This is a genomic window from Xanthomonas sp. LMG 8993 (assembly GCF_009835065.2).
Classification (GTDB): Bacteria; Pseudomonadota; Gammaproteobacteria; order Xanthomonadales; family Xanthomonadaceae; genus Xanthomonas; species Xanthomonas arboricola.
The window spans coordinates 170,605-223,692 of record NZ_QVIF02000009.1 but is presented as its reverse complement, the minus strand read 5'-3'; the positions used below and the strand labels follow the sequence as shown (position 1 = coordinate 223,692).

The window sequence follows — 53,088 nt, the reverse complement described above, 5'->3', positions numbered from 1 at the left end:
GTGTTAGGCCTGCCGCCAGCGTTCACTCTGAGCCAGGATCAAACTCTTCACTTAAAATTACATGCCCGAAGGCAAATACTTTAGCTGCAGAAGTTCAACCACTGGCAACTTATCGCTTGCAAAGCAATTAATATGTTGCATTTTGATTAAACGTCTGCAAGATGGACAATCATCCTTCCTGCAGGCGTCCGCACAAATTACCTGCGCACACTGTCAAAGAACATTGGGAAGTGGCCTCAGCGCCGTTCCCGTCAGCTTCGTCGTTTCCGTCGAAGCGAGCCGCCCATTATAGCGGACTTTTTCTTGCCGTCAACACCTCATTTCGAGGTGGTTGACGCTGCTTCGTTTGGACCCGAAGGTTTTCTGCGAAGCGAGCCGGCCATATTAGCAGGCTTTTCATCTTCGTCAACCCCTCGTGAAGAGGAAGTTGCCGCCGCTGCATTTCAATCCGCCGCAGCGTCTTTCCGTGTAGCGAGCCGCCCATCATAGCCGGCTTTTCCGTTTCGTCAACACCTTGTGATGTTTCCGATTCGCCCCCGTTCGTTGTTGCGATGCTTCGAGAAGCGCCGCCGTCCTGAGGGAGGCCGCGCAGTTTATCGAGACTGTGCAGAAGTGCAAGCACTTTTTGACACTGGCATGACACGGACGTCATTGCGCCCATGCGCCACGCCTGATTCCACGCACTTTGCGGTGTATCCGGCCTGCTCTCTCTATCAGGGTCATGGGGCCGTGTGTCCGCATTGCAGCGACATCGTGCTTTCCAGGCAGGACAACAAGAGCGTCGATAGAGAGCCGACCACGCAAGGTGCTGCGCTATCGATCATCGGCGTGCTCGGTAAGAATGCATGCACTAGATAGAGAGCACCCGATGTCTCCCTTACGCAGCCTGCTTCGCGATCTGTCCCTGCCTGCGATTGCCGCGGGCTTTGTCACGGTGCTGGTGGGCTTTGCCAGTTCTGCGGTGATCGTGTTCGAGGCGGCGCGTCACCTGGGCGCGGATCAGGCGCAGATCGCCTCGTGGATGTGGGCGCTCGGCATCGGCATGGGCGTGACCTGCATCGGGCTGTCGCTGCGCTACCGGGTGCCGGTGGTGACGGCCTGGTCTACGCCCGGCGCGGCCATGCTGATCGGCAGTGCGGCCGGGGTGCCGTTGCGCGAGGCAGTCGGCGCGTTTGTGCTGGCGGCGGTGCTTGGCATGCTGGCCGGCTTCTCGGGGTTATTTGAGAAGGCGATCCGACGCATACCCATCTCGCTGGCCTCGGGCATGCTGGCCGGGGTGCTGTTGCGCTTCGGGCTGGACCTGTTCGTGGCGATGCAGAGTCAGGTGTGGCTGGCGCTGGCGATGCTGGCGGCCTATCTGGCCGGGCGGCGCTGGTTTGCGCGCTATGCGGTGATCGCGACCTTGCTGGTCGGCGTGGCGATTGCGGCCGGCAGCGGGTTGATGCAGTGGAAGAGCGTGCAGCTTGAACTGGCCCGGCCGGTGCTGGTGGTGCCGTCGTTGTCGTGGGCGGCGTTGTTCGGGCTGGCGATTCCGTTGTTCGTGGTCACCATGGCCTCGCAGAACGTGCCGGGCGTGGCGGTGATCCGCGCCTCCGGCTACGCGGTACCGATCTCGCCGACGATCGGCTGGATCGGAGTGGTCAATACGCTGCTGGCACCGTTCGGTGGCTATGCCTTGAACCTGGCGGCCATCACTGCGGCGATCTGCATGGGCCGCGAAGCGCACGAGGATCCGGCGCGGCGTTACACCGCTGCGGTGAGCGCGGGCGTGTTCTATGTGCTGATCGGCGTGTTCGGCGCGACTGTGGCGGCGGTGTTTGCCGCCTTTCCGCGCGAGCTGGTGATGGCCATCGCCGGGATCGCCTTGCTGGGCACGATCGGCAACAGCCTGGCGGCCGCCTTGCAGCAGGACAGCGAGCGCGAAGCGGCCTTGATCACCTTCCTGGTGACCGCATCGGGGCTGACGTTGGGCGGGATCGGCGCCTCGTTCTGGGGCCTGGTGGCCGGGACGATCACCTTGCTGGTGTTGCGACCGCGGGCCTAGGGCAGCGATCAAAACGACGGCGCGCACCGCCAGGCGGGCGCGGCCGGTGCGCGGAGTCCTCAACACTGCGGTGCTTCTGCGCCGTCCGCACCCCGCTGGCGACTGCAGGCTACGTTTTGTCAGCCACTGCTGGCCGCGGCAGGCGATTCGGTTGCGGGTTGCGCTTATTCGGGGTCGCGTAGCTGCAGCAGCCAGTGGGCGGTGACGCCATTGGGGCTGGGCAGCGGTTCGAGATGGAACTGACGGTAGACCGGCGCGCCGCCCTGCGAGCGCAGCGGCAGGGTGACATAGGCGGCGCGCCCTTGCCGCAGCGCGTCTTCGAGCAGCTCCACCTTGGACGGGGCGGCATCGCTGGCCAGCAGGGACAGGATGTCGCAACCGATCAGGTCGGCCACTTCGGTCTGGCTGAGTTCTGCGAAGGCCGGGTTGGCGAACATCAGCCGGTGCGCGTCCGCGGTGCCGCGTTCGATGATGGCCACGCCATCGCGCAGCCGCGAGAGCGAGGCTTCGAGCAAGGTGAAATCCTGCTGGAAGCGCTTGCGCTCCATCAGTTCGATCAGCACGCGCAGGCTGCGCGCTGATTCCAGGTGCAGCGGCGACCAGCGTCGCGCGCGACCGCGCACGGTTTCCTGCCAGAGGTCGAAGCTCTTGCGTGGCGACAAGCGCGAATTGGGAATGTCCTGCAGCTTGGCCAGCTGCGGATTGCCGGCCCATTTGACCTGCTGCACCTGCTCGCGGCGGGTCCACAGCAAGGCGCTGCGCGACTGCGGCATCAGCGGCACGAAAATGAAACCGGCCGCCAGCGGGGCGAGGTCGGCCAGCTCGGGGAACACCTCGCCGATCGCATCCACATGCAGGGCGCCGACCGCATCTTCGCGCAGGGCATCGTGGTGTTCGGATTCGATGTGGTCGCGGATGCGGCGCAGCGCGGCCGCGTCCGGGGTGCTGCCATGCCGGCTGATCTCGCCGCCATGGAAGATCGCCACGCCGTCGGCGTCGACCACGTCCATCAGGTCGGGCGCCATGTCGGCGAGCATTTCCACGGTCATCTGGTCGGCGTCATTGAAGTCGGTGATCAGCTTCTCGCGCACGGTGAGCAGCACCGATTCCATGTGCGCACGCGCCACCGCCTGCAATCCGCCGATGCGCCCGGCCAGCGCGCGGGTCACCGCATCGGTGGCATCGCGCATGGCGTGACTGGTGAAGTGCGGGCTGTAGTGGTGGCAGGCGATCAACCCCCACAGCGCGTCGTTGACAACGATCGAGGACACCAGCGTGGCGGTCACGCCCATGTTGGCCAGGTATTCCAGATGCACCGGCGAGACGCTGCGCAGGCTGACATCGCTCAGGTCCACCGGGGTGCCCAGGCGCGGATGCAGGGTGGGTTCGATCGCCGAGGCCCGATAGCCGACGTCGGCGATCTGGCGGACGCGGTTGCGCAGGTACAGCGCGCGCGCCTGGGCCGGGATGTCGGTGGCCGGGTAATGCAGGCCGAGATAGGCATCCAGCTCGGGCTGGCGCGCTTCGGCGATGATGTCGCCATTCCACTCTTCGTCGAAGCGGTACACCATCACCCGATCGAAGCCGATCATGCTGCGCAGCCCCTTGGCGGCGCGCACGGCGGCTTCGGCAATGCCGGGATCGCGCTCGATGCTGCGCAGCAGCGGCAGCGCTTCGCGCAGGGTGACGTCCATCAGGCGTGCGTCGCGCGGCTCGATTTCCACCAGCCACTGCTCCGGATACAGATGCCAGGCGGCCACCCAGGGGTGCTCGGTGGGTGCTGCACGCAGGGGAAAGCGCACGTCGGCATGCAGCAGGTGCTGCGCCTGGTCCTCGACCGCGAATGGCTGCTCGCCGGGCAGTTCCAGCGCTTGCGTGTAGACCATGCCCAGCAGCTCGGCCAGCGGCACACCAAGCAGGTCGGCGGCGGTGGTGCTGGCCTGCACGATGCGGCCGTCAGCCGGCTCGATCACCAGCAGCACGCCGTACGGCTGGATCAGGCCGGGGATATGGATCGGCTCACGCGCACAGACATCCATATCCAGGGGTTCGGTGGGCTGATTCACGGGCGCGGCTCCGCTGCAAGACAGGTATGGAAGTGGGCAAACATGCGCTGCGCACCGTCGATGGCGGACGCGCGCGCGGAAGAGGTGTCCAGGCGTTGGTCGAGCACGGCCTGGAAACGGCGCCAGCCGGCCGGATCGTCGTTGGCCAGTTCGAAATAGCGCAAGGCATCAGCCAGCGCAGGCTGCTGCTTGCGCAAGGTGCGCGCGATCATCCGCCCGCCGAGTTGCGAGCCTTCGATGACGTAGAGCATGCCCCAGCGCGCGGCATCGTTGCCGGCGGCAGGCGCCGCGATGGGCGCCTGCGGCGGCTGCCCGAGCGTGTGCAGGTCCTCGCGCAGGGCCGGGACGCGGCGGCGGTACTGCCAGCCGGCACCGATCAGGGTGCTGAGCCAGTCGCTCAATTGCGCTTCGAAACCGGCCAGCAGCGCATGGTGCCGGCGCAGGATCAGCGTGTAGGCAGCGCGATCGACCTGCCCCTGCCCCAGCGCCTGCATCAGCGGAACCGTCTCGACCAGGCGGTGGGCGTCCTGCGTGGCGTGGCGCAGCGCGAGCGCGGCCGAGGGCGGAACAGCCAGGGTGTCAGGACACATAATGAGTGGAGGCGGTGCCGCAGCACGGAATGCATCAGCCTAGCAGTGACTGCGCAAATCAGATAAAGCGGGCGCGAGCACAAGCTGAATAGGTTGGCATCATCCCTGTGCCGCGGGGGCTATGCCGGCCCCCCGCCCTGCCCGCCGCCAGGCCATGACCCAGCCTGCGGCAAGCAGAACACCCGCCAGCAACCAGGGGGCGCCGGGCAGATGCAGCGGTGCGCCCGTGCCGATAAACCAGGCGAACACGTTGGCAAACAACAGCGGACCGGCGATGCCGGCCAGACTGACCAGGCTGGTCAGCGCGCCCTGTACGCGGCCCTGCGCATCGGCGCCGACCTCGCGGGTGATCAAGGCCTGCGCGGCCGGTGCGGCGATCGCCCAGAACGCACTGATCGGCACGCCGATCAGGAACGCGGTACCGCTGTCGGCCAGCCCGTAGATGACGAAACCGACCACCCCGCAGCCCAGACCCAGCAGCAGCGCACGGCGTTCGCCCAGCCAGCGCACCAGCCGGCCGACCAGCAGCGCATTGACGATGATGCTGCACACGCCGACGCCAGCCAGCACCCAGCTCACCTCGCGCGGGCCCCAGTGGTATTGATAACCGGCGAACAGCACGAAGATGCTGGGATAGACGTAGTGCGCCAGGTTGGCCAGAAACACCACCGAGGCCAGGCCGAACACCTTCGGATAACGGCGCAGCAGCTTGAGTGCGCCGAGCGGGTTGGCATGCGACCAGTCCAGGCGTGGCGTGCGGCGTTCGGCAGGCAAGGATTCGGGCAGCACGAACCAGCCATACAGCACGTTCAGCAGCGCCAGCCCGGCGGCAAACCAGAACGGCCAGCGCAGGCCGATGCTGCCCAGCCAGCCGCCGATCAACGGCCCGGCGACAAAGCCAATACCGAACGCGGCGCCAAGCATGCCGAACGCGCCGGCGCGTTTGTCGGCCGGGGTGACGTCGGCGATGTAGGCATTGGCGGTGGAAAAGCTGGCCGAGCACACCCCGGAGATCACCCGCGCCAGCAGCAGCATCGGCAGGGAATGGGCGACCGCCATCAGGATGAAGTCCAGGCCCAGCCCCAGGCAGGAAAGCAGGATCACCGGGCGGCGGCCGTAGCGGTCGGACAGGGTGCCCTGCAGCGGCGAGCAGACGAACTGGATGGCGGCAAACAAGAAGCCGAACCAGCCGATCCAGCCGGCGGCGACGGCGTAGTCGCCCCCGGTGAACTGGCGCACCAGATCCGGCAGCACCGGAATGATCACGCCGAACGACAGCACGTCGATCAGCACGGTGATGAAGATGAAGATCAGCGCGGCGCGGCGCCGGCCCGTGGCGGGAGCGGAATCTGCTGGGAGGGACATCGCGCTGCGCAGTGGGGCGAAGCGGCGAGTGTAGCGGTGGACCGGGTGGCGCAGTTGTGGGGATGAGCTGTCGCCTGATACGCCCAAGGTCCCCCTCACTGAAAGCCCCTCTCCTGCGGGGCGAGAAGGCATGGCTTGCGCGCCACTGGCGCGCGTGCCCTGGAGCGCCCGCGCCTCATGCGCGGGCGGGGCGCCGAGCGCGGGTTGGGATGAGGGTACGTGCGAAGCCACAGGCATTGTGAGGTGGCACGAGGCTTCGCCCGCACCCTCGTCCGCCCCTTCGGGGCACCTTCTCCCGGCGGGAGAAGGGAGCCGTGCTGCTTCTTTCCTGTTGGAAGGCAGCGCAGGATCTGGGCGATCCTGGTGCCAACTTGCACTTACTCGACGCTGATGGTCTGGGTCAGCGTGTGGCTGGCGCCGGGGGCGAGTTCGATGACGTCCGGGCCGGCGTTGGCCGCTTCCAGGCAGACGTAATGGCGCCAGCCCTCGCCCACGTCGGCCATCTTGGCGGCTGCCTCGTCGCCCGGGTTCCAGGCCACCAGCGAGCGGCTGCCCTGGGTGGCGATGACGATGCGGCGGCCGAGCACCGGGTCGGTCAGGGTGTAGCGGCCGCCGGCGTTGGTGTAGATGCGATCGCTGCGGCCGGGGTCGCGTGGGTCGCGCAAGCTCCAGTCGCCCTGCTGGCGGTGGGCGGTGGCGTAGTTCTCGTACTTGTCGAGGTAGTCCAGCCCGTCCAGGCCCTGCACGCTGACGGTGAGCGCGTCGCCGACGCGGAAGTAGTTGTGCAGCGCCTGGGTGAAGCGCACCGGGGCCGGGCTGGTGTTTTCGGTGATCAGGCTTTGTTCGAGGGTGCGGCCAATGCGCAGGGTCATGCGCAGGCGCAGCGCCAGGTCGTCGAAGCTGGGCGGGGTCAGCGTGAGCACCAGGGTGCCGTCGTCCTCGCGCCGGCTCTCGGTGAGCTGCCAGGGCACGGTGCGCACGAAGCCGTGTGCAGGGACCTCGCCGGTCTGGTCCTGGCGGCCGAAGTACGGCCAGCACACCGGCGCGCCGCCGCGGATCGGGGTGGGCGGCTGCTTGGCGGTGGGCGACAGCCACATCACGTCCTGCCCGCCCTTGGGCACGAACGACAGCAGCTGGCCGCCGAACAGGCTGATGGCCGCAGTGGAGAACGGGGTGTCGATCAACAGCGAGGGAAAGCCGTGGAAGTCGCCTGTGCGCAGGCCGGTGAGGTCGGACATGGGGGGTGCCTTCTGGACGATGGGGGATTGGACGAATGCGGGATAGGCGGCCGGCAGCTTGAACGCCGTGGCGCGGATGGCCGCCGCGCCGGCGACCGGTGGGGCGGCGCGCAGGGCGGTGAGGATGCGTTGTCCGGGGCGGCCGTCGGCCGGCTGCAGGCCCAGGCGGGTCTGCTCGACCTGGATGGCGCGCCGGCTGGCGGTGCCGATCATGCCGTCGGCCTCGCCGATCAGATGGCCGCGCGCCAGCAGCAATTGCTGCAGTTCGCGCCGTTCGGGCCGGCCCAGGCCGGGGTCGTCGGTGGGCCAGGCGGCGACCAGGCCGGCGCCACCGCGCAGCCGGTCGGCGAGCAGGGCGATCGACAGCGCGTAGCTTTCGGCGGCGTTGTAGGCGTAGATCGCGTCGTAGTTGCGGAACACCAGAAATGCCGGGCCTGTCGCGCCTGCCGGCAGCAACAGGGCGGCCGGGGTTTCGGCGGGCAGACCGGCCGGCGCCAGCGCCTTGCCATCGGTGCCGAGCAGGCCGGCGTCTTGCCAGGCCTGCAGCGGTTGGCGCCGGGTGCGGCCGGCCTTGCTGGCGTCGAAGCCGGCAGGCAGGCGGACTTCCATGCCCCAGGGACGGGCGCGCTCCCAGCCGGCCTTGACCAGATAGTTGGCGGTGGAGGCCAGCGCGTCGGGAATGCTGGCGACCAGGTCGCGGCGGCCATCGCCGTCGCCGTCCACCGCGATGCGGGCATAGGTGGAAGGCATGAACTGGGTCTGCCCGAAGGCGCCGGCCCAGGAGCCGGTCAAGCCATTCGGCGACAGATCGCCTTGCTGCAGCAGGCCGAGCAAGGCGAGAAATTCGCCACGGAAGAATGGCTGGCGACGGCCCGCGCACGACAGCGTCGCCAGCGAGACCAGCAGCGGGCGCTTGCCGATGACACGGCCGTAGTCGCTCTCCACGCCCCAGACCGCCACGATGGTGGCCGGATCAACCCCGGTCTGTTCGGACAGGCGGGTAAGCAAATCGCGGTGGGTGGCCAGCATGGCCTGGCCGTCGGCGACACGCTGGCTGTCGACCAGGCTGGCGAGGTAGTCCCAGATCGGGGTGGTGAACTCGGGCTGGGCATCGAGCAGCGGCAACACGCTGGGATCGGGCGCCAGGCCGGCGGTGAAGCGCTGGAAGTCGGCGGCCCCCACGCCCTTGGCGGCGGCCTGGGTCTGCAGGCCGGCCAGGCAGCGGTCGAAGGCCGGATCGGCGCAGGCGATCAGCGGCGCCAGCGCCAACAGCGCAGGCAGGACGCGCCGGGTCGGCATCACGGCGCGATGGCCGGCGTGTGGACGGAGGTCATGCGGTGGAACGCTCCTGCGGCAGGTCGAGCCGCCGAGGATAGCCAACCTGGCTGGTTGCAGGCGTGCAGGCCGTGATGTTGCGACGGCATCGTGCGCTGCGCTGGTCGGCAGCGATACGCAGGGGTGACTGTGCGGTGCGTACGCTTTTCAGCGCGATGGGCACGACGCAGAGATCGTGTGGCGCGAGTCGGAGAATGATGTTGCGTGCCGATGGAGTGGCATCGGTCCGGCCCGCCTGGCGAGGACGCCGCGGCAACCCAGCCGCGTCGATCGCCGCGCCTAGCTACCGTCGCCGGTGATGCCGGTCAGCAGCGACAACGCCGGGCTGGAGGGGCTGGTGTCGGGCATACGTCGGGCGCGCGCGCTGCGCGGGGCGTCGTGGCGGGGGCCGAACCAGATCAGTGCCGTGGCCAGGCACGCCGGCAGCACGATCGCAAATACCACGATGGCCACAAGCACCCACTGCCAGAGATTGAAGGTTGCCATCATCGTGTCCGCCCCGCGGCGAGCTCCGCCGAGGCGGCAAGCTTCCGGGATCGGCTGCGAACGTGGCGTCGAGAAACCGCGCCGGCCCGTGCCGTCCGTCGGGCTGAACAGCTTCATGGTGAGCGTGACCGCTGACCTCGCTCACGCCTGAGCCCGGCTCAGCGCGCGTCGAGGTAATACCAGCGGCCGTCTTCGCGCACGAAGCGGCTGTGTTCGGTCATGCGCACCGCGCTGCCGCCGCCGATGCGGTAGCGGGCCAGGAACGCCACTTCGGCAGTGTCGGTACCGGTCTCGATGGCGCGTTGCACGGTCAGGCCGAGCCAGGTGGTGCGGCCGCCCTCGTCCAGCGACAGCTCGGATGGGCGCGTGGAGGGATGCCAGCTGGCGAGCAGGTACCCCACATCGCGGCGGACGTAGGCGCTGTAGCGCGCACGCATGAGGGTTTCGGCATCGGGCGCGGCGGCGCCGGCGTGGTAGTGCCCGCAGCACTGTGCGTAGGTGGCGGCGCGGCCGCAGGGACAGGGATCGGTGGGTATGGAAGTCGGCATCTGGTGATTGTGCGGGAATTGGGAAGCGGCGAAGTGGGAGGCGGGGTTTCTGCGCGTTTATGCTGTCGCCCCGTCGTGCGGAGCACCGCCTTGCTGGAACTGATTCCCACCGAGTTGCCGTGGCTGCTGTGCATCGCTTTTGTCGCCGGGCTGGTGGATGCGGCGGTCGGCGGCGGTGGCCTGATCCAGTTGCCGGGATTGTTTGCGACCCTGCCGCAGCAGGCGCCGTCGCTGATCCTGGGCACCAACAAGTTCAGCGCGATGTTCGGCACCGGTGCCTCGGCATGGCGCTATGCGCGCACCGTGCGCTTTCCGTGGCGGCCGGTGCTGTACGCCACGGTGGCGGCGTTTACGTTTTCGTTTCTGGGCGCGACCGCGGTCAGCCTGATGCCCAAGCAGGCGGTGCGGCCGCTGATCCTGGTGCTGCTGATCGCGATGCTGGTCTACACGCTGATCAAGAAGGACTTCGGTGCGCTGCATCGGCCACGCCAGATCGGCCGGCGCGAATTGATCACTGCCTTGGCGATGGGCGCGGCGATCGGTTTCTACGACGGGTTCTTCGGGCCCGGTACCGGCAGCTTCCTGATCTTCCTGTTCATCCGCTTTTTCGGGCTGGACTTTCTGCGCGCCTCGGCCGCAGCCAAGGTAGTGAACCTGGCCACCAACCTGGCGGCGCTGTCGTTCTTCCTGCCCAGCGGCCAGGTGATGCTGGCGATCGGCATCCCGATGGCGGTGGCCAACGTGGCCGGTGCGGTCGCCGGCACGCGGATGGCGCTACGCGGCGGCACGCCGCTGATCCGCACGTTGTTCCTGGTGCTGGTCATCGTGCTGATCGGCAAGATGGGCTGGGATCTGCTGCACGGCGCTTAGAACTCCATACTCAGCGTCGCCGACACGGTGCGCGGTGCGCCGGGAGAGTGGTGGTCTGCTGTCCCCGACCTGCGACGCCTGCGACCGCAGCGCGGTGACGCAGGCATCCAGGCGGCGCGCTCAGCGTTTTCCGCGCGGCTTGCCTGCAGATCCGCGCGTGGATGCGGGACGCGCCTTGGCCGCGGTTTTGGTTGGCACGGGCTTGGCCGCGCTACGCGCCGCAGTTGCCTTGGTTGCGCCACCCAGCGAAGTGGTGGCGCGCCTGGTCGCTACCGTCGACTTGGCAGCAGGCTTTTTCGGCGCTGCCGCTGTTGTCGCGGCTTTGTTCGGCCTGGCAGTCGGTTTGGCGGACGCGGTCGCGCGCCTGGATGCCGTCCCGGTGTTCGCTGGCGTCCTGGCCGGTTTGGTCGGCGTTGCCGGCTTGCGCGCTGTGCCCGCTGCAGGCGATGCACGCCCGGCTGATGCAGGTTTGGCGGATGCGGCCTTGCCCGCTGCGGCCTTCGCCGCTGCCGACTTGCCTGATCCCGCACGTGCGCTGGCAGCGGCTGTTTTCGCGGGCTTCGGCGCGGCTTGAACAGCCGGCGTCGATGCCGGCGCGACCTTGCTAGCGCGCCTGCCCGCCTTGGCCGCCACGTCGTCCTGTGCAGGGACGTCCTGACGTGCCGCGCCCTCAGCGCCAGAGACGGCAGCGGTGCTGTCCATCCGCGTTTCACCCTGCGTCGAACGCGGTGCATCCTCGCGCTGCGCAGCACTCACCGCCTTTTCCGTCACCGCTGCAGCGGCCTCGTCCCCGCGCGAGCGCTCGGGCAACTGGAGTCGCTGCGCCTGCTCGTCGTATTCGATCAGCAGCACGCCGGAGTTATGCCGGCCGCTGATTTCCACAAAACAGGCACCGCCGATGAACGGCTCCAGCGTCATCACCGATTTCAGCGGTGTGGCCACCACCATCTGGAAACCGAAGTTCTCGAAGATGTTCATCGCCAGCGCGGTGAATTCGTTGTCGGCCTTGTCGAAGGCTTCGTCCAGCACCACCGCGCAGTAGCGCGGCAGTTCGCCGTCTTCGCCACCGAGCTGGTAGCGCAGTGCGGCGGCCAGGCAGGTGGTTGCCAGCTTCTGGCGCTGACCGCCGGATTTGCCGGCGCCGCTGCGGTAGATCTCCACCTGCGCGCGGGTCTGCGCATCCAGCTCCACGCCGATGAATTCCACATGCTGGCGCACGTCCAGCACCTGCTCGCGCCAGCGGCGTGCGTCCGGTTCCTGCGCGCCCAGGCGTGCCACCAACGCGCGCAGGGTGGAAAACTGCGCTTCGGCCAGTGCGCGGTCTTCGGTCTGTTGATGCGACAGCACCGCGCGCAGCTGTTGCTGGAATTCCTGCACCTCGCCCAGGCGACGGTCGCTGACCTCGATGGTCAGCAGCGTGCCACGATTGAACGGCACCTGCTCCAGACTGGCGTTGACCTCGTCCATGCGCTGCTTGATGCCCTTGTGGGCCTCGGCGGTGTGGCGCTGCAGGGCCAGCAGATTGTTCTTGCTCTGGGTCTGCAGCAGATCGAAGAAGCGGTGCTCGTGGCGCGGCAGGCCATCGCTCTCCAGGCGATCCAGGCGCGCGAGAAAATCGTCGGCACTGGCCAGGCTCACGGTGAAATCGCCGCTGTCTTCCGGCCATTGCTGGCAGTACTTGCGGAAGCAATCGAGCAGCTGCGCGCTGAGCCGGCTGTCGCGGCCCTGGCTCTCGGCCAGTTGCTCGGCCAGGCCACGCTCGACCACGCGGAAATGCGCCTCCAGATTGTCCAGCGACAGCGGTGCCAACGCCGCCAGGCGCTCGCGCAGGCCCTGCAGCTGGGTGGGCGTGAGCGCGGCGGTGCCGGCACGGCTGGCACAAGCAGCGTGCTGCTGTTCCAGCCGGACCCGCTCGCGTGCCAGCTGCGCGCGCTCCAGCCGCACGTCCTCGTAGGTGCGCTTGGCCTGGTCGCGCAAGGTGCGTGCGGTCTCGATCGCCTGGCCGAGCGCGCGCAGGCCGCTGTTGCCTTCGCGCAGCTGCTGCAGCTGTTCGTCGATGTCGCTCAGGCGCTGCAGCTTGGGGCCGACATCGATCTCGTCCCAGTCGCGCTCCACCAGCGTGTGCGCGGCCAGCTGCCGTTCCTGGTCCTGCTCGCGTTGCTTGCGCAGCGCGGCCACGTCGGCATCGCAGCTGGCGATGCGCTGGGCAAGCGTCTGCGCTTCGCGCTCGAACACCTTGAGCTTGTCGCGGTTGTCGTGGCCCAGCAACCAGCGCTTGCGGTCGTTGACCGCATGGCGGTCGTCCTTTTCGTAACGGTCGCCGGGATGCTTGACCTGCCCTTCGCGGGTGATGGCGCGGTCGGCATTGCGCAGCGCGGCGGCGTTGTCGACGCATTCGTAGTCGAAGCGACGCATCAACTCGTTGCGCAGCCACTCGGTGAAGGCATGCTCGCGCAGCTGCAGCTTGCCCGGCAATGCACGCGCATCCGGCGTGCGCGCATGCAGCGCATCGTTGCGGCGTACCCGGAAATACACCAGTCGCGTGCCGAGCTGGGTGCGGTTGACCCATTCGCTGACCTGCGTGTAATGGCGGTCGTCCACCAGCAGCGACTGCGCAAAACCGCTCAGCACGCGCTCGATCGCGCCGCGCCAGGCAGATTGATCCTCGCGCACCTGCACCAGTTCGCCGACGAACGGCAGCGCCGCTTCGGCAATGCCGGTGTCCTCGCACAGGCGCGCGCGCAAGGCCTGCATCGGTGCCGGCATGCTGGACGGGGCGCGCTTCAACGCATCCAGTTCGGCACGGATCTCGGCAAAGCGCCGCTCATCGTCGCGGCGCGCACCCATGCGCTCGGCGATCGCCTCATCCAGCGCGCTGGCGTCGTGCTTGCCGTTCTCGAGCACGGTCTGCGCGTACGCGATCTGCTCGGCAAAGCCGCTGGCGCCTGCGGCCAGGGCGGTGCCGAGCTGGCGGCAGGCCTGTTCGATCTGCACGCGGCGCCGCAAGCGCTCGTCGCGCTCGCGCTCGACCCGGGCGCGCTCGCGTTCGAGTTCCTCGATCTGCTCGCCACCGGCGGCGCGTTGTTCGCGTTCCAGCCCGGCGAGTTTCTGTTCGTGATTGTCCAGCGACTCACGCCGCTGGCCTTCTTCGCCGGCCAGCCCGCGGTCCTGGCTGTCGAGTTCGTGCAGGCGCGTCCCCAGCAAGGCCAGACGCTGCTGTTCGCGATAGCTGTCCACGCCCAGCTGCAGCTCGCGCACCTCGCCGACGCTGTGGCGCAGGGCCATCAGCGCCGCATGGTGCTCGCGTGCCGGGCTGAGCGTTTCCACCTGGCGGCGTGCGGTGACCACTGCATGGTGTGCGCCGTCGAGTTCGGCGAAGTCTTCCACCAGCCGGTCGGCCGCCTCGAACGTGCGCGGCTCGTCCAGCATGAAGCCGCGCAGGAACACATTGAGATCGCCCAGGTTCTTGGCCGACTGGGTCTTGTGCAGCAACCGCAACGCCATCTCGTTGCCGATGCCTAGCGCATGCCGAAAGCGCTCTGCGTAGCCGGCAAAGCCGTCGAAATGCGCGACCTCCTCGCCAAGACGCGCCTTGAGCCTGCGCAGATCCAGATCGAAGCCATCCAGCTCGCTGGCCACATCGAAGCTGCGCGGCGCGACCATGTAATGGCGGCGCACATCGGCCGCGGCATTGCCGCTGCCGGCGATCCAGAACAGGCGAATCAGGCTGACCGTCTCGCCGTGCGCGTTGCGGTATTCCAGCACCAGCGCCGACCAGGTGGCGCCCCTGCGCAGGTATTGGGTGGCGATCTCGCCCGAGGCGCTGTCCTGCTGATCGGCCCAGGCACCGCGCACGTACGACACCAGGCTGCGATCGCGCCCGCTGCGCTCGGCCTCGCGTGCGGCGGCGTTGAAGTCGACGATGCTGGGCGGGGTCAGCAATGCCGACATCGCATCCAGCAGGGTCGACTTGCCCGACCCGGAGCGCCCGACGAACAGGAAGCCCTTCTCGGCGATCGGCACCTCGGTCAAGCCGTTGAACGTGCCCCAGTTGTGCACCTGCAACCGCCGCATGCGGAACTGCTGCGCGCGCTGCTCGGCAAGCGAATCAGTGAACAGGGACGCACCCGGCTGTGCCGGCGACAGGTTGGACTGGGAATTCATGGCTTACTCACCAATACGGAATGACGGGTAACGCTGAAGACGACTCACATCAGGACTGTTTGTAGCGGGGTGTTGCGTGTTGCTGGGCTGGTGGTGCTGTGGTCTGGGAGTGATTCGGTACGGCCCCTTCGCGGCCTGGGCCGCTCCTACGGGTGCGGTGGTCTGCGTTGACGTGGGCCGGCGGCGGCCGATAAGGAAGCTGGATGCCTTGCTGCAGCCCGTGGAAAAAGTGATCGCGTTCGACCGGGCGTGAGAGCCGATATCCGTCGCACAACACACGACTACACAAACTCCGCGCATCCCGGGCGTCATGCATCGGGCATCGCGATCTGCCGTCCGCTCATCCGCGCTTCGGGCACCTTCTCCCGATGGGAGAAGGTACTTAGTCGAGCGCAACGTCCCCCTCGCGCAAGCCGCGATACGCCACCACCAGGGCCTGCACGTCTTCGGCCGAGAACAGCAACTTCAGCACCGGCGAGACCTCGTAGCGCTCCTCGCTGCCGCGCAACCGCGACAGCAACTGGTTCTCGCGCATCTTGCCGATCGCCGTCAGCACCCGTCGCGCGAATCCGGCGCGGTCGGTGGACACGTTCTTCTCGTAGACCGACAAGGCCTCCACCAACTGCGCTTCGTCCACCACCGCCCGCTCGCCGCGCGTATCGGCTTCGGCCAGTTGCTGGCGCAGGAACAGCAGCAGCACCGACTCGATAAAGGTCAGCGGCGCGCTGCGCAGCAGGGTCGGCGATTCCAGCTCGGCGGTGTCGGCCTGACGGGTGAAGGCCACCCCGCCCTCGCGGTCCAGCACCAGCTCCAGGAACAGCTCGCACAACACCTGGCGGATCGCCGCCTCGTTGCGCAGCAGCGCAGGCCACAACGCACCGTGGCGTTGCGCATCGATGCTGGGGCCGGCCAGCAGCTGGCACAGCGCGCGCCGCGCGTCGAACGGCAGCGTGCCGGTGTCGCCCAGGAACAGTTCGCCGCGCGGCTGTGCAGGCGATGTCTCCGTCAGCGGCGTGCGGCCGGCATCGACCGACGCGCCACTGTCCTCGTCCGCGTCCAGGCGGGTGTCCTCAGTCCAGTTCATTGCGTTTCTCCCGGGTGAACCACACCAGCGGAATGCGTGCGCGCCGCAGGGCGCCGTCGCCGCCTTCCCATTGCACCGTTTCCATCTGTCCGTCGATCACCACGCCGTGGCGCGTGCCCAGCGACAGGTAACCGATCACGCTGCCCAGGCCCTGCGCGGCCGGACGCTGCTGCAGCGCATCGCCGATGGTCAGGCGCGGGCGCTGGCCGAGCAGCTCGTGCAGGTCGCGGCGCAGGCTGCGCACGTCGATTTCCGATTGCGCGACCAGATCGCCCACGCTGTCGAGCGAGATGTCTGCCGCATCGGCGGCCTGCACGCGGCCATCGACCTGGGTCAGGCGCGGGTCGTGCAGGCGCCATTGCGACAGCGAGCGCAGGCGGGCAGCGCTCAATGCCTGCGTGTAGCCGGTGGCGGTGGTGGCATGCAGGCTGTCGCGCAGCTGCAAGGCTTCGCCCTGCGCCTGCTTGAGCAATTGATTGAGCCGGCGCTGCTCCAGATAGCCGCGGCTCTGCACGAAACCGCGCAGGCTGCGGGCGAAGTGCTGCATCACCGTGTGCACCTCGCCGCCACGCTCCAGCAGCGTGCCGGTCAACCCGCGCAGGAAGGCGCGTTCGCGCCGGTCCAGCTTGCGCGCGAAGCCGCGTGCCAGCAGCGCATCCAGCGCCTGATCGAGCTGGCTGCTTTGCTGGGTGTCGTTGAGCAGGCTCCAGAACGCCTCGAAGGTGCGCCCGGCCTCGCTGTCGGCGATCACGTCCACGCCGTTGAACAGCTGCTCCAGCACGTCGCCGCGTGCGCCCTCGTCGTCGATGATGCGTTCGCGGAACTGGCGGTTGAGCTGTTCGAAATCGTCGCGCACGCGATGGAAATCTTCGGCCAGCTCGTCGGAGAGATGGATCAGGTCGCGGGCACGCTCCAGCGCGCGCTTGCCATCCAGCGCGGCCACGCGGCCGGAGGCCACGCGTTCGATCTCGGCATCGATGCGCGCGCGTTCTTCGCGCAGGGCGGCCAGGCGCAGCTCCGGGTCGGCTTCGGTCTGGCCCGCCAGCTGCACCAGCTGCTGGATCACCAGCGACAGGCGGCTTTCGGTGGCGCTGCTGCTGCTCTCGCGCAGGCCGACGATGAAGCGGATGGCCTGGGTGGCCGCGCGCGACAACTCGTATTCTTCTTCGGCCGCACCTTCGGGCAGGCGGCGTTCCAGCCAGCCCTGTGCCAGCCAATGCGCCAGATAGGCCTGCGCAGTGCGTGGCAACTCGCGCGAGAGCTCGTCGGCGCGCAGCGCGTCGAGCTGGCGCTGCAGGCGCTCGTGCAGCACGGCCGAGGGCAGGCGGCGTTCGCCGTCCAGCAACACCGTCTGCAGCAGGCCGATCAGCTCCGGCGCGTGGTCGGCGGCCAGCAGTTTCCACACCGGCTGCTCGCGCAATTGGCGATAGCCGGCGATACGTGCCTGGTGCTTCATGGCGACGGCAACGGCTGCCTCAACGCTTGCCGCCCACTTCGATGAACTGCAGGAACTCGGCGCGGGTGCGCGCGTCCTCGCGGAAGCTGCCCAGCATCTTGGAAGTCACCATGCTGACGCCGCGCTTGTGGATGCCGCGGGTGGTCATGCATTCGTGCGAGCCTTCCACCACCACGCCGACGCCGCGCGGCTGCAGCACGTCCTGGATGCACTGGGCGATCTGCGCGGTCATCTTTTCCTGCACCTGGAAGCGCCGCGCATAGCTTTCCACCACGCGCGCCAGCTTGCTGATGCCGACCACCTTGCCGCGCGGCAGGTAGCCCACGTGCACCTTGCCGATGATCGGCGCCATGTGGTGCTCGCAGTGGCTTTCGTAGGAGATGTCGCGCAGCACGATCAGCTCGTCGTAGCCGGCCACTTCCTCGAAGGTGCGTTCCAGGTACTCGCGCGGTTCCTCGCGGTACCCGCTGAACCAGTCGCCATAGGCTTCGGCGACCCGGCGCGGGGTGTCCAGCAGGCCTTCGCGGGCCGGGTCTTCGCCGGCCCAGCGCAGCAGGGTGCGCACGGCATCTTCGGCCTGGGCCTGGGTGACGGGGGAATCGGGCTGGTCGGACTGGCTCATGCGCAGGGTGCACCCAAAGGGGGCGAGCATGGTACCCGAGGACGGGCCGGCGGCCCCAGTGGCGGTTGCGCCGGCTTGCCCGGGTTCAGTGACTATTGATTCATTGTTGAATTGATAGCATCCTATCTATTATGACGAACAGCGTTCTCTCCTCCCGCGCCCAGCTCAGCTCCGGCCTGCTGGTCGCCGCCCGCCAGTGGCAGCGGCTGGCCGACCAGGCATTTGCCGAATTCGGGCTGTCCAGCGCCTGCACCGGGCCGTTGTTGATGATCGGCCGCTCCGGCGGCGGCATCCGCCAGGTCGCGCTGGCCCAGCAACTGGGCATGGAAGGGCCCTCCCTGGTGCGGCTGCTGGACAAGCTGTGCGCGCAGGCGCTGGTGCGCCGCGAGGCCGACAGCAGCGACCGCCGCGCCAACCAGCTGTGGCTCACCGACGCGGGCCAGGCGCTGGTCGGGCGCATCGAGATCCGCCTGGATGCGCTGCGCGCGGAAGTGTTCGGCGCGCTCAGCGAGGCGCAGGTGCAGGTGGTGCTGACCTTGTGGGAGCAGATCGCGCAGGCGCACGCGCGGCTGAGTCAGCCCGACTGAGCCCGCTGTCGGGCGTCGCGCTGCGACGCCGGTTGTGACGTTCCGGATGGCCCGGTGCGCATTGCGCACGGCGCCGGACGTGGTTGTTTCCCCTTCCCAGGATGTGCCCGATGTACGGCGAATTCAGTCTCTACGGTGTGTTCGTTCCCACCTTGCTGGCGTTGATGACGCTGGCCTACCTGCTCAACAGCGCCATCGGCGCGCTGCTGACCCGGGCCGGTGCGTACCGGCATATCTGGCACCCGGCGCTGTTCAACCTGGCGCTGTACATCGCGCTGCTGGGCGGCCTGTTTTCCCTTACCCGTTGGATGCAATCGTGAAAAAGCTGATCAAGAACGCGGGGCCGGCGCTGTTGACCCTGGCAATGGTGGTGGTGGCGGCCGTGGTGCTGCAGCACCTGTGGCGTTATTACATGGAAGCGCCGTGGACGCGCGATGCGCACGTGGGCGCCGATGTAGTGCAGGTGGCGCCGGATGTGTCCGGGCTGGTGGAGGAAGTGGCGGTGGCCGACAACCAGGCGGTGCGGCGCGGGCAGTTGCTGTTCGTGGTGGACCGTGCGCGCTATGCGATCGCGCTGGAGCAGGCGCGCGCCGCGCTGGCCGAGCGCCAGGCCACCTTGAGCCAGTTGCGCCGCGAGATCGCGCGCGACCGCAGCCTGCAGGACCTGGTGGCTGCCGAAGATGCCGAGGTGCGCCGCTCCAATGTGCAGAAAGCGCAGGCGGCGGTGGCCACCGCGCAATCGGCGGTGGACCTGGCCCAGCTCAACCTGGACCGCACGCAGGTGCGCAGCCCGGCCGACGGCCATGTCAGCGACCGCACCGTGCGCGTGGGCGATTACGTCAGCGCCGGGCGCCCCGTGGTGGCGGTGCTGGACACCGGCTCGTTCCGCGTCGATGGCTATTTCGAAGAGACCCGCCTGCAGGGCGTGCATGCCGGCCAGCGCGTGGACGTGCACCTGATGGGCGAGCCGGCCACCTTGCACGGGCATGTGCAGAGCATCGCCGCCGGTATCGAGGACCGTTACCGCAGCGGCAGCGCCGGCGCCTTGCCCAACGTCACGCCGGCGTTCGACTGGGTGCGGCTGGCGCAGCGCATCCCGGTGCGCATCGTGCTGGATCGGGTGCCGGCGCATGTGCAGCTGATCGCCGGGCGCACCGCCACCGTGACCATCCTGCCGGACGCCGTGCGCGACGCCGCCAACGCGCCTGCCCGCGTGCCGGCCAAGGCCGCGCCATGAACCGCACCGTGTTACGTCCCCTGGGACTGGCCACGCTGCTGGCCGCATTGAGCGCCTGCACCACGGTCGGGCCGAACTACGCGGTGCCGGCGGAGTCGGCCTACCAGCGCCCGGCCGCCAATGCCGCGTTTGGCGACACCGGCAACGACCAGGTGCAGGCCGGCGCACCGCTGCCGGCACGTTGGTGGGCGCTGTACCAGGACCCGATGCTGGATGGCCTGATCGAACAGGCCTTGCGCGACAACGTCGAGTTGAAGGTAGCCGGTGCCAACCTGCGCCGCGCCGCCGCGGTGTACGAACAGGCGCTGGACGCGGGCGGTTTCGATTACGAGGTGGAGGCTGGCGTCAGCCGCGCGCAGGTCTCGGCCGAGGCCTTCCTGCAGCAGGAAAAGCTGCCGGTGTTCAACCTGGCCGATGGCAAGTTCGGGGTGTCGTATCAGTTCGATCTGTTCGGCAAGCTGCAACGCGGTGCCGAGGCCGCGCAGGCCGACACGCAGGTCGCCCAGGCCGCGATCGACCTGGCGCGGGTCAACGTGGCCGCGCAGGTGGCCGGCAGTTACGTGGAGATCTGCCACGCCAACCACGAGCTGCACGTGGCCGAGCATTCGCTGCAGTTGCAGCAACGCAGCCGCGACATCACCCAGCGCCTGATCGCTGCCGGCCGCGGCACCCCGCCCGATCTGGCCCGCGCCACCGCGCAGGTGGCGATGCTGGAAGCGGCGCTGCCGCCGCTGCGCGCGCGCCGCCAGGCCGCCGGTTACCAACTGGCCGCGCTGCTCGGCAAGACGCCAGGCGAGGTGCCGGCCGGCGTGGACAGCTGTGCGCACGCGCCGGCCCTGCAGCGCCCGATCCCGATCGGCGACGGCCGCGCGCTGCTGGCGCGTCGCCCGGATGTGCGCCAGGCCGAACGCCGGCTGGCGGCAGCCACCGCGCGCATCGGCGTGGCCACCGCCGAGCTGTATCCGGATATCCGTCTGGGCGGCTCGATCGGTGCCACCGGCCTGCTGGCCGACTTCGGCGAGCCGGCCACGCATGCCTGGTCGTTCGGCCCGCTGATCTCGTGGACGCTGCCATCCGGCGGTGCGCGTGCGCGCGTGCGCGCCACCGAGGCCGGCGCGGACGCGGCGCTGGCGCAGTTCGACAACACCGTGCTGCAGGCGCTGCGCGAGGTGCAAACCGCCTTGTCGCGTTACGCGCAGGATCTGGACCGCCTGCACCTGCTGGAACAGGCGCAGCAACAGGCCGACCTGGCGTCGGCGCAGAACCGGCGTTTGTACCAGGGCGGGCGTACGCCGTATCTGTCCAGCCTGGATGCCGAGCGCACGCTGGCCAGCGCCGACATGACGCTGGCCAATGCGCAGGCGCAGGTCTCGCAGGATCAACTGCAGCTGTTCCTGGCGCTGGGCGGCGGCTGGGAAGCAGCCGCCGGCCGCACCGACCCGACTACCGCGCGATGAGTGCGCTGCTGCGCGATCGCCAGGCCTGGCTGTTTTCGGCCAAGACCTTCGCCGCCTCGATCGCGGCGTTGTACGTGGGGCTGGCCGGCAACCTGTCGCGGCCGTACTGGGCGATGGCCACGGTCTATATCGTCTCCCAGCCGCTGCTCGGCCCTACCCGCGCCAAGGGCGTGTACCGCGTGCTCGGCACCTTGCTGGCCGGCGCGGCCACCCTGGTGATGCTGCCGAACTTGGTGGAAACGCCGCTGCTGCTCAGTGCGGCGATGGCGTTGTGGCTGTCGGCCTGCCTGTTCCTGGCGCTGCTCAATCGCGGCCCGCGCGGTTATGCGTTTTTGCTGGCCGGCTACACCACCGCCTTCATCGGCTTCCCGGCAGTGACCGCGCCGGAGGGCATCTTCGACACCGTGGTGGCACGCAGCGAGGAGATCATCCTGGGCACGGTGATGGCGGTGCTGTTCGCCGCGCTGGTCTTCCCCGCCTCGGTCAAGCCGATGCTCACCGCGCGCATCGGCAACTGGATGCAGGACGCCGCGCAATGGTGCCGGCAGGTGCTGCAGCGCGGCCCGTCGCAAGCACCGCGCAATCGGCTGGCCGCCGATCTGGTGCAGTTCGAGGCCTTGATCGCCTTCGTGCGCCACGACGACCCACGCCATGCCGGTGCCGTCCCCACGCTGGAGCAGCTGCGCGCACGCATGCTGATGCTGCTGCCGGTGCTGTCGTCGATGGCCGATCGGCTGGATGCGTTGCAGCGCGATGGGTCTGCGTTGCCGCTCGCCACCGCCGCGCTGCTGGAGGACGTCGCAGCCTGGGTGGACCAGGGCGAGGACGCACGCAGCGATGCGGACGTCGGCGCCTTGCGCGCACGCATCGCCGCACTGCGCCCGGTGGTGGATCAGGACATCGAGCATCTGCTGCTGGCCAGCCTGCTGCTGCGGCTGGAAGAGCTGCTCGACCTGTGGCAGGACTGCCGCGCGCTGCAGCAGGCGGTGGTGCACGGCACGGCGATACCGGTGCTGCGCGCGATGCCGGCTGCGGCGAGACAAGCTGCAACGGCGGAATCATCCGAACGGGCTGACGCGGCACACAGCGAACCTGCTATGCGTTCGCGCATGCACCCCTCGGTGCTGCAGCGCATGACCCGGTCACCGCGCGACACAACCGATGCGCCGGCAGCGGCCAGCACCCCCCGCCATATCGATTTCGGCATGGCCGCGTTTTCCGCCCTGAGCGCGGGCTTTGCGTTGATGGCGTACTGCGTGCTGTGGATCGGCATCGGCTGGGAAGGCGGCGGCAACGGCGCGATGATGGCGGCGGTGACTGCCGCATTTTTCGCCGCGCAGGACGACCCGGCGCCGAGCATGCTGTCGTTCCTGACCTGGGCGGTGGTGGCCAGCGTGGTCGCCGGCATCTATCTGTTCGGCATCTTCCCGGCCATCCACGATTTCCCGATGCTGGTGTTGGTGCTGGCGGCGGTGTTCCTGCCGATCGGCGCGTTACTGCATCGCCCCAAGACCATGCTGATCGCGCTGCCGCTGGTGGTGAACCTCACCGCGCTGCTGAGCCTGCAGAACACCTACAACGCCAATATCCAGAGCTTCGTCAACGCGGCGGTGGCGATGGTGCTGGGGATTGGATTTGCCGTGGTGCTGACGCGCTTGTTCCGCTCGGTGGGCGCCGAATGGAGCGCGCGCCGGCTGGTGCGCCAGGGCTGGCGCACGCTGGCCGATGCCGCCGAGGGCCGCGGCGCGCAGGACCGGCAGCACTTTGCCGCCCGCATGCTGGACCTGCTCGGCCTGCTCGCGCCCCGGCTGGCATTGACGCCGGAAGGCAGCGAGCTGGCCTCGGTGGATATGCTCAACGAAGTGCGCGTGGGCTTGAACATCCTGCAACTGCGCAGCGCGCGGCATGGTTTGCCGCAGCCGAGCGTTGAGGCGGTGAACGCGATCCTGGCCGATATTGCCGCGCACTACCGGCAACAGATCGCGCACAAGCGCCCGCTGCCTGCGCCGGATGCGCTGCGTGCGCGGCTGGATGCCTCGCTGGCGCGCGTCGGCAAGGTGCCGGCGGGTGCGCATCGCGATGAAGCGCTGCTGGGGTTGATCGGCTTGCGTTACAGCGTGTTTGCGCAGACGGCGCTGCATACCCAGGCAAACGCCGATACTGAGTCGTCCTTAGCCCATCTCCCTGCGGGGCGATAAGGCACTGCCTGCGCGCCACTGGCGCGCGTGCCCTGCAGCGCCCGCGCTGCTGGCGCGGGCCGGGGCGCGGTGCGGGTCGGGGTGAGGGGTCGTGCACCAATCCACGACCGCAGGATCGATGCTTCACCTTGCGGCGCGTGGCGACGCGCTCACCACAGTCGGCGTGCCAGTCACCGGAGGCGCCCCGCATCCGCCCCTTCGGGGCCCTTCTCCCGACGGGAGAAGGGCAAAGCAGATCAGCGCTTGCGCTGATGCATCGCCGCTTCGTCGTCCAGCCAGTTGCTGCCCTTGTTGGTCAGGAAGAACATGTAGACCACCAACGACACCGCGATCACCGCCGTGGCGTAGATCACGAACTCGCTGACGTGGCCGGTCTTCAACGAGGCCTGGTACAGCAGCGGCGCGGTGCCGCCAAAGGCAGAGTTCGCCAGCGCATAGCCCAGGCCCACGCCCAGCGCGCGCACATGGGTGGGGAACAGTTCCGCCTTCACCACCGCATTGATCGAGGTGTAACCGGTCAGGATCACAAAGCCCACGGTGAGGATCGCGAACGCGGTCAGCCAGTCGGTCTGCTTGGGCAGCTCCATCACCAGGAACCAGGTGTAGAGCACCCCGCCGATGCCGAAGAACACCAGCAGGCTCTTGCGCCCCACGATATCTGACAACCAGCCGCCAACCGGCTGCATCAGCATCAGCACCGTCAGCGCGACCAGGTTGATGATGGTGCCGGCCATCACGTCGCCACCGGCGAACGCGGTCTGGATCATCTTCGGCCCGGTGACCGAATAGGTGTAGAACGCGATCGTGCCGCCGGCGGTGATCAGGAAGCACAGCAGCAGCGGGCGCCACTGGTTGACGAACAGCTCGCGCATCGAGCCCGACGCCTTGGCCTTGCCGGTGCGCGAATCGGCGATGGATTCGGAGCTCAGCGACTCGTCCATGGTCTGGCGCAGCCAGAACACCACCAACGCACCGATGCCGCCCAGGCCGAACGCCACGCGCCAGCCCCACTCGGACACCTGCGGCGCATCGAAGAAATGCAGCATCACCAGCAAGGTGGTCTGCGCCAGCACGTGCCCGCCGACCAGCGTGACGTAATGGAACGATGACAGGAACCCGCGCCGGCCGGGAATCGCCGCCTCGGACATGTAGGTCGCGCTGGTGCCGTACTCGCCGCCGGTGGCAAAGCCCTGCAGCAGGCGCGCCAGCAACAGGATGATCGGCGCGGCGATGCCGATCGTGGCCACCGTCGGCGTCACCGCGATGACGAACGAGCACAGCGCCATCATCGACACCGAGATGGTCAACGCCAGCCGGCGGCCGTAGCGGTCGGCGAAGCGGCCGAAGTACCACGCACCGATCGGGCGCATCAAAAAGGTCATCGCAAAGATCGCCCACACGAACATCGTGGCGTTCTTGTCTTCCTTGGAGAAGAACTGCGATTCGAAGTAGGTGGCAAACACCGAGTAGACGTAGACGTCGTACCACTCGACCAGATTGCCGGCCGATCCCTTGAGCGTGTTGGACACCGAACGGCGAAGGCTACCGGGGGCTGCGCCAGAACCGGCGGCGATCGGAGACGTTGGGGGTGCGCTCATGCAGTCAGAACCTTGTGGGTGGGACACCCCGGAAGTATAGGTGCGTGCTTGTGTGACGCATGTAAGCATTTCGGCGCATATACAGGCCCGGCAACGGCCGGCAGCGGCGCGCGCTTCAGTCCGCTTCCGACGGTCGTCGGTGTGGTGCTTGCAGCCGCGGGCAACAGCGCAACTGCTGGTTTCTGCCAATGACGCCCGGCACTCGCTACGGCAGCACCTGCCTGAGCGTCTCGATGAATGCATGCAGCCCGGGGGAATCTGTCGATGCCCCTGGTCATACAGCACCAGTCCCGGCACCGCCGGGCACCACGGCTCGCGCACGCGCGTTGGCCACCTGGATGCGTCAACATTGCCGGCATCACTGGCCGCAAGGACGCTTCGGGCGCCGCCGCATGAGCAAGCACCACACCGACATCAGCAAGTTCCTCAGTTTCGTGCTGCGCCACGAACCGCAGGCGATCGGACTCACGCTCGACTCGGAGGGCTGGGCCGAGCTGGACCCGTTGATTGCCGGCGCCCGGGCCAACGGCACCGCGCTCGATCTGGAGCTGATCCAGGCGGTGGTCGCCGGCAGCGACAAGAAACGCTTTGCGCTATCTGCCGATGGGCAGCGGATCCGCGCAGTGCAGGGGCATTCCACGCCAACCGTGGCCTTGCAGCTCGAAGCCAGGGTGCCGCCCGAGGTGCTGTATCACGGCACCGCCACGCGCTTTCTCGAAGCGATCATGGCCGAGGGCTTGCGCCCCGGCCAGCGCCACCATGTGCATCTGTCCGACAACCCGCAGACCGCCGCATCGGTCGGGCAGCGCTACGGCGAGCCGGTGGTGTTGCAGGTCGACGCCGGGCGCATGCATCGCGACGGCCTGCGGTTCTTCCAGGCCGACAACGGCGTCTGGCTCACCGCGCAGGTTCCGGCAGCGTTCCTGACCCGCCCGCGCTGAGCTGACGCAAAGCAGGCCTGCCACCGCCTTCGGTGCGCGGTGCCGGCCAGCACCTGGGCCGGCACGGATACGCGCAGACGCCGGACGCATCCCCCTTCACGGCCCCCATGCCGCCCGCCTTGCCAGAATGCCGGCCGTTTGGGGCTGTCGATGGCAGGGGAACCGGAGTTGGATGCATGACATGGATCATCGTGGCCACGGTCGTCACCACGCTGGTGGTGGGGCTGCTGCTGCTCAACTTCGCCACGCCCGAGAAAAAGCTCGAGCACATCCCCAGCCATTGCTACGACGTCGCCGACCCGCAGTTCAAACGCGAGATGTCGGTGTTGCTGGGTCCGGCGATCCTGCCCGGCAACAAGATCCAGGTGCTGCACAACGGCAGCGAGATCTTCCCGGCGATGCTGGCCGCCATCCGCAGCGCGCAGCGCACCATCACCTTCGAAACCTATATCTACTGGTCGGGCGAGATCGGCCGCGAGTTCAGCCAGGCGCTGTCCGAGCGCGCGCGCGCCGGGGTCAAGGTGCGCGTCACCATCGACTGGGGCGGCAGCCTGAAGATGGATGCCTCGCTGGTGCAGGACATGACCGACGCCGGGGTGGAGGTGCATCGCTACCGCCCGCTGACCTGGTACAACCTGCACCGCGTCAATAACCGCACCCATCGCAAGCTGCTGGTGATCGATGGCCGCATCGGCTTCACCGGCGGCGTTGGCGTGGCCGACCAGTGGATGGGCGATGCGCAGGACCCAGAGCACTGGCGCGACTCGCATTACCGCATCGAAGGCCCGGTGGTGGCGCAGGTGCAGGCCGCCTTCAACGACAACTGGATCAAGAGCACCGGCCGCGTGCTCAACGGCGCCGAGTACTACCCCGAGCTGGCACCGGCCGGCGACAGCGACGCGCAGCTGTTCGTGGCCTCGCCCGCCGGCGGCAGCGAGAGCATGCACCTGATGTATCTCATCGCCATCGCCGCGGCGCGCAGCTCCATCGACCTGGCCGCCGCCTACTTCGTGCCGGATGCGCTGATCACCCGCTCGCTGCTGGAAGCGCGTGCGCGCGGCGTGCGCATCCGCGTGCTGCTGCCGGGCAAGCATATCGATGCGGTCTCGGTGCGGCTGGCTTCCAAGGCCAGCTGGGAGCCGCTGCTGCAGGCCGGCATCGCCATCCACGAATTCCTGCCCACCATGCTGCACACCAAGCTGCTGATCATCGACGGCCTGTTGGTCTCGGTGGGCTCGACCAACTTCGACATCCGCTCGTTCCGCCTCAACGACGAGGCCAGCCTGAATGTCTACGACCGTGACCTGGCCGCGCAGATGACCGAGGTGTTCGAGCGCGACCTGCAACGGGCCGAGCTGTACACGCTGGAACGCTGGCGCAAGCGGCCGCTGCGGCAGAAGCTGGGCGAGAAGCTGGTGGTCCCGTTCCGCTCGCAGGTGTAGGCAACGGCCTTCCCCATCTGGCAGTGAGCGCACCCGCGCTCAGCGCTGCACAGCCTGCAGCCGCAGCTGACGCAGCCGCCACCACAGCCCGCCAACGTGCACCAGCGAGTACAGCACCAGCGCTGCGGCAATGCCCAGCGTCAACGGGCTGGCCTGCGAACCGGCCGCCGCCGCGCCCGCGCTGAAGGCGCCATCGGCCCAGCGCCAGGCCAGGCGCCCGAGCAGCACCAGCATCAGGCCGCCGCCGATCCACGGATTGGGCGTATACCAACCGCGCCCCTCCACCCATTCGGCATGCGTGTAGCGCAGCGACAGCGCGCCCAGCCCGATGCCGACCAGCGTTCCGGCGGCGATCCCCAGCCGAACCTGCGGCAAGCCATACACCGCAAACGCCAACGCTGCCGCCGCAATGACCAGCACCACGGTACGCACCGCCGTGCTCACCGGCTTCCACGGCTGGCGGCCGAAGCTGCGCCGGATGCGCCGGTAGTAGAGCAAGGCGATGGCCGCCATCGACAGATACGGCGTCAGCGGTGCGATGGCAGCAGCGGGCATGGCGATTCCTTTGCGGGGTGAGGTGACCGACGCAGAATGAAACCGGCCCCCGCAGCGAACAAGGTGCCAAGTGTCACTTTCTGCGTGCACAGGCGGCTTGCCCGGGCGGCCACCGCCGCGCGCGGCAATCGCGACAGGCGAGCGACCTTCGCGCAGGACCGGCCTGCCGGCTACTGCCGGTGAACGCCCCAGCCGCGCGCCAGCCATTGCCACACGCGAAGCGCAGCCGCACGGGTAGACTTGCCGGCAGAGTTCCCCCACCGCAGTGCCATGTCCGCCATCAAGCAAGAAGCCCGCACGCTGATCGACACGCTGCCCGAGACGGCAGGATGGGACGACGTGGTTCGCGTCGTGGACACCGCCAGCTTCGAGGCCGCCGTGCTGGACGGCATGGCCGCAGCGGATCAGGGCGCCTTTGCCGCGCCGGCAGAGGTGAGCGCACTGTTCGCCAGATGGGGCGTTGATGTTGCGGCGTGACTGGACCGTCCCGGCCGCCAGGCAACTCGCACACGCCCAGGATCACTACCACGCGCTCAACCCGACCGCCGCCGCCGCGATGGCGCGGCAGGTGCTGGAAGCCACCCGCACCCTGGCCGAGCAACCCGGCCGCGGCCGCGCCGGCCGGGTCGCCGGCACCCGCGAATGGGTGGTCAAGCAAACGCCCTACGTGCTGGTCTACCGCGTGCGCGACGACGCGCTGCAGCTGCTGCACGTCCGCCTGGAGACGCAGGACTGGCTGCCGCGCACCGAGCCACTGATCGAACGCATCGAACCCTGGATCGCCGCGCTGATCAGCGCCCTGCTGCACGTGCTGATGCTGCTGATCCTGCTGTCGGCCTCCACGCCCACCATGACCCCACCGCAGGGCTCGGCCAGCGGCGGCCGCACCAAGGTGGATTTTGTCGGCGACACCGCCACGCCCGAACAACCCACGCCCTCGCCGACCCCGACTCCGCCGTCGCAAACGCCAGCACCCGTGCAACCGCCGCCGGCCGCCTCGCCGGTGCAGTCCACCCTGGTCAAGACCGCCAAGAACCCGATCCCGCCGGCAGGCAACACCCGCCGCGGCGGCCTGGTCGAGCAGCGCCAGACGCAACCGGTGCAGCGCCCCACCCCGCCGCAACCGCCGGCAGAGCCCTCGTCGCCGCCGCAGCGCCGCCCCGAAACCTGGACCGGCCGCCCACCCGGCATGCTCGAAGAACAAGCCGATGCCGCCGAAGACGGCATGTCCAACACACCCACCATCAGCGAAGGCCGCCGCCGCGACCGTAACAACGCCCAACCCAGCATGGATGTGGGCGGCTACCAGGTCTATTACGAAGTGCGCAGCGAAACCCAGCTGCGCAACTGGCGCGACCAGGGCATGAAGGAAGTGGCCATCATCCTGCCCGGCACCCAGTACCGCATGGTCTGCCCGCTGGAAGTCGCGCTCAAGCGCGGCTCCAGCAAATGCCGCCTGCTGCCGCCGGACTCGCCGGAGCTCAAAGACATCGGCGATGCCCGCGAGGTCATCAACATGATGGAGGTCTACAAGCAAGGCGAGCCGGTATGGCGCGGGCCCGGGCCGTATCGGTGAGTGGTGGGGCCAGGTTGGCCCCGGGTTTCACTTATTGCTGGTGCGGGGATGACTGCAACGGCAGCCGCGCAAGGCCTGACCGTTGCAACTCGCGACACGGCACCGTTCGCAGCGATGGCGTTGGAGGTCATCAACCCGTGGAGTTGATCTGGAGCGTACGGTGGTAAACCGCCATTTCACCCGCCCCCTCTAAGGTGCTGCTTTGAAAACAGCAGCCGAACGAGCCGAAGCTGTCTTCGGCGCGTTCACCGATTACCCGGCGGTTGCAGACATCAGCGCCCCTGGTCTTTGCCCAGCTTGGTACCCAGGGCTCCCTTGAACGGCGCCGGATTGCTGGTCACCAGGCAGTTGTAGGTCTTGTCGCTGTTGAGAACCAGCACGGACGACTGCGGCCCCTTAAAATCCAGCCCGACCGAGAACAGCACATAGGTGTTAGGCAGCGCGCTCGGCCGAAATGCACCGAAGGCATACTCCCCGGACAAGCCCAACGGTGACAGCGGTATCGTCACCGTCATCGGCTGCGTGCCCCCAGGCGATGGCAGCGACGAGGACGCAGACATCATCTTGGACTGCACGTCGATGGAGTACTTGGTGGTGACCGCCAAGCCCAGGTACTTGGAACCCGGTGCGGAAACCTGCTTGCGACAGGCCGCGATGTCTTCGGGTTTCTGATCCTGCTGGCCCGTCTGCAGCGTGGCAAAGACATAGCTCAACGTGACCGTATCCGCCCCGGTCACCGGTGCGGCAACGGCAGCGTCCATGCACAACGCGGCCACGACGAGTGAGAGGCCGCAGGCCGAAAGCGCACCGCGATAGCTGGTTTTACGTTTCATTTCGATCGTTCCCTGGTGTGTGATGCAAGGTTTTGGCAGCGACTGCCGCTTGCGCCTTGAATGGACATTCGCAACGGCACCTGTGCATAACGCCAAGCGGCCGATGATCGATTGCGTACGATGACGACATGCGTGTGTGTGGCAGCACCACACCTACGCCACCCAGCTGGCCACGCCGCTGGTGGGTTCATCGTTGAAGACCAAGGCCTCGCAAACCCGGCAAATCGTCTCAACGACGTTGTTGCGTGATGCAGTTTGGAATTCGGTGCAAATACCGTGTCTGTTTCTCGAATCAGACATCCGTCCAGACCGCACGCAACGCATCGACCACAGGACCAAACATAATCTGCCGCTGCAAGTGCGCCTCACCGGGAAAAGCGAAATCTAAAGCCGACATCAGATTGGATGTCTGTCAGACATTTACCGGGTTGAAACTGACGCTGGCTTTCGTTTTGTTACTTGGGGCCGCCCCAGCTTCATGCCGTGGCTCGCGATGCCGGCCGGAGTCTGTGTCGCGTCCGGTTGATGATGGGAGCGCTGGAGCGGGCAGATCGGATACGGTGACCAGACCTCGCGTTGGTGGCGCACGGCCGGCCGGGAACTGGCTACAGTCTGCACAGGGCCGTGTGCGCCCACTCCATCCACCTGCGTTCCCAAGGATCTGCATGTCTCTGCATCATCTTGCCCCCCGCCTGGGTCTGGCCGTTGGCCTGTTGTGCGCCTGCTGCGCGCACGCCGCCGCACCGGCAGCGGCCCATCGCCTGCTGCGCGTCACGCTGGACGGGGCGGGCGACCAGCCCGTGTCCGGGCGCCTGCTGGTCTTCGCCACGCTGGCCAAGGACGCCCAGGCCGCGGCCAAGGATGGCAAGGACGGCAAAGCCGGCAAGGTGGAGGAGGTGAGCGTGAACCCGTTCCGCCCGACCGCGGTGGCGGTGGCGGCGCAGGAGGTGACCGCGCTCGCCCCCGGTGCCAGCGTCGAGATCGACCTGGACAACATCGCCTTCCCCAGCGGCTTTTCCGCGTTGCCGGCCGGCGAGTACCTGTTCCAGGCCGTGCTGGATCCGGACCACAGTTACAGCTATGCCGGCCGCGATGGCGGCGACCTGTTGAGCGAGGTCACCGCGGTGACGCAGGGCAAGGGCAAGCCGTTGCCCACGCTGACGCTCAGCAAGCAGGTGCCCGCGTCGGACGACCCGTGGCAGGTGTCGCCGCGGGCGCCGCAGGCGATCCGCGACGCCATCCCGGAGGCCAGGCTGCATAGCGCGGACGCCTCGCTGGTCAGCCCGTCGCTGAGCGCGTTCTGGGGCCGGCCGGTGTCGCTGCGCGCCCGCGTGCTCACCCCACCCGGCTACGACGCCAAGGCCGCCACCCGCTACCCCACCGTGTATGTCACCCACGGCTTCGGCGGCAACTACAACCGCTTTGCCGGCAGCATCGCCGCCACCTGGAGCGCAATGGCGGCCAAGCAGATGCCGCCGATGATCTGGGTGTTCCTGGACCAGTCCACGCCCACCGGCACCCACGAGTTCGCCGACTCGGTCAACAACGGCCCCTGGGGCACCGCGCTAATCGAAGAGCTGATCCCTTCGCTCGAACGGCAGTACAAGATGGACGGCAACGCCAAGGGCCGGTTCCTCAACGGGCATTCGTCCGGCGGCTGGGCCACGCTGTGGCTGCAGACGCGCTACCCCAAGCTGTTCGGCGGTACCTGGTCCACCTCGCCCGATTCGAGCGACTTCCACGACTTCACCGGGCCGGATCTGTACGCGCCCAATGCCAACGTCTACCGGCGCCCGGACGGCAGCCAGTTCCCGTTGATCCGCGACCAGGGCAAGGTGGTGGCCGACCTGGAAACCTTCGCCAAGCTCGAACGCGTATTAGGCCCCTACGGCGGGCAGATGACCTCGTTCGACTGGGTGTTCTCGCCGCGCGGGCCCGACGGCCGCCCGGTGCCGATGTTCGACCGCGACACCGGCAAGGTGGACCCGGCCGTGGTGGCCTACTGGCGCACGCACTACGACATCGCCGCGCGCGTGGCCGCGCAGTGGCCCACGCTCAAGCCGGATCTGGACGGCAAGATCCACCTGATCGTCGGCACCGCCGACACGTTCTATCTGGATGGGGCGGCGCGCAAGTTCCAGGCGGTGCTGGACGGCCTGGGCGCCAAAAGTGACTTCCGCTACCTGGAAGGCCGCACCCACTTCGACCTGTACAAGGAGGGCGAGGACAGCAACGCCTTGATGAAGAAGATTGCCTGGGAGATGTACGCCGTGGCGCGGCCCAAGCAGTAAGCGCGCCGGCGCTGCCGATCGGCGTGCCGGCCACCGGCACGCCAGGGCGCGGCATCACCGGCCCCGCTGCTCAGGCCGAGCGCTTGGGCAATTCCCACTCCAGCTGCTGCCTGAGCACCAGCAGCAGCACCTTCAGGCTGCCGCTGCGGACCAGCGCGGCCGGCGTCTGGCCGTCCAGCGCGTTCATGGGCTTGCGGAACCAGCCAATCAGCGCCTCGTTGTTGCCGCCGTTCAAGGCCCAGGCATGGCAGACGATCTCGCCCAGGTTCTCGATGCCGGTGCTGCCCAGCAGCTTGAGGTGCTCCGGCGTGAACGCGAACAGCGACAGCACCAGCTCGGCGTCGGCGGCCTTGCCGTGGTCGACCGCCATCTGCTGGCTGTGCGCGGTGTTATAGGCCGCTCCCTGCGCGCGGAAGTCTTCGGCACGCCGCATGCCGGTGAGCAGTGATGCAATGAGGTCGGCGCGTTCCATAAAGCAGTCCAACGGTGTGATAGCGCGCACGCTATCCGCGTCGCCGCCGCCGCTCAATCAGGAGTCTCCTGACAGCGGCGATGGGCGTCAGCAGCCGTTGCATTACGCGCCGGCCGGCCCGTGCGGGGTTGGCAGGCCGGCGGCGGCTTCGGTGGCCGATTCCCGCTTGCGCGCCCGTCTGGAAGCGGCGCCAACCATTGGCAGCGCTTAACGCGGGGATTGCTAGCATCCGGGCGCGTCACTGGCAGCAGCCCGCCTGCAGGGCTGCCGTACTGGAGTGTCATCTCATGAGGAGTTGTCAGATGCCCTGGAAATCCGCTCTCACCATGCTTGCCCTGTCCACCGCCGCGCTGCCGGCGCTGGCCCAGTCCGACCGCCAGGTGGTCGAAGACATGCTCACCCGCTCGGCCAATGTCTGCCCCGGCCACAGCACCGACCGCACCGCGCCCACCGTCAAGGCCGTGCCCGTGGGCGCGCTGCGGGTGATGCTGGAACGCGGTCTGGTCATGTGCCCGGACCGCCGCCTGGATGCCGCCGCGCCGGCGGTGTTCTACGGCCGCCTGGGTGTGTTCGCCTGGAACCCGGAAGTGCCCGCCGGCAAGACGGTGATCGTCAAGCAGATCGACACCATGACCCGCAACGAGGAATACCCCGCCGAGACGCTGGTGTGGGACGCCAAGGGCACCGCGCTCAAGCAGCAGACCGTGCCGATGTTCGAGCCCAAGCCGGGTGCGGCGGTGTTGTACAAGGTGCGTTGAGGCTGACGCGATTGCACGCGGCGCCCGGTCAAACCCTGGCGCCGCGCTGCCCGCTCGCTTCGGCCGCATCGTCCGGGCCATCGCCACCGAGCCGCTGCTCGTAAATCTCGTCGACCACGCCGCGTACCGCGCGGGCGGCATTGAAGATGCTCTCGCCCAGAACCGACAGACTGGTGGCATCCAGCGGCTTGCCGCTGCACACCGCCACCATGTCGCTCTGCGCAGTGATCGTGCGCAGCAGCGTATGGAACTGGTCGATCTGCTGCAGGGTGACGCCGAAGGTGAAGGGCTCTGCGTGAGTTTGTATTTTGGCCGCTGGCCGCACGCGCTGCCGAGTATTGGTCGTAAGGGCTCTCGAAGTGCTCATGCCGTCTGTCCTCGACGTGAGCGGACGGGATGTCCGCAAGGCCACCGTAACGCGCTTTTTCGGATATCTGAAAACCAGATATTTCGCCTGATTTTTTAGCGCAGCGCAGGTTTGCGTCTCAAGCCGATTTTGTCGGTTCGATCGTCGCGGTGAAGCGCCGAGGCTCACCAGTAATTGGGTCATCGAATGCCAACGTGTGCGCGAACAACTGCAGTGGCCGCTCCGGATCATCGGGCCGCTGATCTTCCAGCTCTGGATAGAAGCGGTCATGCAGGATCGGCGCGCCCAGCGCGGCCATATGCACGCGCAACTGGTGCTTGCGCCCGGTGACCGGCTCCAATCGATACGTCCACGTGTCTGCGCCGCGCGCGACCACATCGATCACCGTCTCACTGTTCGGCTCGCCCACACCCTCGCGCATGCGGAAGAACGGCTCGCCTGGCTCCAGCCGGCTGCGATACACATACGGAAATGTCAGCCCTGGCAGCGGCGGTGCCACCGCCAGATAGTGCTTGCGGATGCGCCGCTCGCGGAACAGCGCCTGATAGATGCCGCGCGTGGCTGGATTGGCAGAGAACAACACCAGCCCGGCGGTGTCACGGTCGATGCGGTGCAGCGGCACCAACGCGGGGTTATCGAAGCGCCGCACCAGCCGGGTGAGCAACGTCTCGCGCACATACACGCCTGCGGGCACCACCGGCAGAAAGTGCGGCTTGCACGCCACCACCACATGCTCATCGGCATGCACCACGGTTTCCATCGCCGCGACGACGGGCTCATCTGCCACTTCGCGGAAGTAATAGATCTCCGCACCCAATCGATACGCCGCCGACACATCCAGCACCTGCGCATTCGCGTCCAGCACACGCCCACGCGCGAAACGGTCACGCCACGTGGCCGCATCCACACTCGGGAAACATGCGCATAGCACCTCCAATACCGTGGCCCAGCTTCCCATTGGTAGCTGGAACTGGCTGGCGGCCATGCCATCGAGGATCGGGCGTGTTGAAACCATGGCGACAGCGATGCGCGCTCAAACAGTTGGGGTTGGATCGTACCGTGCCTACGTTTGGCTGTTGCGCACTCTGCGCAGCGACAGGCGCACCTCATCGGCGAAGAATGACTTTCGGGCGATACGCGCGCAGCCCCATTAGGTAATGCTGCGGATCTTTGCCGAGAGATGGAACTCCATGCGTCGTCCTACGATCTATGCGGCCGTTGCCTGCCTTGCTGCATTCCTTGCACCGGTTGCCGCCGCGGCGCAGACGCCACCGCCATCATTCACCGCATGTGCCGACGCTGCGGCACACACACCATTGGTCGGTAGCGAATGCCTGATCATCGACGTGCCGCTGCGTCATGAAGCCGCGGATGCTGGCACGATCGAGCTATTCGTTCGCCGTTTTCCTACGCCGGACCAGAGCAAGCGACGCGGCGAAGTCTGGTTGATTGCGGGCGGGCCGGGCGAAGCCGGCGCATCGCTGTACCCGATGATCAGCACTTACCGGCGCGCCTTTCCCGGCTATGACCTGATCATTCCGGACCATCGCGGCACTGGGCGCTCGGCCCGCCTGTGCCCCGCGCAGGAAGCGCCGCAAAGCGCAGACGGCGTGGGCCTGGCCGGCGCCGAATGGGGCCCGTGCATCGGCGCGCTGTATGCAGATGCGCAAAGAACCAAGGCCTTCACCATCACCGAAGCGGCGCAAGATCTTGCACTGCTGATCCGCCAGCAACGACACAAGGGCAAGGTGCTGCTGTACGGCGTGTCCTATGGCACGCAGTTGGCACTGCGCACCCTGCAAGTGGCGCCCATCCCGTTGGATGGGCTGGTGCTGGATGGCCTGGTGCCACCGGAGACTGCCGCGCAATGGGACTTGAGCCACCGTACCGCGGTGGTCGATACGGTAGGCCGCGCGCTGTTGGACGACGCACACATCGCTACCTATCGCAGCGTGCTCGATCGCAGCGATAGCGCCGCATGGCGCACGCAAATCCCCGGCAAAGACCTCAAGCGCTTTCTCGGCATGCTGCTCAACTTCCCCACGCTGCGCGACCGGATCCCCGCGATCATCGACGGCCTGGCCCGCGACGATGCCAGCTTGCTTACCGCCGCCATCGCCGACCTGCAGACATCACTTGCAGCCATGGGCCAAGGCGGCGATAACCAGCCCGCATTGCCGCTGGTCATGCTGATTGCCGCGTCCGAAAACAATGCGCGGCCAACCCTCACCCGCGAAACGGTCGCGACCGAAGCCAAGGACGCCCTGTTCGTCAGCCCCATCCCCGGCCTGCTGGTGGACGCCGGCCTGCCCACCTACCCGCGCGACGCCTGGTTCGGCCGCAGCCCCGCCACCCTGCCACGCACGCTGATCATCCACGGCACGCTAGACCCCAACACCCCCTACGCCGGCGCGCAGGCGCATGCCGCATTGCTGAAAGCCGCAGGCCCGATGACCTTCAGCACCGTTGAGCGTGGCGCGCATCTGCTCGCGTTTGCAGCCCCTGCGTGTTTTGCGAGTGCGGTTGCTGAGTTTGTGGCGGACCGGAAAGTTGCTGAGCGCTGTCGTGAGCCTGGGGAATGATGATGGGCTATAGAACTGCCATCTTATTGCTCAGTATTTAAAGCGCTCCCCGTCTGCGGCCTACGAAGATGCGCTGATAGCCACACAAGCAAACTCAAGCATTGGCACAACGGCGAGCTCTGCCGCAATGGAGCACTTAATGCAGCGCAGTTAATGGGAGATAGATCGCAACGCCGGTTGGTTTGCTGACAAACCTTGTTCCAGCGGTTATGTTCGAACCTGGAACGGGGGTTCTTGCATGGGACGCAGAAAGAGGCAGAGCGGGTTCGAAGCGTTGGCCGCATTGCCGTGGCCGGTTGGCTTCGTGATGGGAATCGCTGCATATCTGGTGGTGCGCTATGGCATCGCCTGGTGGTTCTCTCACCAGGGTGGAATGCTGTCGCATGGCTTCGCCCAGCAATCGAGTGGAATGTTCGCGCCATTGGCGTGGACGCTGCTCGGCGTCTGCTGGCTTGCTGCGCTGTTCTCCTATCTGCGCACACGCAGCCGGCGACGCTTTCTGGAAACACGCACAAGCCTGGAGAGCCTGGCCGCCGGCGGCTGGCGCCAGTTCGAACTATTGGTGGGCGAAGCGTTTCGCCGCCAGGGCTACAGCGTCGAAGAAACCGGCCTGGGCGGCGCCGACGGCGGCATCGACCTGATCCTGCGCAAGGACGGCCGCCGCACGCTGGTGCAATGCAAGCAGTGGAAGCGCCAGCAAGTCGGCGTCAGCGTCGTGCGAGAAATGTTCGGCCTGCTCGCCCATCACCAGGCCAATGAGGTGAAGATCGCATGTATCGGCACCTATACGAAGGACGCTGAGCGCTTCGCCGAAGGCAAGCCGATTGAGTTGATTGGCGGCGAACAGCTACTCGCGATGACACGAGCGGATCAACAACAAGCAACGACCCTGCAAGCGCCACTAGCAGCTCGCGTCGAGCCTATCTTTGCTTCCGCCTCCTCTGCCTCCACAAACGCTGCCGCTCCGCGCTGCGCACGTTGCGGCAATGCACTCGTACAAAGAAGGAATCGGCGCACAAACGAGCAATTCCTAGGTTGCACCCAGTTCCCTACGTGCAGAGGAACTGCATAAGTAGACCTGACCCATTTTTTTTCTAAAGACAGCGCTGGCAAAATTCACCGCTTAAAATTCCTGCAAAAATAATGAGTAACGTATGGACCCTGTAACAACAACAGCTGCAAAATGGACGGCGGCACTATGGAAGGCCGTGGGCGGCGGGATCATATCTGGGATACTTAAGCCAGGTCAGGTTCGTCGAGAAGGCATGGCTTCAATTGACGTTGAGTTCAATAAAAAACTCGCCCTAACGCAAGCGGAGGTATACGCGCAGGACATCATAGCCGGGAGAAAGTCTTACTCAATGGATGAGAAAAGGCTTATTTCGCATGACATCTCTCAGCTATTCTCAAATCAGTTGAGTGAATCAACCGCCGAACCTCAATCCACCGCGCAGCTCAGCAGCGTGTTAGACGTAATGGCTGCTAATACGTTGAAGCGTGAAATCAATGTTGCAAAAGCAGCTCTGCATGCAGAGGAGGAGTTTGAAGGCGAGACATGTGATCCTCCCGAGCAACCGCCATCTGAGGATTGGCTAACTCGATGGAGAGATAGCGCAGAAAAGGTGTCTGAGGATGAGATGCAAAGGCTCTGGGGGCGTATATTGGCTGGTGAGATAAAGCAGCCTGGAACCTATTCACTCCGCGCACTTGAAGTGATCAGAAATCTTAGTAAAGAAGATGCAGATCTAATCGCCAACATCTCCAACTTCAGATCAAACGATGTTATATTCAAACCTGAAAGCGATGATTTCTTTAATAAAAAGGGGTTAAGCTTCGCCCAATTGATGGAACTGCAAGACCTTGGATTGATTGCCGGGGTAGAATCAATGGGCCTTAGTATTCAAATCACATCGCAATCTGCTACGCCGCTCCAAGGCGAATTCGTTTTCCACAATTATGTAGTTAGATTTTCATCACAAGACATAGGCAAAAGGATTAGCGTTCCCGTGTACACGGTATCAAAGATGGGGAGGCAAATTATTGGCTTGGCAAAACCCGAAGATGATCCTACTTACATTTGTCTGTTAAGGGATTACCTGATAAGGCAAGACTGCCAAAGTTCGATACACGAAATAATCGAGTTTTTAGCCGACGGCAACTATCGCTACAAGAGGGACGAAGTGGTTTTCTAACTGCTCTAAAAGCGTAAGCCGTGACGGCTCATCCGTCACTGATGCAGGGCGATAACGCCATTTCCGCTAGTCCTCCCTATAAGGGCGCGTCTAGCGGAGCGGTGACATGCCGGTTAACGAGATCAGGTGAGTTTCCAACGGCTGCGCTCACGTTAAGCAGCCATAGCGCGAAACCTTGACCTCCCATACATCCCCCACCCGCCATCCTCGCCCCAGCCTCAACTGGAGAACACGCGATGATGAAGTGGATGGGCACCGCGCTGGCCGCGGCACTGCTGGTGAGCGGTTGCGCCAAGGAGGAGGGCGAGAAGTTCGTCGGCCACTGGGTCAACGTGCAGACGCAGGAAGAGACGATGGACATTGAGCGCAATGGCGAGACCTTCATGGTGCGCAGCACCACGCCGAAGTTCTTCAGCCGCAAGCCCAAGACCGAGAGCTACCCGGCGGTCTACAAGGACGGGGCGCTGCAGGTCACCAACGATGGCGAGACGGTGAACTTCGCCATCGACGCGGCCAACGGCCACCTCAACACCGGTGGCGAGCAGTACCAGCGCGTGCCGGCCAAGTAAGCCCGCCGCTGTCGCCAGCGCCCGCGTGCAGACCTTGCCGGTCGCACGCGGGCGTTTGCGTTTGTGGCCTAGCCGGCCACGCCGAAGGGCTACTGGTGCACGCTGCCTCGCGCAGACGCCGGGCCGGACACACCGCCCGTCGCCCGGCCTTGCGCTGCCGCTGCCATTCCACCCCGCGCAAGCCTTACAGTGCGCAGGCACGCCAGGGTCATGGCGCTGCCCGACCGATCAATCCAGCAACTACGAGGGTGTCATGAGCAAGGGGATGGACCAGAAGAAGAGCCAGAAGAAAGAGCCGACCAAGACGCTGAAGGAAAAGCGCGCGGCCAAGCAGGAAAAGAAGGGCAAGTAAGCCGCCCGGCCTGCCAGACGGCAGACGAGGTCAGGCGCAGGCCTGGCCTCGCGGTGTGATACCGTGCCAACCTCAATGCCCCCCCAGGCGTAATGGGTGCTCAGGGTTCTCACGGATGAAGCGATCGACCTCCGACAGCCTGGCTGGGAGAGCAACGCACGGGTGGCTGCGGTAACTGAAGAACCGAAAGCCAGCGCGATACAACCGCTCGACCTTGCGCCATTGCGCCTGGCTGCGGGCCGGGGGTGCCTTGAACGAACGCCCCATCACGCACAGCGCGTTACCGCAGCCAGGACAGGGGGCCACCTGCTCGCGCGGAGCGATCTTGAAACTTCTGCGGCAACCGAAGCAGGCGTGCGCTAGCCGATAGGCGGCGCCGGTGACGGGCGCCTTGGCCACACGCGGCTGACGAGCACCGACGGCATAACGCAATGCGGTGCGATGGGCTTTGTCGGTGGAACTCATTGACGTGCCTCCGGGCCGACCACGGCTGGCTGACGCTGCACGACATACCAAGTACTGCCATCGCATGACGCGGTGCCGGCCCGATGCGTGGCGGGCAGGATCGCTGCGACCTCGGCAGGCAGAGCCAGTTGCCAATCCAGGTTGGGAAAGGCGGCCGGGAAGCTCGTGCCGTTCGGATTGGCAGAGTGCGCGTAGATGCCCGTATCCATCGTGTCCTCACTGAGGTCTGCCCACAGTTGCACCGCTGTCCCACGTTGCGCCAGATGTGCTTCCAGGTAGCACAACACACGCACTGCCACCGCGTTGACCGTCTGCCGATGCTCAACACAGCAGTGGCCGCGGCCATTCCAGTCCACATGCGTATGCCACAGGTCGAACCAGCTTTCCGGATCCAACCGGTCAACCGCTGCACGCGCCTTGGCTTCTGCCCGCGCCCAATAGCGCTCCATCCGTTTGCGGCGACGTCGGTCCATCGGTGCGGTCCTGTTTCGGGAGCGCAGTTTCCGTCAAAACACTGCACGGCGTCACCCGAGCTGGGGTCCCAAAGCTCTGCAATCGGTCAACCAGCCCAGATGCGCTAATGTGGGTTTGTATGGATTTAGGAGCGCGTCATGAGCCGTTTGACCATTGATCTAAGCGATCAGCAGCATCAGAGCCTGAAGGCGCTGGCGGCTCTGCAGGGCAAGACCATCAAGCAATACGCGCTTGAACGCCTGTTCCCTGGCGACCTAAACGCTGATCAGGCATGGCAGGAGTTGAAGACCCTCCTTGGGGGACGTGTCGAGCAAGGCCTTGCCGGCAAGGTTTCTACCAAGAGCATCAGCACCATCCTGGATGAAGAATTGGCCGGGGGCCGTCGCGGTTGATGCACGGCTACGTCCTCACCGATGCAGCCGAAGCCGATCTGCGCGGGATCATCCGCTACACCTCGGCACGCTGGGGCCAGGCGCAGGTTCGCCGATACATCGCAGACCTATCGAGGCGTGATCTCGATGATGTTGGATGTAGCAGTCTTCAGCGACGTCATATCGGCTGAGGTGGTTTTACTCTTTGATTCCTGCTGCTCCCGATAACGTATAAGTGGGTGTACCCCGACCGAGTAATTGCGCCCAGGCATGATCTGGTAACTCAATGACAGATTGATCGTCCTGACGATTGACTGCCCCGGCTTCAGGACAAGAGATGGCGTGGAACCTCGGACGTTGTGCACATAGATGCCGCGATAGTCGACGGGGCTGCCGTCCTCTTGCATGACCTTGAACAGATTGGTCTGCAACACCCCGCCTTTGTCTACGTCTGGAACATACGAGGCAGGTAGCTCGATGGGCTGGTCACCTGCGTTGGCCATCGTGACTGAGACGGATGCTCCAGCTGTCGCTGTATGCGCTGCCTGTCTGTTTTGGAGTCTGATCTCCAGCCTCCCAGCCGCAGTCGCGCTGGAGCAGGCTGACAGCGCGAGAACCCCAAGAACCCATATCGCCTTCATCATTCACCTCTTACGCGCAAGCGCTTCTTTGTCGTCACTTCTCATGCCATCTCTCCGGCTTGGGGTACGAGCCCTGGACGGGCGGAACCACCGTGGCGGGCGACTCCTGGGCAGACGCTAGTCGCGATTCATCCTCGGAGCGATCTTTCAATCCAACGTGCACTATCGCGCGCGGTTGGGGACCTGACGCTTTGGCGCTTCCCACATCACCGTCTAGCGCAAGTCCTCGTCGGCACCGTCCACCCGGTCTCCTGCATCAAGCTGCTGCAACACGCGATCGAAATCGCTCACGAACAGCTGGTCCTGCACGATGCGGTACTTTTCGAACTCGCTTTCCGCATGCGCTTTGGCGATCTCGGCGGTGACGCGCCCTGCGTCCTGCAACACCTGCCGGTCGGTTGCTTCGATGAAACGATTCAGACGTGTTTCCCAATCCTGCATGGTCATCGGAATCTGCCGCAGTGCCATGTCCTCGGCCAGGTCCAGATAGGCCGATACGAGGCGTTGCAACTGCGCCATCTCGCCGGTGGTCAGGTAGTTCTTGGCAACCGCCACGTCGAACTTCTGGATCTTCCCGCGCGGTGCATCGGCCCAGGTGGTCAGGCCCATGTGCTGCTTGCCGGCATCGGCTCGGTGGTAGACGACTTCTGCTGCGGTTTGCCCGTGGATGGCCCAGTGCAGCTTGTTCTGCACTGTGGCGAAGAACCGCTGGGTTGCCTGCGCGGTGGCATCGTAGTCCAGGGCGGTGGCGTAGATGTCGGTGATCTTCTGGTAGAACTTGCGCTCGGAGAGACGGATCTCGCGGATGCGCTGCAACTGCTCTTCGAAGTAGCGCTTGCCGAGCACCGTGCCGTCATTCTTCAGGCGCTCATCGTCCATCGCGAAGCCCTTGATCGTGAAGGACTCGATGATGGTGGTGGCCCACTTGCGGAACTGCACCGCGCGCTCGGAATTGACCTTGTAGCCCACGGCAATGATGGCCGCGAGGTTGTAGTGCTTGGTGTCGTAGCTCTTGCCGTCGGCGGCAGTTATTCGAAAATTTCGAATAACTGCATCTGGCTGTAACTCGTTGTCAGCGAACACCTTTTTCAGGTGGTAGTTGATGGTGTGGGTTTCGACATCGTAGAGCTGGGCCAGCATCTTCTGCGTCAGCCAGACGTTTTCGTCGGCATACGCCGCCTGCACGCCGCCCTCGCCTGCGGCGGCCACGAAGGTCAGGTATTCGGCCGCCGACGAGCGGACGAGCGAAATTTCATGCTTTTTCGCCATTGATGCCTCCCATGCTGGCGATACCGCACAACCAGTTTTTCTTCGTCCATGATGCTATCCGGGCATGCCCGGTGATGGTGATAGGCGAACGTGCCGTTCTGCCGTAAGTGATGTTGCCATTGCGCCGGCTCGCGTCCATCAGAACAACGAACCCTGCACGGGCAACGCAGTAGCTGGTTCTGTTGCTGGCTTGGCGGGTACCGCCTGCTGCTGCGCCCCCAACCGCCACGCCAGACCCGAGATGCGTGCGGCGTGCCGGGCGAGTGCGCTGCGGATGACCGCTTCGCTGCCGGCCAGGTGCAGGGCGCGGCGGGCGCGGGTGATGCCGGTGTAGAGCAGTTCGCGGCTGAGCACGCGGGCGTCGCGGGTGGGCAGTTGCAGCCAGACGGTGTCGAATTCGCTGCCCTGGGCCTTGTGCACGGTCATGGCGAAGGCGCTTTCGTGCGCGGGCAGTGCGGCGGGATGGAAGCCGCGCACCTGGCCGTCGCCGTCGCCTTCGAACCAGGCGACCAACGGGCCTTGGGCACGACTGTCGGTGCCTGGGTCGCGGCGGCTGGCGGTGCCGCCGGGCTGGTCTGGCCTTGAAGAGGCGCCTTCGTCGCTGCGCCCCGAAGAGGGACTCGCTTCGCTTCGCAGGCAGATGCCGACGTCGCCGTTGAACAGGCCGTGGCGGTAGCTGTTTTCGGTGATCAGCAGCAGGCGGCCCTGGAACCAGGGCGAGGCGGCGCCGAGGCGGCGCGCGCCGGAGCCGGTTTCGGCCAGCAGTTGTTCGATACGGGCGTTGAGGCCGCGTGCGCCCTGCGGGCCGGCGCGCACGGCGGTGAGCAGGCGCAGGCGCGCGGCGTCGCGCAGGGCCGCGGCCGGGTCGTGCGCATCGGCCAGCGCGCGCCAGTGCGCGAGCAGTGCGTCGCGGCCCAGGGTGAGCGGGTCTTCGCCGTCTTCGTGGAAGTGCACGCCGGCCAGCTCGCCGCTGCGCAGCAGGGCCAGGGCGGTGTCGGCGTCGCCGGCGCGCACGGCGTCGGCCAACGGGGCCAGTGCAAAGCCGTCCGCCTGCCGGTAGCCGCGCAGCAGGTGCACGCGGTGGCCGGCTAGGCCGCCGCCGTGGCTGGCGGTGGGCGTGGTGTCGGCGGGCGCGGTGCCGAGCAGCGCTTGCAGCGCCTGTGCGTCCTGCGGCTGCAGGGCATCGCCGGGCCCGGCGGCCTGCAGGATGGCGGCGAGCACGTCGCCGGCTTCCACCGAAGGCAGCTGGTCGGCGTCGCCGAGCAGGATCAGCTGGGTGCCATCGGCCACGGCTTCGACCAGCTTGCACATCAGCGGCAGGTCGACCATGGAGGCTTCGTCGACGACGATCAGGTCCAACGGCAGCGGGTTGTCGGCGTGATGGCGGAAGTGCGGGGAATCCGGGATGACGCCGAGCAGGCGATGCAGGGTGCTGGCACCGCTGGGCAGGGCATCGGCCAGGGCCGGGTCGATGCCGCCAGCGATGGCGCGCGTGACCGCAAGGCGCAGGCTCTCGGCCATGCGCTCGGCGGCGCGGCCGGTGGGCGCGGCCAGGGCGATGCGCGGGGCCGGGGTGTTGGAGGCGTGTGCCTGGGCGATGCGCAGCAGCAGCAGGCGGGCGATGGTGGTCGTCTTGCCGGTGCCGGGGCCGCCGGTGACCAGCAGCAGGGTGCGGCGCAGCGCCAGCGCGGCGGCCTGGGCCTGGCGGTCTGGGTGGTGGGACGGGGCCGGTGGGGCCGTACCTTCCTGGTCGACGGATGGCTCGGGCAGGCGCGTGCCCTCACCCGCCCTTCGGGCACCCTCTCCCGGGGGGAGAGGGGAAGCCTGGGGGAATAGCTGCCCGAATAGTGGGGATAGCGTGGCTGCGTCGAAGGGCGGTGGCGACTGGGCGGCGATGCGTTGCAGGCCCAGCGCCAGGCGGCGTTCGTACTCGCGGTAGCGGCGCAGGTAGAGCAGGCCGCGTTCCAGCACCAGCGGGCAGTCGGCGGCGGCGGGGTCTTGCGGATTCGGTTGGTCGACCCAGCGCGAGGCGGCCAAGGTGCGTTGCCAGTCGCCTGGGTCCGGGAGTGCGGGCGCTGGGCCCTCGCGCGTGTCCAGCAGCATGCCGGCGCGGCTGGGGTCCAGCCCTGCGTGGCCGCTGGTGACGGCCAGCGAGGCGAGTGCGGCGCCGGCCAACACCTGGGGGTCGGTGTCCGGGGCCAGGCGTTGCAGGCTCTGGGCGAAGGCCAGATCCAGCGGGCGCAGGGCGTCGGCCTTGATCAGGGCGTTGAAGAGGGTTGGGTGGTTCATGCGGTGGACGCCTCCCCGGCGCAGGCGCCCTCACCCCAACTTCCGCTGCGCGCCCCGGCCCGCGCGGCGTGGCGCAGACACTGCCAGGCACGCGCGCCAGTGTGCGTAAGCGGTGTCTGCGCGCCCCGAGGGGAGCCGGGCGTGCGCACAGCGCTGATCGGTGCGGTCTGTTGGGTCATGGCTTGGATGCTTCGGCGGCGGACGTACCCTCACCCCAATCCCCGCTCCGCGCCCCAGCCCGCGCCAGCGGCGCTCCAAGGCACGCGCGCCAGTGGCGCGCAACCAGTGCCTTGTCGCCCCCGGGGGAGCGGGGCTTTGGTGCGTCAGCGGTAAGGGGCTGTGCGCTAGCGGGCATCGGGCGTGCCTGGGTTGCTGGATGTCGGCTCCGGGGCGCTGCCGGCGAACAGGGCGTCCAGGGCTTGGACCAGCGCCGGGTCGAAGCGCCAGGCGTGGATGCCGGGTGCGGGCGTGGCGCGGTTGACGGCGTCGACGCCGGCGTCGGAGTCGAAACCCGAATCGGAGATGGAGCTGGCGCCATTGACGGGGTCGGAATCGGAGGCGGCGCTGGCGCCGTTGACGGAGTCGGAGTCGGAGTCGAAACCGGAGTCAGAACCGGAACCGGGGATGGAGCTGGAGTCGGCTGCGGGGTTGCGGGTGGCGTCCAGGCCGCGGCAGAACAGGTAGCGCACGCCGCCGAAGTCGCGGGCGTAGTCGTAGCCATCGCCCAGGCGGAAACGCAGCCAGCGGTGCAAGGCGACGGTGTAGATCAGCGCCTGCAATTCGTACTCGCTGTGCGCCATGGCGCGGGCCAGGGCGTCGGCGTCGTAGCTGGGCAGGCGGTTGGACTTGTAGTCGAGCACGTACCAGCGCCCGTCCACGGTGTAGGTAAGGTCGATCAGGCCGGTCATCAGGCCTTCCAGCCGCTGGCGTGCGCCGAAGGCCTGGCGGTCGCTCACCACGCCAAACCGGTGCAGCAACGCGAGCAGCGCATCGACGCGGGTGGGCCGCATGGCGAAGTGGAATTCCATCTCGTTGCGGCGCTGCGGCGCGGGCACGGCGGCCAGGGTGGTGCCTTCGGGCAGGGCCACGGTGAGGGTGTGGCCGATCAGCGCGGTGAGCATGGCCAGGCCGTCGTCCCATTCCTTCTCGACGTAGCCGCCGCGTTGCAGCGCTTCGAGGATGGCGGCGGCCTGGCCTTCGGGTGCGGGCAGGCCGGGGCGCCAGCCCTGCCAGGCGGCAAAATCGCAGCGCTCGAACACGTCGTGCATCACCACGCCGAAGCGGTTGCCGGCAAAGCGCGGGTCGAAGGCGTCGACCTCGGCGGCCACCGCAACGGCCTCGCTGCCGGACGGCTCGTCGCTGCCGCCACTGCCGACCACCGTGGCGCTGGCCATCGGGTCGGTGGCGGCGCCGGCATCGGCATTGGCCAGCTGGGTGAAGCTGTAGACCCACCAGTCCGGGGCGATATGCCGCTGCGGCGCGCGCGCGGGCGGCACCTGTGCCTCGACCGGCGGCGGCAGGCGCGGCAGGTTGGTAGGCGGCGTGGACGTGTCGACCACCACTGCACCCTTGCCGGCCGCGCCCTGCAGTGCGTCCAGCGCGCGCAGCATGCCGGACAGTGCGGTGCGCTCGTGCTGGTGGAACGGGCCGCTGGCAATCCACAGCGCGTGCTCGGCACGGGTCAGGCCGACGTAGAGCAGGCGTGCGTCTTCGGCGCGTTGTTCCTGCTTCCAGGCCGCTTCGGCGGCGCTCCAGGTTGGGTCGTCCTTGTCAGTCTTCCAGTGCAGCTGGCGGCCGAGCTCCGGCGCATGCACCACGCAATGGCGACCAGCACCCTTGTCGCTGCGGCCGATGCCGATGTACGGCAGGAACACCAGCGGATATTCCAGGCCCTTGCTCTTGTGCAGGGTGACGATCTGCACGCGGCGCGCGTCCGACTCCAGCCGCAGCTGCTGGGCTTCGTCGTTGTCGTCGGCATTGGCGATGCGGCGCGACAGCCAATCGACCAGGCCGTGCGGGCCGAGTGCGCGGGCGTCGGCCTCCTGCAACAGTTCGGCCAGCTGCAGGTAGTTGGTGAGGCGGCGCTCGCCATCGACCAGGGCGAGCAGGCGTTGCCCGTGCGCGGCGCCCAGGTCGCCGATCAGGGCAAGCGGGCCGCCGCGTTGCCAGCGCTCGCGCCAGTCCAGCGCCTGCTGCTGCCAGCGGCGGTGACGCTCGCCGTCGTGTGCGAGCGCGGCGATGGCGGCGGCATCCGCGCCGATCAGCACGGTAGCCAGCGCGGCACGCAGGCGGCTGTCGTCGCCCGGGTCGAGCAAGGCCTGCAACAGGGCCAGCAGCTCCAGCGCCTCGTCAGTGGCGAACAGGCTCTGCTTGCCGGCCGCCACGGCGGGGATGCCCACCGCGCCCAGCGCCTGTTGCATGCGCGTGGCCTCGCCGTGGCTGCGCACCAGCACGGCGATATCGCCGGCCTGCACCGGGCGGCCATTGACGGTGGCAGTGCCGTCGCGGCCACCGGCCAGCCAGCCACGGATCGCCGCCACGCAGGCGGCGGTGGCCAGCTCGCGGGCGCGGTTGGCGCTCCAGGGTTTGGGCTTTCCTGCTTGCTTGGTTTTTGCCGCTGCCGCGGCAGGTGGCGGCGGCGGGTCCGGGGCGCGCCACAGCGTCAGCGCCGGGGCGGCGGCGCCATCGCGTTGCAGGTCGGCATCCACCCGCTTGGTGCCGGGCCGCACCGGGTGGAAGGCGATGCCATCGGTGAGGAAGGCATCGGTGTAGCCGGCCTGCGCATACAACGCGTCGATGGCCGCCAGCACACCGGGGCGCGAGCGGAAGTTGTGGCTCAGCGGCGGGGCGAGTTCGGCAGTGACCGCGGCGGCCAGATAGGTGCGCACGTCGCCGCCACGGAAGCCGTAGATGGCCTGCTTGGGGTCGCCGATCAGAAACAGCGCCGGCTCCAGGCCGGCCGCGCGTGCGAGCGGGCCTTCGCCGAACACGTTGGAGAAGATCGCCCACTGGCGGTCGTCGGTGTCCTGGAATTCGTCCACCAGCGCGATGGCGTATTGCGCGCGCAGCCGCGTGACCAGCGCCTGGGCCTGCGCGCCTTCCAGCGCGTGCGCGACGCCATCGACCAGGTCGTCGTAGGTCTGCACGCGGCGCTGGCGCTTGAGCAATGCCAGCCGCGCAATGGCGTCCTCGCGCAGGGCGTGCAGCAGGCGGATGCGGCGACGGCTGCGCCATGCTTCGACACCGGCCAGCGCGGTGAGATAGCCGTCAATCTCGTGGCTCAGCGGCGAGGCCGGGGTGCGATCGACGAACTTCTTGTTGGTGCCGGCGGCCAGTTCCGCAGCGGTCAACTTGATCAGCTTGGCGTGCGGCGTTGGGTGCATCGATGGCGCGGCGGCGAAGCTGTCGAACCAGTGCCACAACGCTGTTAGCCACTCGGGCTTGTAGCTGACCTTGCTCAGGATGCCGCCGTCGATGGCGGCCATGAGGGCTTCGAAAAACGCGCTGCCGTGCGCCTGGAATGCCGCGGCCAGTGCAGTACTGGCGTCCTGCACCGCTTGCAGCAGCGCAGCGGAATCGTCGTTTGTCGTGGCGGCGGCCGGCAGCAGCGTTGGATGGCGCACCAAGGCGCGCAGATCGCTGGCCAATGCCTCCGGGCCGCCCGACCACAGCGCGATCAGGTCTTCGGCCATTGCCGCATCGGCGGCGCGCTGGCGCCACAGATCGGCGGCGACTTCGCCGAGCAGTTCGCGGTCGTTGGCGAGCAGTTCCGGTGCGGCGAAGGCCTGGCCGCTTTCCAGCGCATGCTCGCGCAGCACACGCGCGCAGAAGCCGTGGATGGTGAACACGGCGGCCAGGTCGATTTCTTCCACCGCCTGTTGCAGGCGGCGGCGCAAGGCCGCGGGTGTTTCGGTGCTGGTGGCCAGGTGGGTGGCGAGGATGGCGCGCGTAAGCAGCACATCGGGCGCGTCCTGTAGGAGCGGACCTGGCCGCGACGGGTCGTTGGCGAAGTCAGTCGCGGCCGGGGCCGCTCCTACGGGGGCGCTGGGTGTTTCGGTGCCAGGGGCCAGGTGCGTGGCGACAAAGGCGTCGGGCGCGTCCTGTAGGAGCGGACCTGGCCGCGACGGGTCGTCAGCGAGGTCGGTCCCGGCCGGGGCCGCTCCTACGGGGGCGTCGGGGACCAGGGTTGCGGCCAGCACCAGGCGCTCGCGGATGCGGCGGCGCAGTTCCTGGGTGGCGGCCTCGGTGAAGGTGACGGCGAGGATCTGGCCGATGCGCAGGCCACGCTCGACCACCAGCCGGGTGAACAGCGTGGCCAGGGTGAAGGTCTTGCCAGTGCCGGCGCTGGCCTCGATCAGGCGTACGCCATGCAACGGCAATTCCAGGTACGGGTCGGTGACCGGGCTGGCGCTCATTCGGCCTCTTCCTGCGCGCCGTGCCAGTGGCGCCAGCTCTCGATCAATCGCTCCGGTTCCAGCGTGGCATCGGCGTTGCCGCGCTCGAGCAGGTCGTACACGCGGTGGCTGGTGATGGCGAAATCGGCAAAGCGCTGCGCGTCGGCGAACGGGTCACGGCCGCGGTTGACCAGGCGCAGTTCCGGACTGTGCGACTCGCTCCAACCGAAGCTGGATTGCCACTGCCCGGCAGCGTCCTTGATGGCCTTGTCCAGGTCGTCGCTGCGCGCGGCCTGGTGATACTTCCAGCTGCTGTAGGGCGCGAACGCCAGCGGCGTCTGCAAGCCCTGCCGGTACATCTGCAGCAGCGCAGCCAACGCGCCCTGCGCCTGCGTCTGCGACAGCGGCTCGGCATCGATGGGATGCGGGCCCAAACCGTCTTCGTCTTCGAAGAAGCGTACATACGGCGCGTGCTCGCCGGCGGCGCGCAGCAGCAGCCATTCCAGGCCGTGGCGGATCGCGCTGCGGCCGCTGAGCGCGCCGACCTGCACCCGCCCCACCCCGCTCGCATACCAGCCGGGCACACGGCCGTGCACCTCGGTCTGGCCGATCTGCACCTGCAACCGGCGCGACTGCGCAGGCTCCTCGCCGCGCCAGTGCCGGAATGCCTCGGCATACGGGCGCAGTTGCGCCACCCGCTCATCGAGCTGGCGTCGCCCCAGCGGCCCGGACGGCAGCAACGCGCGCGCGCGCAGACGCTCGTAGAGCCGCTCGGTGTCGCCGGCCAGCGCGGCGTCGAACACATGCTGCTGCAGGCCGTATTGCTCCAGCCCGCGCGTGGGCGCGAGCAGCGGCTCCAGATCGCTGTCTTCGCCTGCCGGATCCGGCAGGCGCATTCCCAGGCGGTGGCGCAGGAACTGCCCGGCCGGGTCGGCGAACAGGCGGCGCAGTTCGTCGATCGACACATTCGTCGGCACTGCGATGTCATCGGCCGGCAACGCACCGGCCACCCAGGGCGCCAGCGGCTGGCGCTGGCCGGTAAGGCTGTCCACCGCGGGGCGCCACTGCCGGCGATAGCTGAAACGGCGCGGGTCGGCGCCGTGATCACCCGGCGCACCGAAGGCGGCGGCGGCAAACGGCTGCAACGGGTGGTGCACCACCAGCGTGTCGATTGCCGCCGGGTCGGCGTGGTACTGCGCGGCGCTGCCCAGCAACTCACTGACCAGCACCGATGGTTCGCGCGCGCTGCCGTCGCGCGCATCGGCGCCGAGATAGCTCAGGTAGAACACTTCCTGCGCGGAGGCGAACAATTGCAGGAACAGGAACCTGTCGTCCTCGCGGGTCGAACGGTCGCCGTGCCGGCGACGCTCGGTGCCCAGTTCTGCGGTGAGACGATTGAGCCCGGCGGCCGGGTCGCGGCGCGGGAAGTCGCCATCGTTCATGCCGAGCAGGCAGATCACGCGGAACGGCAGCAAGCGCATCGGCACCATGCGGCCGAAACTGATGCCGCCGGTGAGCAGCGGCGCACGCGTGTCCGACTCGCCCAGCACCGCAGCAAAATGCGCGCGCACCACCTCGGCCGGCACGCTGCCTGCGTACTCGGCGCGCACTGCATCGCGGGCGAACTGGTCGATCAAGCTACGCAAGCGGTCCAGCGCGCGCTGCGCACGTGGTGCCGAGGGCGCTTTTGGCATCAATGCCTCCAGCAGGCCGAGCAGCCGCTCGCGCCACTCGACCGGCGTCATCGCCTCGGCCAACACGGACTGGTAGCGTTCGAGCACACGCAGCAGCTTCAACAAGATATCCAGTGCGGCCAGCGCGCTGCCTTCCAGCTGCGGCCAGGGCGCCACACCCTCGATATCGTCGTCGGTGCCGCTGGCATGGCCGAGCAGCAGCCGGTCCAGCGCGAAGCGCCAGGTGTAGGCGTCGTCGCCCGGCGCCTGATGCTGGCGCCGGTGCGCCGCATCCAGCCCCCAGCGCGCGCCGGCCGCATGCAGCCAGCCGCGCAGACGTTCCAGCCCGGCTTCGTCCAGGCCGGCGGCCTCGGCGATCGGCGCACTGGCGAGCAGGTCGAGGATCTCGTGCAGGCCGAAGCGTGCGATCGGCAAGCCGAGCAAGCTCAGGAACACTTCGGCCAGCGGCTCGCTGGCCAACGGGCTGGCATCGGCCAGCGCGTACGGCAAGGCATCGTCGTTGCCGTGGCTGCCGAACACCGCGTCCAGGTACGGCACGTACGGGTCGATATTTGGCGACAGCACCGCGATCTCGCGCGGCTGCAGCGGCGGGTCGAAGCGCGCATCGTCGAGCAAGGCGCGCAGCTGGTCGTGCAGCACCTGCAGCTCGCGCAGCCGTGTGTGGCAGGCGTGCACCTGCAGGCTGGGGTCGTGCAGATTCACCGCCGGCAACACGGCAGGCACGCTGGGCGCGCGGCGATGGAACAGGTCGCTCTGCATGCGCCGCAGCAGGCTGTCGCCCAGGCCGCCGTCGGCCAGTGCGCGGCGGCCGGACTCCAGCGGGTCAGCATAGGCGGCGATCTCGGCCAGCGGGTGCACCACCTCGTAGTCGCCGACCAATGCCATGAAGTCGCGCCCGGCCGCGCCCCAGGCCTGCAGCAGCGGGTTTTCCTGCACCTGCTCGGCAAACAGCTGCACCGCACCGTCTTCGCGACGGCGCTGCCACAGGGTCTGCAGGTCGCCCCAGTAACCTTGCGTGGGCGTGGGCAGGTAGAAATGCAGCGTGCCCACGCGCGCCTGCGTGGCCAGCACGCGCAGCACGTCGGGCGAAATATTCAAGATAGCGAAGGCGAACAGGCGCCTGGGCAAGCCCTGCGGCAGCGGGCCGTCCGGGCGTGCGTAGCGATCCAGATACTGGCCGATGCGGCGCGCGCGGTATTGCCGGCCGGTGGCAATGCTGCGCCACAGCCGCGCCTGCGGATCATCGGGGTCGGCGCCGCCTTCCCAGCGCAGCAACCAGTCGCGTCGCCAGGCCTGGTACTTCTCGAACACATTGCCCAGCTCGCCGGCCAGCGCCCAGGGCTTGAGCGCATCGCCATCGGACAGATAACCGGCCAGGGGCGCCAACGCCGCGTCGCTGCCCAGGTCGGCCTGCAAGGCGGCGTACAGGCGCCACTGCGTGGTCGCCATGTCCAGATCGTCGTCGGCCGGGCCAAGATTGCATTCCAGCGCGCGCGCGACGAACTCGCCGGGGGTGAGGAATTCCAGATTGGCCGCCACGCCGTGCTCGGCCGCCAGCGTGGACTGCAGCCAGCGCCGCATCGCCACCTGCGGGATCAGCACCACCTCCGGCTGCA

The 53,088-nt window shown here is 67.4% G+C and carries 42 protein-coding genes, 1 other RNA gene and 1 pseudogene (1 of these 44 only partly in view); 21 read left to right on the top strand and 23 right to left on the bottom strand.

Annotated features, from left to right (window positions below):
- The first annotated feature begins 868 nt into the window (after nt 1–868).
- A complete protein-coding gene (locus DYQ94_RS16685; protein WP_104560842.1) occupies nt 869–2,044 on the top strand; it encodes a benzoate/H(+) symporter BenE family transporter in 1,176 nt (391 codons plus the stop codon).
- Between the two features lie 54 nt (nt 2,045–2,098).
- Nucleotides 2,099–2,169: non-coding RNA, sX9 sRNA (locus tag DYQ94_RS16680), on the top strand.
- A gap of 39 nt (nt 2,170–2,208) precedes the next feature.
- Here the strand turns inward: DYQ94_RS16680 and bphP are convergent.
- The 6 genes from bphP to DYQ94_RS16650 all read right to left on the bottom strand — a co-directional run bounded on the left by bphP (nt 2,209) and on the right by DYQ94_RS16650 (nt 9,672).
- Nucleotides 2,209–4,110 carry a bacteriophytochrome BphP gene (gene bphP, locus DYQ94_RS16675; protein ID WP_160954958.1) on the bottom strand — a complete coding sequence of 634 codons (1,902 nt, stop codon included), beginning with the start codon at nt 4,108–4,110 and terminating at the stop codon, nt 2,209–2,211.
- Nucleotides 4,107–4,700 carry a biliverdin-producing heme oxygenase gene (locus DYQ94_RS16670; protein WP_160954957.1) on the bottom strand — a complete coding sequence of 198 codons (594 nt, stop codon included), beginning with the start codon at nt 4,698–4,700 and terminating at the stop codon, nt 4,107–4,109. The genes bphP and DYQ94_RS16670 overlap by 4 nt, the downstream gene beginning before the upstream one ends.
- A gap of 99 nt (nt 4,701–4,799) precedes the next feature.
- Nucleotides 4,800–6,065: a TCR/Tet family MFS transporter gene (locus DYQ94_RS16665; RefSeq protein WP_160954956.1), complete on the bottom strand. Its 1,266-nt coding sequence runs from the start codon at nt 6,063–6,065 to the stop codon at nt 4,800–4,802.
- A 377-nt stretch (nt 6,066–6,442) separates the two neighbouring features.
- The gene (locus tag DYQ94_RS16660) at nt 6,443–8,602 is read right to left on the bottom strand and encodes a lytic murein transglycosylase (RefSeq protein WP_202397517.1); all 2,160 of its coding nucleotides are present in this window, start codon (nt 8,600–8,602) and stop codon (nt 6,443–6,445) included.
- A 315-nt stretch (nt 8,603–8,917) separates the two neighbouring features.
- Nucleotides 8,918–9,124: a hypothetical protein gene (locus DYQ94_RS16655; RefSeq protein ID WP_024939646.1), complete on the bottom strand. Its 207-nt coding sequence runs from the start codon at nt 9,122–9,124 to the stop codon at nt 8,918–8,920.
- A 158-nt stretch (nt 9,125–9,282) separates the two neighbouring features.
- Entirely contained in the window at nt 9,283–9,672 is a 390-nt protein-coding gene (locus DYQ94_RS16650) for a YchJ family protein (RefSeq protein ID WP_160954954.1), read from the bottom strand.
- A 90-nt stretch (nt 9,673–9,762) separates the two neighbouring features.
- Between DYQ94_RS16650 and DYQ94_RS16645 the strand changes: the two genes are divergently transcribed.
- Entirely contained in the window at nt 9,763–10,542 is a 780-nt protein-coding gene (locus DYQ94_RS16645) for a sulfite exporter TauE/SafE family protein (RefSeq protein ID WP_180968875.1), read from the top strand.
- 771 nt (nt 10,543–11,313) lie between these two features.
- On the opposite strand, the pseudogene DYQ94_RS16640 reads toward DYQ94_RS16645, so the two are convergent.
- The 4 genes and pseudogenes from DYQ94_RS16640 to folE all read right to left on the bottom strand — a co-directional run.
- A pseudogene (locus DYQ94_RS16640) lies at nt 11,314–14,706 on the bottom strand (ATP-binding protein); the annotation flags it as partial.
- Nucleotides 14,707–15,088: 382 nt separating this feature from the next.
- Complete coding sequence (locus DYQ94_RS16635) at nt 15,089–15,790, bottom strand: DUF4194 domain-containing protein (protein ID WP_016902175.1); 702 nt, start codon at nt 15,788–15,790, stop codon at nt 15,089–15,091.
- Nucleotides 15,777–17,246 carry a DUF3375 domain-containing protein gene (locus DYQ94_RS16630; protein WP_016902174.1) on the bottom strand — a complete coding sequence of 490 codons (1,470 nt, stop codon included), beginning with the start codon at nt 17,244–17,246 and terminating at the stop codon, nt 15,777–15,779. Before DYQ94_RS16630 ends, DYQ94_RS16635 begins: the two co-directional genes overlap by 14 nt.
- Nucleotides 17,247–17,265: 19 nt before the next feature.
- Nucleotides 17,266–17,868, bottom strand: a complete 603-nt coding sequence (gene folE / locus DYQ94_RS16625) for a GTP cyclohydrolase I FolE (protein WP_016902173.1) — start codon at nt 17,866–17,868, stop codon at nt 17,266–17,268.
- A 131-nt stretch (nt 17,869–17,999) separates the two neighbouring features.
- Here folE and DYQ94_RS16620 point away from each other — a divergent pair, with 131 nt between their 5' ends.
- The 5 genes from DYQ94_RS16620 (at nt 18,000) to DYQ94_RS16600 (ending at nt 23,347) form a co-directional block, all read left to right on the top strand.
- The gene (locus tag DYQ94_RS16620) at nt 18,000–18,455 is read left to right on the top strand and encodes a MarR family winged helix-turn-helix transcriptional regulator (RefSeq protein ID WP_160954952.1); all 456 of its coding nucleotides are present in this window, start codon (nt 18,000–18,002) and stop codon (nt 18,453–18,455) included.
- A gap of 101 nt (nt 18,456–18,556) precedes the next feature.
- Complete coding sequence (locus DYQ94_RS16615; RefSeq protein WP_024939640.1) at nt 18,557–18,775, top strand: DUF1656 domain-containing protein; 219 nt, start codon at nt 18,557–18,559, stop codon at nt 18,773–18,775.
- A complete protein-coding gene (locus DYQ94_RS16610) occupies nt 18,772–19,692 on the top strand; it encodes an efflux RND transporter periplasmic adaptor subunit (RefSeq protein WP_160954951.1) in 921 nt (306 codons plus the stop codon). The genes DYQ94_RS16615 and DYQ94_RS16610 overlap by 4 nt, the downstream gene beginning before the upstream one ends.
- Entirely contained in the window at nt 19,689–21,149 is a 1,461-nt protein-coding gene (locus DYQ94_RS16605) for an efflux transporter outer membrane subunit (protein ID WP_160954950.1), read from the top strand. Before DYQ94_RS16610 ends, DYQ94_RS16605 begins: the two co-directional genes overlap by 4 nt.
- Entirely contained in the window at nt 21,146–23,347 is a 2,202-nt protein-coding gene (locus DYQ94_RS16600; protein WP_160954949.1) for an FUSC family protein, read from the top strand. Before DYQ94_RS16605 ends, DYQ94_RS16600 begins: the two co-directional genes overlap by 4 nt.
- 236 nt (nt 23,348–23,583) lie before the next feature.
- On the opposite strand, the gene DYQ94_RS16595 is transcribed toward DYQ94_RS16600, so the two are convergent.
- Complete coding sequence (locus DYQ94_RS16595) at nt 23,584–24,945, bottom strand: MFS transporter (protein ID WP_024939637.1); 1,362 nt, start codon at nt 24,943–24,945, stop codon at nt 23,584–23,586.
- Between the two features lie 392 nt (nt 24,946–25,337).
- Here DYQ94_RS16595 and DYQ94_RS16590 point away from each other — a divergent pair, with 392 nt between their 5' ends.
- Nucleotides 25,338–25,886 (top strand): RNA 2'-phosphotransferase, encoded by a 549-nt coding sequence (locus tag DYQ94_RS16590; RefSeq protein WP_160954948.1) that lies wholly within the window; start codon nt 25,338–25,340, stop codon nt 25,884–25,886.
- A 176-nt stretch (nt 25,887–26,062) separates the two neighbouring features.
- Complete coding sequence (locus tag DYQ94_RS16585; RefSeq protein ID WP_024939635.1) at nt 26,063–27,328, top strand: phospholipase D-like domain-containing protein; 1,266 nt, start codon at nt 26,063–26,065, stop codon at nt 27,326–27,328.
- Nucleotides 27,329–27,367: 39 nt separating this feature from the next.
- Here the strand turns inward: DYQ94_RS16585 and DYQ94_RS16580 are convergent, their stop codons facing one another.
- Nucleotides 27,368–27,883: a CcdC protein domain-containing protein gene (locus tag DYQ94_RS16580; protein WP_160954947.1), complete on the bottom strand. Its 516-nt coding sequence runs from the start codon at nt 27,881–27,883 to the stop codon at nt 27,368–27,370.
- A 270-nt stretch (nt 27,884–28,153) separates the two neighbouring features.
- Between DYQ94_RS16580 and DYQ94_RS16575 the strand changes: the two genes are divergently transcribed.
- Both DYQ94_RS16575 and DYQ94_RS16570 read left to right on the top strand, forming a co-directional pair.
- Nucleotides 28,154–28,360 carry a hypothetical protein gene (locus DYQ94_RS16575; RefSeq protein ID WP_053054105.1) on the top strand — a complete coding sequence of 69 codons (207 nt, stop codon included), beginning with the start codon at nt 28,154–28,156 and terminating at the stop codon, nt 28,358–28,360.
- Nucleotides 28,347–29,459 carry a type II toxin-antitoxin system RelE/ParE family toxin gene (locus tag DYQ94_RS16570; protein ID WP_102582217.1) on the top strand — a complete coding sequence of 371 codons (1,113 nt, stop codon included), beginning with the start codon at nt 28,347–28,349 and terminating at the stop codon, nt 29,457–29,459. The genes DYQ94_RS16575 and DYQ94_RS16570 overlap by 14 nt, the downstream gene beginning before the upstream one ends.
- A gap of 272 nt (nt 29,460–29,731) precedes the next feature.
- Here the strand turns inward: DYQ94_RS16570 and DYQ94_RS16565 are convergent, their stop codons facing one another.
- Nucleotides 29,732–30,292 carry a hypothetical protein gene (locus DYQ94_RS16565; RefSeq protein WP_160954945.1) on the bottom strand — a complete coding sequence of 187 codons (561 nt, stop codon included), beginning with the start codon at nt 30,290–30,292 and terminating at the stop codon, nt 29,732–29,734.
- Between the two features lie 136 nt (nt 30,293–30,428).
- Between DYQ94_RS16565 and DYQ94_RS16560 the strand changes: the two genes are divergently transcribed.
- The gene (locus tag DYQ94_RS16560; RefSeq protein WP_160954944.1) at nt 30,429–30,680 is read left to right on the top strand and encodes a hypothetical protein; all 252 of its coding nucleotides are present in this window, start codon (nt 30,429–30,431) and stop codon (nt 30,678–30,680) included.
- 277 nt (nt 30,681–30,957) lie between these two features.
- Complete coding sequence (locus tag DYQ94_RS16555) at nt 30,958–32,583, top strand: alpha/beta hydrolase (RefSeq protein ID WP_160954943.1); 1,626 nt, start codon at nt 30,958–30,960, stop codon at nt 32,581–32,583.
- A gap of 70 nt (nt 32,584–32,653) precedes the next feature.
- On the opposite strand, the gene DYQ94_RS16550 is transcribed toward DYQ94_RS16555, so the two are convergent.
- On the bottom strand, nt 32,654–33,055 hold the full coding sequence (locus DYQ94_RS16550; protein ID WP_026064237.1) for an antitoxin Xre/MbcA/ParS toxin-binding domain-containing protein: 402 nt from the start codon (nt 33,053–33,055) through the stop codon (nt 32,654–32,656).
- A 326-nt stretch (nt 33,056–33,381) separates the two neighbouring features.
- On the opposite strand from DYQ94_RS16550, the gene DYQ94_RS16545 reads away from it, so the two are divergent.
- A complete protein-coding gene (locus DYQ94_RS16545) occupies nt 33,382–33,813 on the top strand; it encodes a hypothetical protein (protein ID WP_184428995.1) in 432 nt (143 codons plus the stop codon).
- 28 nt (nt 33,814–33,841) lie between these two features.
- On the opposite strand, the gene DYQ94_RS16540 is transcribed toward DYQ94_RS16545, so the two are convergent.
- The gene (locus DYQ94_RS16540) at nt 33,842–34,180 is read right to left on the bottom strand and encodes a hypothetical protein (RefSeq protein WP_160954941.1); all 339 of its coding nucleotides are present in this window, start codon (nt 34,178–34,180) and stop codon (nt 33,842–33,844) included.
- Nucleotides 34,181–34,298: 118 nt separating this feature from the next.
- Complete coding sequence (locus DYQ94_RS16535; RefSeq protein ID WP_160954940.1) at nt 34,299–35,195, bottom strand: RluA family pseudouridine synthase; 897 nt, start codon at nt 35,193–35,195, stop codon at nt 34,299–34,301.
- A 175-nt stretch (nt 35,196–35,370) separates the two neighbouring features.
- On the opposite strand from DYQ94_RS16535, the gene DYQ94_RS16530 reads away from it, so the two are divergent.
- The 4 genes from DYQ94_RS16530 (at nt 35,371) to DYQ94_RS16515 (ending at nt 39,523) form a co-directional block, all read left to right on the top strand.
- On the top strand, nt 35,371–36,762 hold the full coding sequence (locus tag DYQ94_RS16530) for an alpha/beta hydrolase (protein WP_160954939.1): 1,392 nt from the start codon (nt 35,371–35,373) through the stop codon (nt 36,760–36,762).
- Nucleotides 36,763–37,000: 238 nt separating this feature from the next.
- A complete protein-coding gene (locus DYQ94_RS16525) occupies nt 37,001–37,834 on the top strand; it encodes a restriction endonuclease (protein WP_160954938.1) in 834 nt (277 codons plus the stop codon).
- An 82-nt stretch (nt 37,835–37,916) separates the two neighbouring features.
- A complete protein-coding gene (locus tag DYQ94_RS16520) occupies nt 37,917–38,954 on the top strand; it encodes a DUF2806 domain-containing protein (protein ID WP_160954937.1) in 1,038 nt (345 codons plus the stop codon).
- A gap of 236 nt (nt 38,955–39,190) precedes the next feature.
- Nucleotides 39,191–39,523 carry a lipoprotein gene (locus tag DYQ94_RS16515; RefSeq protein ID WP_039513672.1) on the top strand — a complete coding sequence of 111 codons (333 nt, stop codon included), beginning with the start codon at nt 39,191–39,193 and terminating at the stop codon, nt 39,521–39,523.
- 424 nt (nt 39,524–39,947) lie between these two features.
- Here DYQ94_RS16515 and DYQ94_RS16510 read toward each other — a convergent pair whose 3' ends face one another.
- Both DYQ94_RS16510 and DYQ94_RS16505 read right to left on the bottom strand, forming a co-directional pair.
- Nucleotides 39,948–40,340 (bottom strand): hypothetical protein, encoded by a 393-nt coding sequence (locus DYQ94_RS16510; protein ID WP_160954936.1) that lies wholly within the window; start codon nt 40,338–40,340, stop codon nt 39,948–39,950.
- On the bottom strand, nt 40,337–40,813 hold the full coding sequence (locus DYQ94_RS16505; protein WP_237474938.1) for a hypothetical protein: 477 nt from the start codon (nt 40,811–40,813) through the stop codon (nt 40,337–40,339). The genes DYQ94_RS16510 and DYQ94_RS16505 overlap by 4 nt, the downstream gene beginning before the upstream one ends.
- Nucleotides 40,814–40,951: 138 nt before the next feature.
- On the opposite strand from DYQ94_RS16505, the gene DYQ94_RS16500 reads away from it, so the two are divergent.
- Nucleotides 40,952–41,206, top strand: a complete 255-nt coding sequence (locus DYQ94_RS16500) for a type II TA system antitoxin, ParD family (protein WP_024939619.1) — start codon at nt 40,952–40,954, stop codon at nt 41,204–41,206.
- Nucleotides 41,206–41,376 (top strand): type II toxin-antitoxin system RelE/ParE family toxin, encoded by a 171-nt coding sequence (locus tag DYQ94_RS16495; protein ID WP_012439707.1) that lies wholly within the window; start codon nt 41,206–41,208, stop codon nt 41,374–41,376. The genes DYQ94_RS16500 and DYQ94_RS16495 overlap by 1 nt, the downstream gene beginning before the upstream one ends.
- Here the strand turns inward: DYQ94_RS16495 and DYQ94_RS16490 are convergent.
- From DYQ94_RS16490 to recC, 5 genes are all read right to left on the bottom strand, one after another.
- Nucleotides 41,314–41,688: a hypothetical protein gene (locus DYQ94_RS16490; protein ID WP_237474939.1), complete on the bottom strand. Its 375-nt coding sequence runs from the start codon at nt 41,686–41,688 to the stop codon at nt 41,314–41,316. The two genes, DYQ94_RS16495 and DYQ94_RS16490, sit on opposite strands and share 63 nt — an antisense overlap.
- Nucleotides 41,689–42,039: 351 nt before the next feature.
- Complete coding sequence (locus DYQ94_RS16485; protein WP_127170041.1) at nt 42,040–43,095, bottom strand: virulence RhuM family protein; 1,056 nt, start codon at nt 43,093–43,095, stop codon at nt 42,040–42,042.
- 138 nt (nt 43,096–43,233) lie between these two features.
- On the bottom strand, nt 43,234–45,384 hold the full coding sequence (gene recD / locus DYQ94_RS16480) for an exodeoxyribonuclease V subunit alpha (RefSeq protein ID WP_160954934.1): 2,151 nt from the start codon (nt 45,382–45,384) through the stop codon (nt 43,234–43,236).
- A gap of 344 nt (nt 45,385–45,728) precedes the next feature.
- On the bottom strand, nt 45,729–49,799 hold the full coding sequence (recB, locus tag DYQ94_RS16475; protein ID WP_160954933.1) for an exodeoxyribonuclease V subunit beta: 4,071 nt from the start codon (nt 49,797–49,799) through the stop codon (nt 45,729–45,731).
- Nucleotides 49,796–53,088 carry the 3' portion of an exodeoxyribonuclease V subunit gamma gene (gene recC, locus DYQ94_RS16470; protein WP_126966917.1) on the bottom strand. 112 nt of this gene lie beyond the right edge of the window, so 3,293 of the gene's 3,405 nt are visible here — the last part of the coding sequence; its start codon lies beyond the right edge, outside the window; its stop codon occupies nt 49,796–49,798. Before recC ends, recB begins: the two co-directional genes overlap by 4 nt.

Bases quoted from the DNA above. Each gene is read 5' to 3' on its own strand.
- DYQ94_RS16685 (WP_104560842.1), top strand. From the start codon at position 869: ATGTCTCCCTTACGCAGCCTGCTTCGCGATCTGTCCCTGCCTGCGATT.
- DYQ94_RS16670 (WP_160954957.1), bottom strand. From the start codon at position 4,700: ATGTGTCCTGACACCCTGGCTGTTCCGCCCTCGGCCGCGCTCGCGCTG.
- DYQ94_RS16665 (WP_160954956.1), bottom strand. From the start codon at position 6,065: ATGTCCCTCCCAGCAGATTCCGCTCCCGCCACGGGCCGGCGCCGCGCC.
- DYQ94_RS16660 (WP_202397517.1), bottom strand. From the start codon at position 8,602: ATGCCGACCCGGCGCGTCCTGCCTGCGCTGTTGGCGCTGGCGCCGCTG.
- DYQ94_RS16655 (WP_024939646.1), bottom strand. From the start codon at position 9,124: ATGGCAACCTTCAATCTCTGGCAGTGGGTGCTTGTGGCCATCGTGGTA.
- DYQ94_RS16650 (WP_160954954.1), bottom strand. From the start codon at position 9,672: ATGCCGACTTCCATACCCACCGATCCCTGTCCCTGCGGCCGCGCCGCC.
- DYQ94_RS16635 (WP_016902175.1), bottom strand. From the start codon at position 15,790: ATGAACTGGACTGAGGACACCCGCCTGGACGCGGACGAGGACAGTGGC.
- DYQ94_RS16630 (WP_016902174.1), bottom strand. From the start codon at position 17,246: ATGAAGCACCAGGCACGTATCGCCGGCTATCGCCAATTGCGCGAGCAG.
- folE (WP_016902173.1), bottom strand. From the start codon at position 17,868: ATGAGCCAGTCCGACCAGCCCGATTCCCCCGTCACCCAGGCCCAGGCC.
- DYQ94_RS16620 (WP_160954952.1), top strand. From the start codon at position 18,000: ATGACGAACAGCGTTCTCTCCTCCCGCGCCCAGCTCAGCTCCGGCCTG.
- DYQ94_RS16615 (WP_024939640.1), top strand. From the start codon at position 18,557: ATGTGCCCGATGTACGGCGAATTCAGTCTCTACGGTGTGTTCGTTCCC.
- DYQ94_RS16605 (WP_160954950.1), top strand. From the start codon at position 19,689: ATGAACCGCACCGTGTTACGTCCCCTGGGACTGGCCACGCTGCTGGCC.
- DYQ94_RS16600 (WP_160954949.1), top strand. From the start codon at position 21,146: ATGAGTGCGCTGCTGCGCGATCGCCAGGCCTGGCTGTTTTCGGCCAAG.
- DYQ94_RS16595 (WP_024939637.1), bottom strand. From the start codon at position 24,945: ATGAGCGCACCCCCAACGTCTCCGATCGCCGCCGGTTCTGGCGCAGCC.
- DYQ94_RS16590 (WP_160954948.1), top strand. From the start codon at position 25,338: ATGAGCAAGCACCACACCGACATCAGCAAGTTCCTCAGTTTCGTGCTG.
- DYQ94_RS16585 (WP_024939635.1), top strand. From the start codon at position 26,063: ATGACATGGATCATCGTGGCCACGGTCGTCACCACGCTGGTGGTGGGG.
- DYQ94_RS16580 (WP_160954947.1), bottom strand. From the start codon at position 27,883: ATGCCCGCTGCTGCCATCGCACCGCTGACGCCGTATCTGTCGATGGCG.
- DYQ94_RS16575 (WP_053054105.1), top strand. From the start codon at position 28,154: ATGTCCGCCATCAAGCAAGAAGCCCGCACGCTGATCGACACGCTGCCC.
- DYQ94_RS16570 (WP_102582217.1), top strand. From the start codon at position 28,347: ATGTTGCGGCGTGACTGGACCGTCCCGGCCGCCAGGCAACTCGCACAC.
- DYQ94_RS16565 (WP_160954945.1), bottom strand. From the start codon at position 30,292: ATGAAACGTAAAACCAGCTATCGCGGTGCGCTTTCGGCCTGCGGCCTC.
- DYQ94_RS16555 (WP_160954943.1), top strand. From the start codon at position 30,958: ATGTCTCTGCATCATCTTGCCCCCCGCCTGGGTCTGGCCGTTGGCCTG.
- DYQ94_RS16550 (WP_026064237.1), bottom strand. From the start codon at position 33,055: ATGGAACGCGCCGACCTCATTGCATCACTGCTCACCGGCATGCGGCGT.
- DYQ94_RS16545 (WP_184428995.1), top strand. From the start codon at position 33,382: ATGCTTGCCCTGTCCACCGCCGCGCTGCCGGCGCTGGCCCAGTCCGAC.
- DYQ94_RS16540 (WP_160954941.1), bottom strand. From the start codon at position 34,180: ATGAGCACTTCGAGAGCCCTTACGACCAATACTCGGCAGCGCGTGCGG.
- DYQ94_RS16535 (WP_160954940.1), bottom strand. From the start codon at position 35,195: ATGGTTTCAACACGCCCGATCCTCGATGGCATGGCCGCCAGCCAGTTC.
- DYQ94_RS16530 (WP_160954939.1), top strand. From the start codon at position 35,371: ATGCGTCGTCCTACGATCTATGCGGCCGTTGCCTGCCTTGCTGCATTC.
- DYQ94_RS16525 (WP_160954938.1), top strand. From the start codon at position 37,001: ATGGGACGCAGAAAGAGGCAGAGCGGGTTCGAAGCGTTGGCCGCATTG.
- DYQ94_RS16520 (WP_160954937.1), top strand. From the start codon at position 37,917: ATGGACCCTGTAACAACAACAGCTGCAAAATGGACGGCGGCACTATGG.
- DYQ94_RS16515 (WP_039513672.1), top strand. From the start codon at position 39,191: ATGATGAAGTGGATGGGCACCGCGCTGGCCGCGGCACTGCTGGTGAGC.
- DYQ94_RS16510 (WP_160954936.1), bottom strand. From the start codon at position 40,340: ATGAGTTCCACCGACAAAGCCCATCGCACCGCATTGCGTTATGCCGTC.
- DYQ94_RS16505 (WP_237474938.1), bottom strand. From the start codon at position 40,813: ATGGACCGACGTCGCCGCAAACGGATGGAGCGCTATTGGGCGCGGGCA.
- DYQ94_RS16500 (WP_024939619.1), top strand. From the start codon at position 40,952: ATGAGCCGTTTGACCATTGATCTAAGCGATCAGCAGCATCAGAGCCTG.
- DYQ94_RS16495 (WP_012439707.1), top strand. From the start codon at position 41,206: ATGCACGGCTACGTCCTCACCGATGCAGCCGAAGCCGATCTGCGCGGG.
- DYQ94_RS16490 (WP_237474939.1), bottom strand. From the start codon at position 41,688: ATGGCCAACGCAGGTGACCAGCCCATCGAGCTACCTGCCTCGTATGTT.
- DYQ94_RS16485 (WP_127170041.1), bottom strand. From the start codon at position 43,095: ATGGCGAAAAAGCATGAAATTTCGCTCGTCCGCTCGTCGGCGGCCGAA.
- recD (WP_160954934.1), bottom strand. From the start codon at position 45,384: ATGAACCACCCAACCCTCTTCAACGCCCTGATCAAGGCCGACGCCCTG.
- recB (WP_160954933.1), bottom strand. From the start codon at position 49,799: ATGAGCGCCAGCCCGGTCACCGACCCGTACCTGGAATTGCCGTTGCAT.